The organism is Kitasatospora sp. NPDC088742, from assembly GCF_055584905.1.
Genome location: NZ_JBVJLD010000031.1, coordinates 37,156 through 92,180, shown reverse-complemented (window position 1 = coordinate 92,180; position 55,025 = coordinate 37,156). Strand labels below are relative to the sequence as shown.

52 protein-coding genes and 1 pseudogene (1 of these 53 running past the window's edge) are annotated in these 55,025 nt (G+C 72.7%); 16 read left to right on the top strand and 37 right to left on the bottom strand.

Features of this window, described 5'->3' with window-relative positions; translation table 11 throughout:
* The 11 genes from ACZ6ZR_RS23760 to ACZ6ZR_RS23710 form a co-directional block, all read right to left on the bottom strand.
* Positions 1-720, bottom strand: partial view of a carbohydrate ABC transporter permease gene (locus ACZ6ZR_RS23760; RefSeq protein ID WP_465645358.1) — the 5' portion only. 180 nt of this gene lie to the left of the window's left edge; the window shows 720 of its 900 coding nt (coding positions 1-720); the start codon lies at positions 718-720; the stop codon falls past the left edge of the window.
* Positions 717-1,715, bottom strand: coding sequence for a carbohydrate ABC transporter permease (locus tag ACZ6ZR_RS23755; protein WP_465645356.1), 999 nt, complete (start codon positions 1,713-1,715; stop codon positions 717-719). Before ACZ6ZR_RS23755 ends, ACZ6ZR_RS23760 begins: the two co-directional genes overlap by 4 nt.
* 106 nt (positions 1,716-1,821) lie before the next feature.
* Positions 1,822-3,177 (bottom strand): ABC transporter substrate-binding protein, encoded by a 1,356-nt coding sequence (locus tag ACZ6ZR_RS23750; protein ID WP_465645354.1) that lies wholly within the window; start codon positions 3,175-3,177, stop codon positions 1,822-1,824.
* A 246-nt stretch (positions 3,178-3,423) separates the two neighbouring features.
* A complete protein-coding gene (locus ACZ6ZR_RS23745) occupies positions 3,424-4,629 on the bottom strand; it encodes a cytochrome P450 family protein (RefSeq protein WP_465645352.1) in 1,206 nt (401 codons plus the stop codon).
* A 76-nt stretch (positions 4,630-4,705) separates the two neighbouring features.
* Complete coding sequence (locus ACZ6ZR_RS23740; protein ID WP_465645350.1) at positions 4,706-5,950, bottom strand: cytochrome P450; 1,245 nt, start codon at positions 5,948-5,950, stop codon at positions 4,706-4,708.
* The gene (locus ACZ6ZR_RS23735) at positions 5,947-6,573 is read right to left on the bottom strand and encodes a GTP-binding protein (RefSeq protein ID WP_465645349.1); all 627 of its coding nucleotides are present in this window, start codon (positions 6,571-6,573) and stop codon (positions 5,947-5,949) included. The genes ACZ6ZR_RS23740 and ACZ6ZR_RS23735 overlap by 4 nt, the downstream gene beginning before the upstream one ends.
* Positions 6,554-6,922, bottom strand: coding sequence for a DUF742 domain-containing protein (locus ACZ6ZR_RS23730; protein ID WP_465645347.1), 369 nt, complete (start codon positions 6,920-6,922; stop codon positions 6,554-6,556). Before ACZ6ZR_RS23730 ends, ACZ6ZR_RS23735 begins: the two co-directional genes overlap by 20 nt.
* Positions 6,919-7,332, bottom strand: coding sequence for a roadblock/LC7 domain-containing protein (locus ACZ6ZR_RS23725; protein WP_465645345.1), 414 nt, complete (start codon positions 7,330-7,332; stop codon positions 6,919-6,921). The genes ACZ6ZR_RS23730 and ACZ6ZR_RS23725 overlap by 4 nt, the downstream gene beginning before the upstream one ends.
* Positions 7,329-9,029 (bottom strand): sensor histidine kinase, encoded by a 1,701-nt coding sequence (locus ACZ6ZR_RS23720; protein ID WP_465645343.1) that lies wholly within the window; start codon positions 9,027-9,029, stop codon positions 7,329-7,331. Before ACZ6ZR_RS23720 ends, ACZ6ZR_RS23725 begins: the two co-directional genes overlap by 4 nt.
* A gap of 205 nt (positions 9,030-9,234) precedes the next feature.
* On the bottom strand, positions 9,235-9,795 hold the full coding sequence (locus ACZ6ZR_RS23715; RefSeq protein ID WP_465645341.1) for a Clp protease N-terminal domain-containing protein: 561 nt from the start codon (positions 9,793-9,795) through the stop codon (positions 9,235-9,237).
* Between the two features lie 3 nt (positions 9,796-9,798).
* On the bottom strand, positions 9,799-10,017 hold the full coding sequence (locus tag ACZ6ZR_RS23710; RefSeq protein ID WP_396298749.1) for an RNA polymerase subunit sigma-70: 219 nt from the start codon (positions 10,015-10,017) through the stop codon (positions 9,799-9,801).
* A gap of 72 nt (positions 10,018-10,089) precedes the next feature.
* On the opposite strand from ACZ6ZR_RS23710, the gene ACZ6ZR_RS23705 reads away from it, so the two are divergent.
* Complete coding sequence (locus ACZ6ZR_RS23705; RefSeq protein WP_465645339.1) at positions 10,090-10,908, top strand: helix-turn-helix domain-containing protein; 819 nt, start codon at positions 10,090-10,092, stop codon at positions 10,906-10,908.
* Here the strand turns inward: ACZ6ZR_RS23705 and ACZ6ZR_RS23700 are convergent.
* From ACZ6ZR_RS23700 to nrdR, 4 genes are all read right to left on the bottom strand, one after another.
* A complete protein-coding gene (locus tag ACZ6ZR_RS23700) occupies positions 10,895-11,314 on the bottom strand; it encodes a hypothetical protein (protein ID WP_465645337.1) in 420 nt (139 codons plus the stop codon). The genes ACZ6ZR_RS23705 and ACZ6ZR_RS23700 overlap by 14 nt on opposite strands.
* A 165-nt stretch (positions 11,315-11,479) precedes the next feature.
* The gene (locus ACZ6ZR_RS23695; RefSeq protein ID WP_465645335.1) at positions 11,480-12,025 is read right to left on the bottom strand and encodes an FHA domain-containing protein; all 546 of its coding nucleotides are present in this window, start codon (positions 12,023-12,025) and stop codon (positions 11,480-11,482) included.
* Positions 12,026-12,140: 115 nt separating this feature from the next.
* Positions 12,141-15,020, bottom strand: a complete 2,880-nt coding sequence (locus ACZ6ZR_RS23690) for a vitamin B12-dependent ribonucleotide reductase (protein ID WP_465645333.1) — start codon at positions 15,018-15,020, stop codon at positions 12,141-12,143.
* 129 nt (positions 15,021-15,149) lie between these two features.
* A complete protein-coding gene (gene nrdR / locus ACZ6ZR_RS23685) occupies positions 15,150-15,641 on the bottom strand; it encodes a transcriptional regulator NrdR (RefSeq protein ID WP_396298742.1) in 492 nt (163 codons plus the stop codon).
* A gap of 433 nt (positions 15,642-16,074) precedes the next feature.
* On the opposite strand from nrdR, the pseudogene lexA reads away from it, so the two are divergent.
* Positions 16,075-16,743: pseudogene (gene lexA / locus ACZ6ZR_RS23680) on the top strand (transcriptional repressor LexA); the annotation flags it as partial.
* Positions 16,744-16,902: 159 nt separating this feature from the next.
* Here lexA and ACZ6ZR_RS23675 read toward each other — a convergent pair.
* The 5 genes from ACZ6ZR_RS23675 to ACZ6ZR_RS23655 all read right to left on the bottom strand — a co-directional run bounded on the left by ACZ6ZR_RS23675 (position 16,903) and on the right by ACZ6ZR_RS23655 (position 24,536).
* Positions 16,903-19,005: an ATP-dependent DNA helicase gene (locus ACZ6ZR_RS23675; RefSeq protein WP_465645330.1), complete on the bottom strand. Its 2,103-nt coding sequence runs from the start codon at positions 19,003-19,005 to the stop codon at positions 16,903-16,905.
* A gap of 12 nt (positions 19,006-19,017) precedes the next feature.
* Positions 19,018-20,721, bottom strand: a complete 1,704-nt coding sequence (locus ACZ6ZR_RS23670; protein WP_465645378.1) for an IucA/IucC family protein — start codon at positions 20,719-20,721, stop codon at positions 19,018-19,020.
* 55 nt (positions 20,722-20,776) lie between these two features.
* On the bottom strand, positions 20,777-22,159 hold the full coding sequence (locus tag ACZ6ZR_RS23665) for a lysine N(6)-hydroxylase/L-ornithine N(5)-oxygenase family protein (RefSeq protein ID WP_465645328.1): 1,383 nt from the start codon (positions 22,157-22,159) through the stop codon (positions 20,777-20,779).
* A gap of 62 nt (positions 22,160-22,221) precedes the next feature.
* Entirely contained in the window at positions 22,222-22,755 is a 534-nt protein-coding gene (locus ACZ6ZR_RS23660) for a GNAT family N-acetyltransferase (protein WP_465645326.1), read from the bottom strand.
* On the bottom strand, positions 22,752-24,536 hold the full coding sequence (locus tag ACZ6ZR_RS23655; RefSeq protein ID WP_465645324.1) for an IucA/IucC family protein: 1,785 nt from the start codon (positions 24,534-24,536) through the stop codon (positions 22,752-22,754). Before ACZ6ZR_RS23655 ends, ACZ6ZR_RS23660 begins: the two co-directional genes overlap by 4 nt.
* 359 nt (positions 24,537-24,895) lie before the next feature.
* On the opposite strand from ACZ6ZR_RS23655, the gene ACZ6ZR_RS23650 reads away from it, so the two are divergent.
* Positions 24,896-25,984 (top strand): trypsin-like serine peptidase, encoded by a 1,089-nt coding sequence (locus ACZ6ZR_RS23650; protein WP_465645322.1) that lies wholly within the window; start codon positions 24,896-24,898, stop codon positions 25,982-25,984.
* 131 nt (positions 25,985-26,115) lie between these two features.
* On the opposite strand, the gene hflX is transcribed toward ACZ6ZR_RS23650, so the two are convergent.
* The 5 genes from hflX to miaA all read right to left on the bottom strand — a co-directional run bounded on the left by hflX (position 26,116) and on the right by miaA (position 32,752).
* On the bottom strand, positions 26,116-27,621 hold the full coding sequence (gene hflX / locus ACZ6ZR_RS23645) for a GTPase HflX (protein WP_465645320.1): 1,506 nt from the start codon (positions 27,619-27,621) through the stop codon (positions 26,116-26,118).
* A gap of 86 nt (positions 27,622-27,707) precedes the next feature.
* Positions 27,708-29,927: a RelA/SpoT family protein gene (locus ACZ6ZR_RS23640; RefSeq protein ID WP_465645319.1), complete on the bottom strand. Its 2,220-nt coding sequence runs from the start codon at positions 29,925-29,927 to the stop codon at positions 27,708-27,710.
* Positions 29,928-30,205: 278 nt separating this feature from the next.
* The gene (gene dapF, locus ACZ6ZR_RS23635) at positions 30,206-31,075 is read right to left on the bottom strand and encodes a diaminopimelate epimerase (RefSeq protein ID WP_465645317.1); all 870 of its coding nucleotides are present in this window, start codon (positions 31,073-31,075) and stop codon (positions 30,206-30,208) included.
* 27 nt (positions 31,076-31,102) lie between these two features.
* A complete protein-coding gene (locus ACZ6ZR_RS23630) occupies positions 31,103-31,573 on the bottom strand; it encodes a hypothetical protein (RefSeq protein ID WP_465645316.1) in 471 nt (156 codons plus the stop codon).
* A gap of 228 nt (positions 31,574-31,801) precedes the next feature.
* Positions 31,802-32,752 carry a tRNA (adenosine(37)-N6)-dimethylallyltransferase MiaA gene (miaA, locus tag ACZ6ZR_RS23625; RefSeq protein ID WP_465645314.1) on the bottom strand — a complete coding sequence of 317 codons (951 nt, stop codon included), beginning with the start codon at positions 32,750-32,752 and terminating at the stop codon, positions 31,802-31,804.
* 128 nt (positions 32,753-32,880) lie between these two features.
* Between miaA and ACZ6ZR_RS23620 the strand changes: the two genes are divergently transcribed.
* Entirely contained in the window at positions 32,881-33,117 is a 237-nt protein-coding gene (locus tag ACZ6ZR_RS23620; RefSeq protein WP_465645312.1) for an antitoxin, read from the top strand.
* 7 nt (positions 33,118-33,124) lie between these two features.
* On the opposite strand, the gene ACZ6ZR_RS23615 is transcribed toward ACZ6ZR_RS23620, so the two are convergent.
* On the bottom strand, positions 33,125-33,817 hold the full coding sequence (locus tag ACZ6ZR_RS23615) for a class III extradiol dioxygenase subunit B-like domain-containing protein (protein WP_465645310.1): 693 nt from the start codon (positions 33,815-33,817) through the stop codon (positions 33,125-33,127).
* A gap of 69 nt (positions 33,818-33,886) precedes the next feature.
* On the bottom strand, positions 33,887-35,386 hold the full coding sequence (miaB, locus tag ACZ6ZR_RS23610) for a tRNA (N6-isopentenyl adenosine(37)-C2)-methylthiotransferase MiaB (protein WP_465645308.1): 1,500 nt from the start codon (positions 35,384-35,386) through the stop codon (positions 33,887-33,889).
* An 80-nt stretch (positions 35,387-35,466) separates the two neighbouring features.
* On the opposite strand from miaB, the gene ACZ6ZR_RS23605 reads away from it, so the two are divergent.
* Positions 35,467-36,477 (top strand): TAXI family TRAP transporter solute-binding subunit, encoded by a 1,011-nt coding sequence (locus tag ACZ6ZR_RS23605; protein ID WP_465645306.1) that lies wholly within the window; start codon positions 35,467-35,469, stop codon positions 36,475-36,477.
* A 67-nt stretch (positions 36,478-36,544) separates the two neighbouring features.
* Complete coding sequence (locus ACZ6ZR_RS23600) at positions 36,545-37,747, top strand: ScoMcrA-related endonuclease (protein ID WP_465645304.1); 1,203 nt, start codon at positions 36,545-36,547, stop codon at positions 37,745-37,747.
* On the opposite strand, the gene ACZ6ZR_RS23595 is transcribed toward ACZ6ZR_RS23600, so the two are convergent.
* Positions 37,689-39,116 (bottom strand): sensor histidine kinase, encoded by a 1,428-nt coding sequence (locus tag ACZ6ZR_RS23595; protein WP_465645302.1) that lies wholly within the window; start codon positions 39,114-39,116, stop codon positions 37,689-37,691. The genes ACZ6ZR_RS23600 and ACZ6ZR_RS23595 overlap by 59 nt on opposite strands.
* Before the next feature lie 6 nt (positions 39,117-39,122).
* Positions 39,123-39,863, bottom strand: coding sequence for a response regulator transcription factor (locus ACZ6ZR_RS23590; RefSeq protein WP_465645300.1), 741 nt, complete (start codon positions 39,861-39,863; stop codon positions 39,123-39,125).
* A 290-nt stretch (positions 39,864-40,153) separates the two neighbouring features.
* Here ACZ6ZR_RS23590 and ACZ6ZR_RS23585 point away from each other — a divergent pair, with 290 nt between their 5' ends.
* The 5 genes from ACZ6ZR_RS23585 (at position 40,154) to ACZ6ZR_RS23565 (ending at position 45,208) form a co-directional block, all read left to right on the top strand.
* Entirely contained in the window at positions 40,154-40,921 is a 768-nt protein-coding gene (locus tag ACZ6ZR_RS23585; protein ID WP_465645298.1) for an amino acid ABC transporter ATP-binding protein, read from the top strand.
* A 91-nt stretch (positions 40,922-41,012) separates the two neighbouring features.
* A complete protein-coding gene (locus ACZ6ZR_RS23580) occupies positions 41,013-41,903 on the top strand; it encodes a glutamate ABC transporter substrate-binding protein (protein WP_465645296.1) in 891 nt (296 codons plus the stop codon).
* A gap of 31 nt (positions 41,904-41,934) precedes the next feature.
* Positions 41,935-42,585, top strand: a complete 651-nt coding sequence (locus ACZ6ZR_RS23575; protein WP_465645294.1) for an amino acid ABC transporter permease — start codon at positions 41,935-41,937, stop codon at positions 42,583-42,585.
* A complete protein-coding gene (locus ACZ6ZR_RS23570) occupies positions 42,582-43,415 on the top strand; it encodes an amino acid ABC transporter permease (protein ID WP_465645292.1) in 834 nt (277 codons plus the stop codon). The genes ACZ6ZR_RS23575 and ACZ6ZR_RS23570 overlap by 4 nt, the downstream gene beginning before the upstream one ends.
* Before the next feature lie 113 nt (positions 43,416-43,528).
* Entirely contained in the window at positions 43,529-45,208 is a 1,680-nt protein-coding gene (locus tag ACZ6ZR_RS23565) for an FAD-dependent monooxygenase (RefSeq protein WP_465645290.1), read from the top strand.
* A gap of 62 nt (positions 45,209-45,270) precedes the next feature.
* On the opposite strand, the gene ACZ6ZR_RS23560 is transcribed toward ACZ6ZR_RS23565, so the two are convergent.
* Both ACZ6ZR_RS23560 and ACZ6ZR_RS23555 read right to left on the bottom strand, forming a co-directional pair.
* On the bottom strand, positions 45,271-46,101 hold the full coding sequence (locus ACZ6ZR_RS23560) for an ABC transporter permease (protein WP_465645288.1): 831 nt from the start codon (positions 46,099-46,101) through the stop codon (positions 45,271-45,273).
* Positions 46,098-47,030, bottom strand: a complete 933-nt coding sequence (locus ACZ6ZR_RS23555; RefSeq protein ID WP_465645286.1) for an ABC transporter ATP-binding protein — start codon at positions 47,028-47,030, stop codon at positions 46,098-46,100. The genes ACZ6ZR_RS23560 and ACZ6ZR_RS23555 overlap by 4 nt, the downstream gene beginning before the upstream one ends.
* A 133-nt stretch (positions 47,031-47,163) precedes the next feature.
* On the opposite strand from ACZ6ZR_RS23555, the gene ACZ6ZR_RS23550 reads away from it, so the two are divergent.
* Together ACZ6ZR_RS23550 and ACZ6ZR_RS23545 are read left to right on the top strand one after the other, a co-directional pair.
* Positions 47,164-48,342: a sensor histidine kinase gene (locus ACZ6ZR_RS23550; protein WP_465645284.1), complete on the top strand. Its 1,179-nt coding sequence runs from the start codon at positions 47,164-47,166 to the stop codon at positions 48,340-48,342.
* Positions 48,339-48,986, top strand: a complete 648-nt coding sequence (locus ACZ6ZR_RS23545) for a response regulator (protein WP_465645283.1) — start codon at positions 48,339-48,341, stop codon at positions 48,984-48,986. Before ACZ6ZR_RS23550 ends, ACZ6ZR_RS23545 begins: the two co-directional genes overlap by 4 nt.
* A gap of 60 nt (positions 48,987-49,046) precedes the next feature.
* On the opposite strand, the gene ACZ6ZR_RS23540 is transcribed toward ACZ6ZR_RS23545, so the two are convergent.
* The 4 genes from ACZ6ZR_RS23540 to rny form a co-directional block, all read right to left on the bottom strand.
* Positions 49,047-49,760 (bottom strand): anti-sigma factor family protein, encoded by a 714-nt coding sequence (locus ACZ6ZR_RS23540; protein ID WP_465645281.1) that lies wholly within the window; start codon positions 49,758-49,760, stop codon positions 49,047-49,049.
* A complete protein-coding gene (locus tag ACZ6ZR_RS23535) occupies positions 49,757-50,320 on the bottom strand; it encodes a sigma-70 family RNA polymerase sigma factor (protein WP_465645279.1) in 564 nt (187 codons plus the stop codon). The genes ACZ6ZR_RS23540 and ACZ6ZR_RS23535 overlap by 4 nt, the downstream gene beginning before the upstream one ends.
* Before the next feature lie 41 nt (positions 50,321-50,361).
* The gene (locus tag ACZ6ZR_RS23530; protein ID WP_465645277.1) at positions 50,362-50,910 is read right to left on the bottom strand and encodes a hypothetical protein; all 549 of its coding nucleotides are present in this window, start codon (positions 50,908-50,910) and stop codon (positions 50,362-50,364) included.
* A 108-nt stretch (positions 50,911-51,018) separates the two neighbouring features.
* Positions 51,019-52,347, bottom strand: a complete 1,329-nt coding sequence (rny, locus tag ACZ6ZR_RS23525; protein WP_465645275.1) for a ribonuclease Y — start codon at positions 52,345-52,347, stop codon at positions 51,019-51,021.
* A gap of 204 nt (positions 52,348-52,551) precedes the next feature.
* Here rny and ACZ6ZR_RS23520 point away from each other — a divergent pair, with 204 nt between their 5' ends.
* Positions 52,552-53,466, top strand: a complete 915-nt coding sequence (locus ACZ6ZR_RS23520; RefSeq protein WP_465645273.1) for a hypothetical protein — start codon at positions 52,552-52,554, stop codon at positions 53,464-53,466.
* Between the two features lie 7 nt (positions 53,467-53,473).
* On the opposite strand, the gene ACZ6ZR_RS23515 is transcribed toward ACZ6ZR_RS23520, so the two are convergent.
* Both ACZ6ZR_RS23515 and ACZ6ZR_RS23510 read right to left on the bottom strand, forming a co-directional pair.
* Entirely contained in the window at positions 53,474-53,719 is a 246-nt protein-coding gene (locus tag ACZ6ZR_RS23515) for a hypothetical protein (protein ID WP_465645271.1), read from the bottom strand.
* Positions 53,720-53,734: 15 nt separating this feature from the next.
* Positions 53,735-53,956: a hypothetical protein gene (locus ACZ6ZR_RS23510; RefSeq protein WP_465645269.1), complete on the bottom strand. Its 222-nt coding sequence runs from the start codon at positions 53,954-53,956 to the stop codon at positions 53,735-53,737.
* Between the two features lie 119 nt (positions 53,957-54,075).
* On the opposite strand from ACZ6ZR_RS23510, the gene ACZ6ZR_RS23505 reads away from it, so the two are divergent.
* Together ACZ6ZR_RS23505 and ACZ6ZR_RS23500 are read left to right on the top strand one after the other, a co-directional pair.
* On the top strand, positions 54,076-54,912 hold the full coding sequence (locus ACZ6ZR_RS23505) for a helix-turn-helix domain-containing protein (RefSeq protein WP_465645267.1): 837 nt from the start codon (positions 54,076-54,078) through the stop codon (positions 54,910-54,912).
* Positions 54,899-55,025: DUF397 domain-containing protein (locus ACZ6ZR_RS23500; protein WP_465645376.1), on the top strand; the 127-nt coding region annotated here is incomplete at its 3' end. The genes ACZ6ZR_RS23505 and ACZ6ZR_RS23500, both read left to right, overlap by 14 nt.

Here is a 55,025-nt window from a genome sequence, read left to right as displayed (position 1 = left end):
GCCGGAGAAGGTCAGGGCGACCAGCAGGTCGTTCCAGACCCAGAGGAACTCGAAGATGGCGAAGGAGGCCAGCGCCGGGGTGCAGAGCGGCAGCACGATGGAGCGGAAGATCTTGAAGTGCGAGGCGCCGTCCACGACCGCCGCCTCCATCAGGTCCCGGGGCAGCTGGGAGACGAAGTTGTGCAGCAGGAAGGTGGCCAGCGGCAGGGCGAACATGGTGTGCGCCAGCCAGACCGGCACGTAGGTGTCGCTCAGGTTCACCGCCGGGATGATGGTCACCGAGCCCAGGTGGGCACCGCCGGAGAAGAGTTGGAGCAGCGGGATGAGCGCCATCTGCAGCGGCACCACCTGCAGCGCGAAGATCACGAAGAAGACCGTGTCGCTCCCCCGGAACCGCACCCAGGCCAGCGCGTAGGCGGCCATCGAGGCCAGCACCAGCGGGAAGACGGTGGCCGGGATCGCGATGGCCAGCGAGTTGACCAGGAAGGGCATCAGGCCGTTGCTGTTGCCGAAGCCGCCCTCGAACAGCACCGCGTGGTAGTTCTCGAAGCCGATCGACGGGTCGGAGAACACCTCCCACCAACCCGTGGTCGCCACCTGCTGCTTGGGCCGCAGCGAGGTCACCAGCAGGCCCAGGGTGGGGATGGTCCAGAGCACCGTCACGGCGATCACGAAGAGCGAGCCCAGCGGCCCTCCGAACGCCTTGCGCACGGCCTTCACCGGGTCTCACGCTCCTTGCGCAGCTGGACGATGTTGTAGGCCACCAGGGGCAGCACGGCCAGGAAGAGGATGACCGCCAGAGCCGAGCCGCGTCCGACGTCGAACTGGACGAAGGACTGCGAGTACATCTCGTTGGCCAGCACCTGGGTGCCGAAGTTGCCGCCGGTCATGGTGCGGACGATGTCGAAGGCCTTCAGGGTGGTGATCATCACCGTGGTGAGCACCACCACCAGGGTGGTGCGGATCATCGGCACGGTGATGTCCTTGAACAGCCGGAAGCCCTGCGCCCCGTCCAGCCGGGCCGCCTCGGTGACCTCGTCCGGGATCGCCTTGATCGCGGCCGAGAGCACCACCATGGCGAAGCCGGTCTGCACCCAGACCATGACCGCCATCAGCAGGAAGTTGTTCAGCGGCTGGCTGAGGATCCAGTTCGGCGGCTGCTCCCAGCCGAGGCTGACGGCCAGTTGGCTGAGCAGGCCGATCTGCGGCTGGCCGGCCCCGCGGGACTCGTAGACGAACTTCCAGATGATGCCGGCGCCGACCAGCGAGACGGCCATCGGCAGGAAGATCAGCGACTTGTAGACCGCCTGCCAGCGCATCCGCTCCACCAGCAGGGCCAGCACCAGGCCGAGCCCGGTGGCGGTGAGCGGGGCGACCAGCAGCCAGAGCGCGGTGTTCAGCAGCACGCTGTGGATGGACTCGGTGGTGAACGCCCAGGCGTAGTTGTCGAAGCCGGTGAAGCGCGAGCTGTCCGAGCTGTACAGGCTCAGGAAGAGCGTGCGGACCAGCGGCGCGACCAGGCCGATCACCAGCAGCAGCACGGCCGGGCCGAGCATCACCGCGATGGCCAGCGGTCTGCCGAAGCGGCCGCTCGCCCGTCCGGCGGCGAAGAAGACCAGCAGCAGGATGCCCAGGAAGCCGGCCACGGCGCCCAGGCTGTTGCCGAACTTGATCCCGGCGTCGGTCCACGCGGAGGCGGCCAGGCCGACGGTCATTCAGGTGTCCTTCCCTCGGCGGTCCTTGGAGGGTTGCGGGCGGGAAGAGGAAGCGGGTGGGGAGGGCGGCGCGGGCGGGTGGACCCGCGCCGCCCGTGACGGCGGTCTACTGCGGCCAGGCCGCGTCGATGTCCGCCGCCACCTTCGGGATGGCCTGTCCCTCGGCGAACCAGGCGGTGAGCGCCTTCCACTCCGCGCCCGCGCCGACGGCGGCGGGCATCAGGTCGGAGGCGTCGAACCGGAAGGTCGCCGCCGGGTCGGTCAGCGCGGCGGCCGAGAGCTGGTCGATCGGGTCGGTGTAGAGGGTCTTGTCCACGCCCTGGTTGGCGGAGACCCAGCCCTTGGAGACCTTGACCCGGCTGCTGGCCCACTCGCTGCTGGACAGGTAGTTCTGCACCGCCTGCACCTCGGGGCGGTTGCTGAACGCGGCCAGGAACTCGCCGCCGCCCTCCACCGGGCTGGCCACCGCCGGGTTCACCGCCGGGAAGCGGAAGGCGAAGATGTCGCCGTCCGGCCCGACCGCGGTGCCCTTGGGCCACTGGGCCGCGTAGAACGAGGCCTGCTGGAGCATGGCGCACTTGCTGGTGAGGATCGGCGCCCCGGCGTCCTGGAAGGTGGTGGTGGCGATCGACTTCACGTCACCGATGCCGCCGTTCACCCAGGCCGGGTTCTGCATCCAGCCGGCCACCGTCTGCAGGGCGGCGGTGATCTTCGGGTCGCTGAACTTCACCTGGTGGCTGACCCACTGGTCGTAGACCTCACCGCCGTGGGTGCCGAGCACGACCTCCTCCAGCCAGTCGGTGGCCGGCCAGCCGGTCGCGGTGCCGGAGCCGATGCCGCCGCACCACGGCTTGGTGGAGCCGGAGCCCGCGATCTTGTCGCTCAGCGCCGTCAACTCGGCCCAGCTCTTGGGCACTTCGTAGCCGGCCTGCTTGAAGTACTTGGGCGAGTACCAGACCAGGGACTTCATGTTGGCGCTCATCGGGGCGGCGTAGAAGGTGCCGTTGACCGAACCGTAGGTCTTCCAGACCGGGCTCCACTTGGCCTGGTTGGCCTCGGTCCCGGCCGGTGGCTTCACGACCTTTCCGGTCTTCACCATCTGCGCCAGCAGCCCGGGCTGCGGGATGATCGCGAAATCGGGGGCGTTGCCGCCGGTCACGCGCACCTGGAGCTGGGACTCGAAGTCGCTGGAGCCCTCGTACGCGATCTTGATGCCCGTACAAGAACTGAACTCGGCCCAGGACTTCTCGAGCGAGTCCGACTCGGGGCTGAGGATCGAGGCGTACATGGTGACCTTGGTGCCCGAGTGCCCGGCGTACGCCTGGTACTTGACGCAGTCACCGGTCAGCGGGGCGGCCGAGCCGCCGCCACCGCCGCCCGAGGAGGAGGAGTTGGAGCAGGCGGCCGTGAGCGCGAGCAGCAGGGCGGCCGGAACGGCCAACTGCCGGGGGCGGAGCGTCATCGGCGGCCTCCGGTCGCGGTCAGGGTGGTGGTCAACGAAGTCCTCCTAGCCAGGGCATGACATGCCAGCGGTGGGACGAACAACACTGCGCTGTACCGGAGATCCGTGCGCGCCCGGGGGTCGGGCTGGCTCGAAGACGTTAACCCAACCGTCATCCCGCGCCAAGGTGTGCGTTCGACCTTCATCGGCCGGTGCCGCAGTCGTGACCCGGCCGTGTCACCCGGCCGGGTCACGACCGGCACCCGTTCAGAGCCGGACCGGCAGCTCCCGCAGGGAGTTGACCACCATCGACGGGCTCGGCCGCAGCTCCGCGTCGTCCACCGCGAGCCGGAGCCCGGGGAAGCGCGCGAACAGCGCGGGCAGCGCGATGCCCGCCTCCAGGCGCGCCAGCGACGCCCCGGGGCAGACGTGCGGTCCGTGGCCGAAGGAGAGGATCCGGGACGGCTCCCGGGTCACGTCGAACACCTCGGCGGTGACGCCGTGCTGCGCCGGGTCCCGCCCGATCGCGTTGTACGAGACCAGCACCGCCTCGCCCGCCGGTATCACCACGTCCCCGTACACCACGTCCTCGGTGGTGAAGCGGAACAGGAAGTTGGAGGTGGGCGGGGTCCAGCGCAGCGACTCCTCGACCACCGCGGCCCACTCGACCTCACCCTTGCGGACCAGCTCCAACTGGTCCGGGTGGGTGAGCAGGGCCCGGACGGCGTTGGTGATCAGGTTGACGGTGGTCTCGTGCCCGGCCGCGATGATCACCCGCAGGGTGGCGGCCGCCTCCTCGTCGGTGAGCGCCCCGCCCTCCACGTCGGCCGCCAGCAGAGCCGTCGTCAGGTCCTCACCGGGCTCTGAACGCCGCTTCGCCACCAGGTCGTTCACGAAGGCGTTCAGCCCCGCGATGATGGCGGGCACCTCGGCCGGGTCCTTCACGCTGCTGAAGAAGCGCTCGTACAGCTCGCGGATCCGGGCGTGGTCCTCGACCGGGACGCCCAGCAGGGTGCCGATCACCGTCATCGGCAGCGGGAAGGCGAAAACCGTCTTCAGGTCCACCTCCGGCCCCATGTCCGCGACCCGGTCCAGCAGTTCGGCGGTCATCCGCTCGATGCCCGGCCGCATCGCCTCCACCCGGCGCGGGGTGAAGGCCTGCGCCACGATCGAGCGCAGCCTCCGGTGCTCGGCCCCGTCCGTGGTGACCATGCTCGGCCCCGGCACCGCCAGCCCGATCAGCGGCCAGGTCTTCGGCACCTCGCCGCGCTGGTAGGCGCCCCAGTGCCGCGCGCTCTTCACCAGCCGGTCGTCCGTCAGCAGGGCCCGGGCGGCCTCGTGCCGGGTGACGGCCCAGCCGCGCACCCCGCCCATCAGCTCGACCGGCACCACCGGGCCGGCCGCGCGCAGCAGCGCGCCCTCGGCGGCGTTGTCGGTGGCCAGCGGGTCCATCGTGATGAGGGCGGTGGTCATGCTTCCTCCGGTGGTTCGGGGAACGGGGGGACGACGGGGGACGGGTGGAGGGAGCGGAGCGGGAGGTGACGGCGGGTCAGCCCGCGTAGCCCGGGGTGAAGGCGACCGGCAGCGCGACCAGCGCGCGCACCCACGCGGACGGGCGCCAGACCAGCGCCGACTCGGTGACCGCCAGCCGCAGGTCGGGCAGCCGGTCGAGCAGCACCTCGATCGCCGTGGCGGCGATCACCTCGGCGGTCTCCTGGGCCGGGAACGGGCAGCTGTGCGGGCCGTAGGAGTAGCTCAGGTAGGCGCGGTTGCCCTCGGCCGCCGAGCCGTCCGCCTGACGCACCGCCGGATCGGTGTTGGCCCCGGCCATGCCCAGCAGCAGCATGTCCCCGGCGGCGATCCGCTGGCCGCCGAGCTGGGTGTCCCGGGTGGCCCAGCGCCCGGCGAAGATCTGGGACGGGGTGTCCTCCCAGAGCGCCTCGGAGAGCGCCTGGCCGATCGAGCGGCGGCCGCCGGAGAGCGAGGCGGCGAAGCGCTCGTCGGTGAGCATCAGGCGCAGCGCGTTGGCGATCCAGTACGCGGAGGGCTGGTGACCGGCGATCAGGATCACCCGCAGGTCGCGCATCACCTCCTCGTCGGTCAGCCCGGCCTGATGGCCGATCAGCCGCGAGGTGACGTCGGGGCCGGGCTGCTCGCGCTTGCGCAGCACCAGCTTGAGCATCACGTCGAGCAGCCGCTGCGCCCCGGCCTGGGCGTCCGCCCCGCCGTCCAGCATCGCGACCAGCCCGCCGATCAGCACCGGCGCCTCGTCCTCGTCCAGCCCGAACAGCCGGCAGAGCACCAGCAGCGGGAGCCGGTGCGCGTAGTCGGCGACCAGCTCGGCCTCGCCCTTCCCGGCGAAGCCGTCGATCAGCCGGTCGGCGACCTCCTCGCAGTACTGCTTGAGCTCGTACTGGTCCACCGCCGCCAGCGCGTCGGTGACCGCGGCCTTGCGGCGCTGGTGCTCGGCGCCCTCCGCGTAGAGGATCGAGGGCACCGGCGCCATCATCGGCTTGAGCGGCCAGTCCGCCGGGATGTCCGGCCACTGGTTCCACCGGCTGGAGTCCCGGCCGTAGACCTTGGGCTGACTGGTCATCAGCTGCAGCTCGCGGTAGCCGATCACCAGCCAGGCCGGCACTCCCCCGGCCAGCTCCACCGGGGCCACCGGGCCGTGCTTCTCGCGCAGCTCCTGGTAGACCGCGCGCGGGTCGGTCTGGAACCGCGGGCCGTACAGCGGCGCCGCGTCGGCATGGGCCGGGCAGCCCGGCGTCGGGGTCTGCGCGGGCTGGGTCACGGGGTCTCCTCGTACGCTCGCTCTGCCAACTGCTGGATGTGGCGGACCAGTCCGATCAGCACCTGCTTGCCGGACTCCCGGTCGCGGGCGTCGCAGTCCACCAGCGGGACGTGCTCGGGCAGGTCGAGGGCGGTCCGGACCTCGGCCAGGCCGTGGCCGGGCGGGCCGAAGTTGTTGCGGGCCACGATGAACGGGGTGCCGTGCTGCTCCAGCCGGTCGATCGCGTACCAGGACTCCTCCAGGCGGCGGGTGTCGACCAGCACCACCGCGCCGAGCGCGCCGCTGAACAGCCGGTCCCAGAGGAACCAGAACCGCTCCTGGCCGGGCGCGCCGAACAGGTAGAGCACGTTGCGCTCGTCCAGGGTGATCCGGCCGAAGTCGAAGGCCACCGTGGTGGACCGCTTGGAGCCGACCAGGGTGAGGTCGTCCACGCCCTCGCCGGCCCGGGTCATGGTCTCCTCGGTGTTCAGCGGGCGGATCTCGCTGACCGAGCCGACCAGGGTGGTCTTGCCGACGCCGAAGCCGCCGACCACCACGATCTTCAGTCCGCTGGCGGCGGTGGCGCTCAGCGGGGCGACCGCCCGCGCCCGCCGCAGCGCCCGGTCAGAGGCGTTGGAGTCCATTCAGCACCTGCTTCAACGTGTCGAGGTCGGGCAGTCGCGCCTTGCTGGGCGCGAACCGGGGGTGCCGGGCGGTGATCCGGCCGCCCTCCAGCAGGTCGCCGAGCAGGATCTTCACCACGCTGACCGGCAGGGCGAGTTCGGCCGCCAGCTCGACCACCGCGGTCGGGGCGGCGGCCAGCTCCAGGATCCGGGCCAGCTCGGACTGCATGCCGGGCGCCGGGTCCTGTTCGGCGACGATCAGCGTCACCAGGTCGAAGGCGTTCTCCGGCGGGCGGCTGCGGCCCCGGGTCACGGTGTAGAGCCGGTCCGGCGAGTCGTCCGGGCCGGGGACGGCCCTGGCGGCGCTCATGCCGAGGAGGTCGCGCGGGCCGGGGAGGTCAGGTAGCTGCCGATCTGCTCGACCAGCCCGTGCATGTTGTGGCCGACCACGCCGACGTCAGCGCTCTCCTCGGTGACCACCGCGAGGTGGGCGCCCTCGCCCGCCGCGACGATGCACAGGATGCCGCCGTGGAACTCGGTCATCGACTGCCGCACCCCGCCGGTGCGGTCCCCGAACTCGATCGAGGCGCCGTGCGCCAGGCTCTGCATGCCGGAGGCTATGGCGGCCAGCTGGTCCGCCTGATCGACCGTCAGGCCCGAGCTGTGGCAGAGCTTGAGGCCGTCGGCCGAGAGCACCAGGGCGTGCCGGGTGCCGGGGGTGGAGGCCAGCAGGTTCTCCAACAGCCAGTCGAGGTCGCGGTCGGTGCTGCTGCTGCTCATCGGGGACCGTCCTTCGGGGAAACGTCGTCGGAGGTGGCCGCTGTGGTGGCGGCCCCGGTCTCCCGGGCCGGCGTGGCGGTCGGCCCGGGGGCGGTCTCGGGGGCAGGCGCGTCGGCGGCCTGGAGGGCCCGGCGGAAGGCGCCGAACCGGGCGGCCGCCACCGCCGCGTCGGCGCGCGGCGCGGGTACGGGCACGCCCGGGGCCGGGGCGGCCGGTACGGCGGCGGGGGCCAGGACGGCGGGGGCGGTCGAGGCCTGGGCCGCGCTCAGGGTCTGGCCCCGGCGGCGCTGCGGCAGGCCGTGCTCGGTGGTCGAGGTGACCACCGGCTGGGCGGCCGCCGGGCGCTCGTGCACGGGGGCGGGCTCGGCGGCCCGGACGGCCTCGACGGCCGCCTGGGGGCGCTCCGGCGCCGGGTGGGTGATCAGCTGCTCGGGGATCAGCACCACCACGCCGGTGCCGCCCCGGGCGGACGGCCGGAAGGAGACCTGGAGCCCGTGCTTGCGGGCGAGCACGCCGACCACGGCCAGGCCCAGCCGGGTCCCGGAGGAGAGCGAGGCGAGGTCCAGCGGCTCGGCGGAGACGGCCTGTTCGGCCCGGCGCAGCCAGCTCTCGCCGAGGCCGAGCCCGCCGTCCTCGACGGTGATCACCAGGCCGGAGTGCACCTCCTCCACGTAGACGTGCACCTCGGCGGGCGGAGCGGAGAAGTTGGCCGCGTTGTCCAGGATCTCGGCCAGCGCGTGCATCACGCCCTCGGCCGCGAACCCGGCCACCGCCGCGGTGCTGGCCGAGTGCAGCCGGACCCGGCGGTAGCCGCCGATCCGGCCGAGCGCGCCGCGCAGGATCGACTCCACGCCGATCGGCCTGGTCCAGCGGCGGCCGGTCCGGGCGCCGGTGAGCACCGCGATCGAGTCGGCCATCCGCCCGGCCTGGGCGGTGGAGTGATCGAGCGTCAGCAGGTCGCCGAGCACGTCCTCGCCGTGCCGGTGCTGCATCTCGCGCAGCTCGGCGTGCATGCTGGTGGCCAGTGCCTGGACGCGTCCGGCGGCGGTCGCGCAGACCGCGAGCGCGGCGGCCCGCTGCCGCTCGCCGCGGCCCACCTCGGTCGCCACGGTGCGCAGCAGTCCGGCGTGCGGGAGTCCGGCGTACCCGGCCAGCACCGTCTCCGCCGAGCTGCCGGAGCGCAGCCGGCGGACCACCTCGGGCAGCACCTCGCCGGTCAGCCGGTCGAGCGCGGTGCGCTCCTCGTGCGCCGCCAGGGCCAGCCCGTGCAGTTCGTGGGCCTCGGCCCGGCTCTCGTGCAGCGCCTCGTTGGCGGCGTGCAGGTCGCCGCGGAGCGCGTCGGCCTCGGCCTGGACGGTGGCCAGCTCCGCGCGCAGCCGGGCGGCGGCGGCGTGGGTGGCGCCGAGCTCGGCGTGCAGGGCCACGGCCCGGCCGGTCGTCTCGGTGAGCTCGTACCGGGTGGCGTCCAGATCGGCCTCGGCGCGCCGGCGCCGGTCGAGCTGACGGCAGGTCAGCGCGAGCAGGGCGGACCAGAGCAGCAGGGCCCCGGCCACCGTGGCCGCCACAGCGGCGCGGTGGCCGGACGGGGCGGCGGCGATCACGGCGGCGCCTGCGGCGGCACCAGTCAGCAGACCGACCGCGGCCCACCTGGCCGTGCTGCTGCTACCGCCGGTGGCACGGCGGGGCTGAGCTCTCATCAGTCTGATCCTCGGGGGCGGACGGCTGCTGCTGGGAGGTCGACCAGCGCACCGCACCCGTCACGCTCCGGGTGGTTGATCAGTACACGCGGTCAACAGATCATATCCATTCACCACTTGTACTCAAGACAGCATCTGACGCACCGTCCGACTTTCGGACACCGTCCGTGACTTCCGGCGGACGGTGTCCGAACGGCCCGTGGGATCAGGCCTCACGGGCCTCCAACTCCCGGCGCAGCAGGTCGAGGTCGACCCCCTGGTCGGCGATCACCCGGATCCCGAGGCCGCCGCCCTCGCGGAGCAGGCCGAGCAGCAGATGACGCACCGTGATCTCCTTCTCCTTCAGCCGCAGCGCCTCCCGGAGCGAGAGCTCCAGCACCTTCTTGGCGCGCGGGGTGAAGGGACTGCGGTCGGCGACCGCGCTCCGCAGCCAGCCGCGCCGCTTCGGCTCCGCCTGGCCGGTGTCGAGCGCCCCCGCGCCGAACTCGGCCTCCACCGCGGCCCGGACGGCGTCCAGGTCCACCCCGATTGAGGCCAGCGCCTCGGCGTCGCCCTCCGGGCCGCCGACCAGCCGGACCACCTCGGCCCGGGCCGTGGCGTGGTCCAGCCCCCGCTCCGCGAGCAGCGCCGCCGCCGGGTCGGACCGGTCGGCCAGCATCCCGAGCAGCAGGTGCTCGGTGCCGGTGTACGCGTGGCCCAGCTCTTCCGCCTCAGCCCGGGCCCGCACCACCACCTGCCGGGCCGCCACCGTGAACCGCTCGAACATCCCTCAGCCTCCGTCCCGCTTGGCGTGCTTCTTGTGGACGGCCTGCCGGCTGACGCCCAGACAGACCGCGATCTCCTGCCAGGACCAGCCCTGGCTCCGCGCGTTCCCGACCTGGAGGTCCTCCAGGCGGTCCGCCAGGTCCCGCAGGGCCCGCACCGCGCGCAGGCCGACCGCCGGATCACGACTGCTCGCGGCTGCCGCGAGCTGCTTGGTGTCGCTCATGCTGTCAACTTTGGTTGACGCTCGGGCAAATGTCAACCCTGGTTGACAGGGGCGTCGGGTAGGTTGCCCGGCATGACCGTTACCGCGACCACCGAGACGGGAACGGGCCCCGGGGCGGGGGCCCTGCTGCGCGGCTGGCGCGAGCGCCGCGGCCTCAGCCAACTCCAACTCGCCCTGGGCGCCGACTCCTCCGCCCGGCACATCAGCTTCATCGAGACCGGCCGCTCCCGGCCCGGCCAGGAGCTGCTGCTCCGCCTCGCCGAGCACCTCGACGTCCCGGTCCGCGAACGCAACTCCCTGCTGCTGGCCGCCGGTTACGCCCCGCACTACGCGGAGACCCCGCTGGACGACCCCGCGCTCGACGCCCTCCGGGAGGGCATGGAGCGCCTGCTGGCCGCCCACGAGCCCTACCCCGCGCTGATCGTGGACGGCGGCTACCGGGTACTGGCCGCCAACCGCGGCATCGCGCTGCTGCTCGACGGGGTCGACCCGGAGCTGCTGACCGAACCGCTCAACGCCATGCGGCTCACCCTGCACCCGCGCGGCATCGCGCCGAGGATCCGCAACCTGCGCCAGTGGCGTGCCCACCTGCTGGAGCAGATGGAGCGTCAGATCGCCCTGGTCCGCTCCGAGACGGTGCGCGCCCTCTTCGAGGAGGTCCGCGCCTACCCGCTGCCGGACACCGCCGACGAGCCGCAGGACGCCACCGAGGTCTTCCCCTTCGCCCTGCCGCTGCGGATCGAGCTCGGCGGCCGGGTGCTGTCCTTCCTCTCCACCATCTCCACCTTCAACACCCCCACCGACGTGACGGTCTCCGAGCTGGCCATGGAGACCTTCCTCCCGGCCGACCCGGAGACCGCCGCCCATCTGCGCTCCCTCATGCCGAGGTAGCCCGCAGCGCCCTCCACTGCAGCACCGCGAAGCCGGCCACCGTGGCCGCCTGCACCGGGATCCACACCATCCCGGCCGTGGTCGGCTCCAGCCACAGCTCCATCGCCACGACGCTCAGCACCGGCCAGACCAGGTTGGCGTCGATCACCGCCCTCACCCCCAGCGGCGCCGGCCGCCGCTGCCCGGCCAGCACCGCGACCAGCGCCGCGTACCCGAGCAGGAACACCCCGATCTCCCGGAGCACCCCCTCCGAGACCCCCAGCAACTCCCCCAGCGGCCCGGCGAACGCCACGTACGCCAGCCCGTTCCCACCCGTCACCACGGCGTCCAGCCCCAGCACCTGCCGCAGCCAGCGCTGCGGAGCACCGACCGAACGGACCACACCGGCAACCGAGTTCACAGCCATGCCGAACCCACCCTCTCGGGACACGATCTCCTTGGAGCCCCTCCCGGGAGATCCCCGGGGCGGCTGACCCCAACTCTGCCGCGCCGCCCCCACAGGGTCGATTACGTCCGAGGTAATGCCCGGCGGGCCCGCGGCCGGGAGTCCCGGGGCCGGGAGGCCGGGAGCTCAGACCGAGGTGAGCCGGAAGGACAGCCGGCCGAAGCGGACGCGGTCACCGGCGCGGACCACCACGGCACCGGCGACCCGGCGCTCGTTCACGAAGGTGCCGTTGCTGGAGCCGAGGTCGTGGAGCACCCACTCGTAGCCCTCCAGCCGCAGCTCGGCGTGGTGCCGGGAGACGGTGGCGTCACCGAGCCGCAGGCCGGAGCCGGGGATCCGGCCGATCCGCAGCACCGTCACCCCGGGGCCGGGCAGCCCGAGGCCCGGCAGCTCCTCCGCCTGCCAGGTCCGCCGGAGCCCGCCCCTGAGCGCCGAGGCCCGGGCGACGGTGCGCAGCAGGAACCGGGAGACCGGGCCGTGCGCGTCCAAGTCTCCGACCACGTCGTCGAGTTCGGCCTTCGTCCGGGCGGTGAACACCAGCTCCATCCGGCGGGCGAAGGTGTCGTGGGAGAGCCTCCCGACGCCCACCCCTTCGCGCAGCACCTCCAGGGCGCGGTCCCGCTCCACCTCGGACGGCCGTACCAGCGCGGTGCGGAACTCGATTGACGCCATGTCAGCGATTCTCCGCGCCGCCGGCCCGCGCTGTCCAGCACCCCCGGGCACGACGGAGGCGGGCCCCGACCACCTGGTGGTCGGGGCCCGCCTCCGTCAGCCGTTCAGGCCCGGATCAGCTGCAGCCGCTGGTGGAGCCGCAGCCCTCGCAGAGGTAGCAGCTGCCGGCGCGGCGCATCTTGGTGCCGCAGGAGAAGCAGAGCGGGGCGTCGGCGTTGAGGCCCAGCTGGATCTCCATCAGCTCCGTGGAGTTGTGCGCCTGCTTCGGGGCCGCGGCGGCCGGGGCGGCCTGGGCGACCTTCGGGGCCGGGGCCGGGGCGGCCGCGACCGGAGCGGACTGGGCCAGGCCCTCGACGTCCAGGTCCTCCGAGTCGATCGGCTCGTAGGAGCCGGTCTCCAGGTGCCGGGTGCGCTCCTCGACGGAGTGGATGCCCAGCGCGGAGCGGGTCTCGAAGGGCAGGAAGTCCAGCGCCAGGCGGCGGAAGATGTAGTCGACGATCGACTGGGCCATCCGCACGTCCGGGTCGTCGGTCAGACCGGCCGGCTCGAAGCGCATGTTGGTGAACTTCGCGACGTAGGTCTCCAGCGGGACCCCGTACTGCATGCCGACCGAGACCGCGATCGAGAAGGCGTCCATCATGCCCGCGAGGGTCGAACCCTGCTTGGACATCTTCAGGAAGACCTCGCCCAGACCGTCGTCCGGGTAGGAGTTGGCGGTCATGTAGCCCTCGGCGCCGCCCACCGTGAAGGAGGTGGTGATGCCGGGACGGCCCTTCGGCAGGCGCTTGCGGACCGGGCGGTACTCGACCACCGGAGCCGGAGCGGCCACCACGGCGGCCGGGGCCTCGACGGCCGGGGCGTCCTTCTTCTTGGCCGAGAGCGGCTGGCCGACCTTGCAGTTGTCGCGGTAGATCGCCAGCGCCTTGACGCCGAGCTTCCACGCCTCGAAGTAGATCTCCTCGATCTCCTCGACGGTGGCCGCCTCGGGCATGTTGACGGTCTTGGAGATGGCACCGGAGATCCACGGCTGGATCGCCGCCATCATCCGCACGTGGCCCATCGCGGAGATGACCCGCTCGCCCATCGCGCAGTCGAACACCTCGTAGTCGGCCGGCCGGAGACCGGGCGCGTCCACCACGTTGCCGTGCTCGGCGATGTGGGCGACGACCGCCTCGATCTGCTCCTGCTGGTAGCCGAGGCGCTTGAGGGCGCGCGGCACGGTGTTGTTCACGATCTGCATCGAGCCGCCGCCGACCAGCTTCTTGAACTTCACCAGCGCCAGGTCCGGCTCCACGCCGGTGGTGTCGCAGTCCATCATCAGGCCGATGGTGCCGGTCGGGGCCAGCACCGAGGCCTGGGCGTTGCGGAAACCGTTCTGCGCGCCGAGCCGGAGCACGTCGGCCCAGGTCTCGGTGGCCGCGGCCCAGACCGGGGCGTCCAGGTCGTCGTAGGAGCTCGCGGCGGCGTTGGCGTCCGCGTGCTGCTTCATGACCTGCTGGTGCGGGGCAGCGTTGCGGGCGTAGCCGTCGTACGGGCCGACCACGCCGGCCAGCTCGGCGCCGCGGCGGTAGGCGGTGCCGGTCATCAGCGAGGTGATGGAGCCGGCCAGCGCGCGGCCGCCCTCGGAGTCGTAGGCGTGGCCGGTGGCCATCAGCAGGGCGCCGAGGTTGGCGTAGCCGATGCCCAGCTGGCGGTAGGCGCGGGTGGTCTCGCCGATCTTCTCGGTCGGGAAGTCGGCGAAGCAGATCGAGATGTCCATCGCGGTGATGACCAGCTCGACCACCTTGGCGAAGCGCTCGGCGTCGAAGGAGTCGTCGTCGCGGAGGAACTTCATCAGGTTGAGCGAGGCGAGGTTGCAGCTGGAGTTGTCCAGGTGCATGTACTCGGAGCAGGGGTTGGACGCGTTGATCCGGCCGGACTCCGGGCAGGTGTGCCAGTGGTTGATCGTGGAGTCGTACTGGATGCCCGGGTCGGCGCAGGCCCAGGCCGCCTCGGCCATCTTGCGGAACAGCTTCTTGGCGTCGACGGTCTCGATGACCTCGCCGGTCATCCGGGCCCGCAGGCCGAACTCGGTGCCGTTCTCGACCGCGGTCATGAACTCGTCGTTCACCCGGACCGAGTTGTTGGCGTTCTGGTACTGGACGGAGGCGATGTCGTCGCCGCCCAGGTCCATGTCGAAGCCCGCGTCGCGCAGCGCGCGGATCTTCTCCTCCTCCTTCACCTTGGTCTCGATGAAGGCCTCGACGTCCGGGTGGTCCACGTCCAGGACGACCATCTTGGCCGCGCGGCGGGTGGCGCCACCGGACTTGATGGTGCCGGCCGAGGCGTCGGCGCCGCGCATGAAGGAGACCGGGCCGGAGGCGTTGCCGCCGGAGGAGAGCAGCTCCTTGGAGGAGCGGATGCGGGAGAGGTTCAGGCCGGCGCCGGAGCCGCCCTTGAAGATCATGCCCTCTTCCTTGTACCAGTCGAGGATCGACTCCATGGAGTCGTCGACGGCCAGGATGAAGCAGGCGGAGACCTGCTGGGGCTGCTTGGTGCCGACGTTGAACCAGACCGGCGAGTTGAAGCTGAAGACCTGGTGGAGCAGGGCGTGGGTGAGCTCGTGCTCGAAGACCTCGGCGTCCTCGACGGTGGCGAAGTAGCCGTTCTTCTCGCCGGCCGCGCGGTAGGTGAGGACCACCCGGTCGATGATCTGCTTGAGGCTCCACTCGCGCTGCGGGCTGCCCACCGCGCCGCGGAAGTACTTCGAGGTCACGATGTTGACCGCGTTCACCGACCAGGAGTCGGGGAACTCGACACCGCGCTGCTCGAAGTTGACCGACCCGTCACGCCAGTTGGTCATGACGACGTCGCGGCGCTCCCAGGTGACCTGGTCGTAGGGGTGCACGCCCGGAGTGGTGTAGATGCGTTCGATCCGCAGGCCGCCCTTGGGAGCCTTGCCGGCCCCCTTGGCAGCCTTCGACCCGCGTGCAGACCCGCTCGTGGTGTCGGTCACTTCTCGCTTCTCCTCTTGGGCAAATCCCCCAATATCCCATTATCAGATGGGTCTGGGGGTTGACGGCAGTGTGCAGCGCACCGTTTTCGGGCACGCCTGACACCCGTTCCGACTGGCTAGGTCAGTAGGTCAGGGCGTGGCGGAGAGGACGGCGATGTCGTCCTCCGCGGGGAGAGGCTGCCCGGCGCGGAGCTCCGCGATGGCGGCCTCGAAGTCTTCGAGATCGTTGAAGGCCCGGTACACCGACGCGAAGCGCAGGTAAGCGACCAGGTCGAGTTCCTTGAGTGGGCCGAGTATGGCAAGCCCCACGTCATGGGTCGAGAGCTCTGCGCTGCCGGATGCCCGGACGCACTCCTCGACCCGCTGCCCGAGCTGGGCCAGCGCGTCCTCCGTGACCGGACGGCCCTGACAGGCCTTGCGGACACCGGTGATCACCTTGGACCGGGAGAACGGCTCGGTCACCCCGCTGCGCTTGACCACCATCAGCGTGGCGGTCTCGACGGTGGTGAAACGGCGGCCGCAGTCGGGACACTGGCGGCGACGGCGGATGGAACTCCCGTCGTCACTGGCTCTGCTGTCCACGACCCGGCTGTCCGGATGCCGACAGAAGGGGCAGTGCATCGGGAACTCCCTCGACGGCGACAGCGGACGTGGACCAGCCTACACCGACCACTAGGGGTGGGCTCGACCGTGAACCTATGCCCTAGATGTTGTGGTCGCATCCCGACGCGCCGCCGTGTTCTAGACTTGTCGAGTCGAACACTTAAGCGATGTACACCCAAGGCCTTGATCGAGTCAGCCCGACTCGAATAAATTCACTCGAACGTGTGTTTGGCGCAACCTTTCGATCGGTGCCCCTGTTGAGCTGGGAAAGAGGGCCAGCAGTCGGAAGGAAACCGCCGTGAACACTCTCGAAGCCAAGACCTCCATCCCGGTGCAGGAGCGTTCCGCACGCACCGCCGACCAGGAGAGCGTGGACCACACCATGAGCCGGAGCCAGCCGATCGAGCACTCCGCCGCCCAGGACGACGTCCTCGGCCAGCCCGCCCCGACCCGCGCGATGCCGGGCCGCCCGCCGGGCATCCGCACCGACGAGGCCGGCCTGACGGAGCGCCAGCGACGGGTCATCGAGGTCATCCGGGACTCGGTCCAGCGGCGCGGCTACCCGCCGTCGATGCGGGAGATCGGCCAGGCCGTCGGCCTCAGCTCCACCTCCTCGGTGGCCCACCAGCTGATGGCCCTGGAGCGCAAGGGCTTCCTGCGGCGTGACCCGCACCGCCCCCGCGCCTACGAGGTCCGCGGCGTCGAGGTCGCCCGGCCGAACACCGCCGAGGCGGCGGGCCGGCCCTCCACCTCCTACGTCCCGCTGGTCGGCCGGATCGCCGCGGGCGGTCCGATCCTGGCCGAGCAGACGGTCGAGGACGTCTTCCCGCTGCCCCGTCAGCTGGTGGGCGAGGGCGAGCTGTTCGCGCTCACCGTGCGGGGCGACTCGATGATCGAGGCCGCCATCTGCGACGGCGACTGGGTCACCGTGCGGCGGCAGCCGGTCGCCGAGAACGGTGACATCGTCGCGGCGATGATCGACGGCGAGGCCACCGTCAAGCGCCTCAAGCGCGAGGACGGCAAGATCTGGCTGATGCCCCACAACCCGGCCTACGAGCCCATCCCGGGCGACAACGCCACCATCCTCGGCAAGGTCGTCGCGGTCCTCCGCCGCCTCTGACCCTCTGCGGGACACGGTCACCCCGGGGGCGCGAGGAACGGCGCGCGGCGGAAGGCGGCCCACCTGCAACTGACCCACCGTCGGCCAGTTGCAGGTGCTGCCTTTCCACTGCGCGCCGTTCCTCGCGCCCCTGGCGTGCTGCCCTCCGGGCGTCGCAGCTCAGCTGCCGCGCTTCACCACCGGCTTGACCGGGGCGGCGGAGGCGTTGATGGCGGCGAGGGAGCGGCGGACCTGGTTGCGGTCGTCGGTGTACCAGAAGTCGGGCATCGAGGACTTGAAGAAGCCGCCGTAGCGCTTGGTCGCCACCCGGGGGTCGAGGACCGCCACCACGCCGCGGTCCTCCGCCGCCCGCACCAGCCGGCCGGCGCCCTGCGCCATCAGCAGCGCCGCGTGCGTCGCGGCCACCGCCATGAAGCCGTTCCCGCCCCGGGCCTCGACGTCCTTCTGACGGGCGCTCATCAGCGGGTCGTCCGGCCGCGGGAACGGGATGCGGTCCATCACCACCAACTGGCAGGCGGAGCCCGGGACATCGACGCCCTGCCAGAGCGAGAGCGTGCCGAAGAGGCAGGTCGAGGCGTCCGAGGCGAACTCCCGGATCAGCTCGCCCAGGGTGTCCTCGCCCTGGAGCAGGATCCGGTGGTCCAGCCGCTCGCGGAGCGCCTCCGCCGCGGCCTTGGCGCCCCGCATCGAGGAGAACAGGCCGAGCGTGCGGCCCCCGGCCGCGTCGATCAGCTCGGCCAACTCGTCGATCATCTGCGGCCGTTCGAGGTCCCGCCCGGGCTCGGGCAGGTGGCGGGCGACGTACAGGATGCCCTGCTTGGGGTAGCTGAACGGGGAGCCGACGTCCAGGCCGCGCCAGTACGGCGGGGTGGTCTCGTCCTGGACCAGCTCCGGCTCGTCCGCCGCGCGGACGTCCGGGAGCCGGCCCTCGGCCGGGAGGCCGAGCGAGGCGGCCACGCCGGTGAAGTCGCCGCCGAGCTTGAGGGTGGCGGAGGTGAGCACCACCGAGCGCTCCTTGTAGAGGGCCTCCCGCAGCAGGCCGGAGACGCTCAACGGGGCGACCCGCAGGGAGGCGGTGCCGGGGCCGAAGCGGTCGGTGCGCTCGATCCAGATGACGTCGTACTCGGAGCCCTCCAGCAGCCGGTCGGCGGTCTCGTGCAGGTTCTCGGCGTAGGCCATCGCCTGCTTGCGGACGGCGTCCTCGTCGGTGAGGGCCTTGTCCCTGGTCTCGCCGAGCGAGGTGATCACCTGGCGGGCGGCGTCCCGGATGGCGGTGACGGCGTAGCCGAGGTACTCGGGGAGTTCGCCCTCGACCCGGCCGGGCTGGGTGGTCTCCATCAGGCCGTGGTAGTTCTCGGCGGCGGCCTGGAGGGCGTCCACGGCCTTCTCGTTGGCCAGCCTGGCCGCGCGCTTGACGGCTCGGTTGACGGCGCCGACGGTGAGCTCGCCGGTGGCGGCGCCGGTCACCCGGTTCACCAGCTCGTGGGCCTCGTCGACGATCAGCAGGCCGTGCTCGGGGAGGACGGGGGCGCCCTCGATGGCGTCGATGGCGAGCATCGCGTGGTTGGTCACCACCACGTCGGCGAGCTTGGCCCGCTCGCGGGCCCGCTCGGCGAAGCACTCCTGGCCGTAGGCGCACTTGGTGGCGCCGAGGCACTCCCTGGAGGTCACGGCGAGCTGGGCCCAGGCCTTGTCGGAGACGCCGGGTGACATGTCGTCGCGGTCACCCGTCTCGGTCTCCTCGGCCCACTCGCGCAGCCGGAGCACGTCCTGGCCGAGCTTGCCGGTGGGGCCGCCGAGGGCCTCTACCGGGTCGAAGAGGCCCTCGCCCTCGTCGCTCGGGGTGCCCTCGTGGACGCGGTGCAGGCAGACGTAGTTGGACCGCCCCTTGAGCATGGCGAACTGCGGGCGGCGGCGCAGCACCGGGTGCAGCGCGTCCACGGTGCGCGGCAAGTCCCGCTCCACCAGCTGGCGTTGGAGCGCCAGGGTGGCGGTGGCCACCACCACCTTGTCCCCGTGCGCGAGCGCGGGGACAAGGTAGGCGAGGGACTTTCCGGTGCCGGTGCCGGCCTGCACCAGGAGGTGCTCGCCGCTGCCCACCGCGTCAGCGACGGCGGAGGCCATCGCGACCTGTCCGGGGCGCTCGACACCCCCGACGGCCTCGACGGCGGTGTGCAGCAGCTCCGGGAGCGCGGCGCGGGTGACGGGCGCCGGGGCCTCGGCGGTGCCGGGCAGGGCCTGGGGTACGGAGTCGTTCGTCATGGCCCGCCCAGCCTACGGCGTGGGAGTGACAATCCGGTCCTGCCTGGCCGGGGCCGGGACCGTACCGCCGAGGTGCAGCGGGTTGGCCACCTGGCCGTGCACGGCGGCGTGCGGGCGCTCCGGGCGGTCCCGGTAGCCGTCCAGCAACAGCCGGTTGCGGTTCAGGCAGAGCCGGTCGATCCGCGGCGTGAAGAGGTCGAAGAGCCGGAAGCGGTCGGTGAGTTCGGGGAAGCGCCGCTGGTAGGCGGTGATCCGCTCGCGCAGCAGCTCCCAGAACTCGTTCTCCGGGACGCCGAGCTGACGCTCGAACAGCGGGGCCAGGTAGCGGAAGACGCCGACGAACAGGCCGGAGTGCAGGAACTGGCAGAGGAAGGCCGGGGGTTCGCGCAGCAGCACCCCGGCGACCTCGGCCGGCATGGCGTCCAGCTCGGGCAGCGCCGTCTCGCTGACGTTGACGTCGTCGACGAAGTCCTTGACCGCGAGCCGGGCCGGGGCGTCGTGCTGGTCGAAGACGATGATGGCGTTCTCACCGTGCGGGGAGAAGACGGTGCCGTACTTGTAGAGGAAGTGCAGCAGCGGCGGCAGCATCACCGCGAACAGCCGCCGCAGCCAGTCCCTGGGGGGCAGCCCGGAGCGGGCGACCAGTTCGGCCGCCAGGGCGCGGCCGTCCGAGCCGACCTGGAGCAGCGAGGCCAGGGTACGGGCCCGCTCGTGCGGGGCGAGCTGCCGGCCGAGCGGCTCGCGCCAGATCGCGCCGAGCAACTCCTTGTACTGGTAAGGAACTTCGGGCAAGTCTCGGTAGAGCGGGTGGTCCACCGTGACGGAGGCGATCTCGCCGAGCAGGATCATCCGGCACTCGTCGCGCAGGAACGGGTCGCCGTCCCGCAAGCCGTGGATCCACTCGGTGACGGCGGGGGCGGCCAGCGTGCGCTCGGTCGGAAGGCCGCGCCAGACCAGGGTGTTGAGCACCGAGAGCGGCAGTTTGACGGTGCAGCGCTCGGGGTGGCTGAGGTTGAAGAAGCTGCGGATCGACTGCTGGGGCAGCCTCAGGTCGCCGTCGCTGGGCAGCGGGACGATCAGGCCCTCGGCGATCCAGGGGGCGAACAGCGGCAGCAGCACCTCGTCCCACTGCCAGGGGTGGACGGGCAGCAGCAGGAAGTCCGGGCCGGCCAGCGCGCGGAACTCCGGGCTCAGCTCCTCCTCGTAGAGCTCGGGCCGCCCCCGGTACTCGGCCAGGCTGCGGTGCACCGCGAGCCAGGGCAGCCGCTGCGGCCGCCGGGCCTCCGGGGCCCAGGCGGCCGTGTCCCGGGCGGAGAGGCCGAGCCGGCCCTTGTTCGGCACGATCCAGGGGTGGCCGCCCTGCCGGCCCTCCAGCGAGACGTGGTCCAGATCGGCCAGTTCGGCGGCGGTGAGCTCCTCGGCCAGCAGCCCCGCGTCGGCCATCAGGGTGGCGGTCAGCTCGCGGACCAGGTGGCCGACGGTGTCGCCGGAGAGCCCGAGGGTGGTGCGGGCCAGCTGGAGCAGCCGCAGCGGGTCGCCCGCCGGATCGGCCGCGCAGACCACCGAGTCCGGGTCCACCTGCCAGCTCCCGTACGCGCCCCGGCGGGCGGTGAACCGGTAGACCGCGCCCGGGAGTTCGAGCCGGTAGCCGGTACCGTCCGGCTCGGGGACGAAGAGCTCCTCGTAGGCGAACTCGCCGATCATCTTGGCCAGCATCGCCCGGCGGGCCCGTTGCCAGAGCGCGGCGGTGAGCTGCGCTGGTCGGTGGAGCTCAGTGGGTGACAGCGGCACGGTTCGCCTCCTGCGGGCGTGGGAGCGCGGGAACGGGCACACCGCCGGGTCGGGCGGTGTGGACGGGCGGGGCGAAGCTGGTCCAGGCGGTGCGGTCGGGCAGCTGGTGCACGGTGCGGCCGGTGACGGCGTTCAGGATCACGGCGGCCCGGTGGGCGCCGAGCCCGAGGTCCGGGGTACCGACCCCGTGAGTGTGCAGCTCCGCGTTCTGCACGTACAGACCACCGGTCAGCTCGGGCCGGGTGGCCACCCGGTGGTCCAGGCCGACCTTGAACCGGCCCTGGCCGTCCCAGTCGATCAGCTCGGCCACCGGGTCCAGCGCCGCCGGGCGGACCGCGCGGTAGCCGGTGGCCAGCACCACGGCCTCGGTGCGGACCACGTACGAGGCGCCCGAGTCGCCCTGGCGGCAGGCGAGTTCGAAGCCTCCGCAGGGCCCGGCCAACGCCTCGGTGACGGCGGTGCCGGGGCGGATCTCGACCGGGTCGGCGTCCAGCGGGCGGCCGATGGTCCGCTCGTAGAGCAGCTCGTGGATCTCGGCCAGGGTCTCCGCGCTGGCCGCCTTGTGCAGCTGCCACTGCTCGTGCACCAGCCGGTCGCGGACCTCGCCTGGCAGGGTGTGGAAGTGCCGGGTGTAGTCGGGGGTGAAGTGCTCCAGGCCGAGCTTGGAGTACTCCATCGGGGCCAGCGCCCTGGTCCGGGTGAGCCAGCGCAGCCTGGTGCCGTCGGTGCCCCGGGTGCGGAGCAGGTCGAGGAAGACCTCGGCGCCGGACTGGCCGGAGCCGACCACGGTGACGTCCCTGGCCCCGTCCAGCCGGTGACGGTTGGTCAGGTACCCGTCCGAGTGCCAGACCCGGGGGTGGCCGCGGAGCGCGGCGAAGGCCTCGGGGAGCACCGGTTCGGTCCCGACGCCGAGCACCACGTTGGCCGCCCGGTGCTCGGCGCCGCCGGCGGTCACCCGGTAGAGCCCCTCCTCGGCGTCCCAGTGCACGGCGCTGACGGGGGCGCCGAAGCGGCAGTTGGGCAGCCGCTCGGCGGCCCAGCGGCAGTAGTGGTCGTACTCGCGGCGGGCCAGCTGGAAGCGCTCGGCGAAGTAGAACGGGAAGAGCCGCTGCTGCTCGCGCAGGTAGTTGAGGAAGGACCAGGGGTTGGTCGGGTCCACCAGCGAGACCAGGTCGGCCAGGAACGGCACCTGCATCCGGGCCCCGTCCACCAGCATCCCGTGGTGCCAGCGGAACTCCTCCCTGGCCTCGCAGAACAGCGTGCGCAGCCCGTCCACCCGGTCGGCCAGCGCGGCCAGCGAGAGGTTGAACGGGCCGATGCCTACGCCCAGCAGGTCGTACGGTTCGGGCTGCGGGTTGTCCATCTGGTCCTAGCCTCGGCGGGTCACGGGGTCATGGGGTGCGCTGGTCACTGACGCGGGCCGGGTCACTGACGCAGCATCAGGGCGGCGCGCTTCTCGGGCAGCTCCAGCTCGGCCACGGCGGCGAAGCCGGCCCGCTCGAAGGCGCGCAGCGAGGGGGTGTTGGTGAGGTCCGGCTCGGCCACCAGGCGCGCGCACTCCGGGGCGGCCAGCAGCTCCTCCGCGAGCGCGGCCAGCAGCACCGCGCCGAGCCCCCTCCCCCGGTGCTCCGGCGGGCCGATCAGCAGGTGCAGGCCGGTGTCGCCGGGCTCGGCCGGGTAGTACCCGGCCAGCCGGTCGGCCTCGGCCCGGTAGACCTCCCAGTAGCTGACCGGGGTGCCGTCGAGCAGTCCCAGGTACGGGGTGCTGTGGCTGCCGGGGGCCAGCTGCGGGGCGAGGTGGGCGGCGGTGGTCTCCGGCGGGCCGGCCAGCTCCCAGTAGCGGCTGACCGCCGGATCGTTCATCCAGCCGGCCAGCAGCGCCAGGTCGCGCCCGGGGTCCACCGGGCACAGCTCGAACTCCCCGGCCGGGGTGGCGGCTCTCAGGGCGGCGGTCCTCACCGGGCCGCCACCGGGTTGGCGATGTCCACGTAGACGGACTGGCTGGCCACCGGGCCGACCAGCTCGTCCATCCCGTTCAGCCGGGTGAGCAGGTTGGCCTTGCAGTGCAGCTGCTCGCCGCCGAGCAGCAGCGCGGGCAGCCCGGAGCCGGTGGCGGCGGCCTGCGGGCCGGCCAGGAAGCCGCGCAGCGCGGCCAGCAGCACCGGCTCCTCGGCCAGGCCCTGGGAGCCGAAAGCGCCGATCAGGCCGAGCACGTGGTTGATGCCGAGGTAGTAGGCGAAGTGCTTGTCGATCACCCGGTCCGGCAGGAAGGTGTCGCTCTCCCGCCCGATCCCGGGCAGCCGGGCCTCCAGCCGGGCGGCGGCGGACTCGCGGAAGTAGTAGCCCTGGTTGTCCCGGTAGCGGCCGCCGACCGGCCAGCCGGCCGCGTCCAGCAGCACCAGGCTGTTCTGCTGGTGCGCCTCCAGGGCGATCCCGCCCCGGCCGTCCAGCCAGAGCACCGGGAGCACCACGGCGTCCAGGTAGCGCAGGAACCACTCGGTGGCCACGGTCTGCACCGAGCGCCCGCTGGCGGCGGCCAGGCGCCGCACCACCGTGCCGAGCCGGGATCCGACCCGCTCCCCGTACGGGTGCTCGGCGACCAGCCCGGCGACGCAGAGCGCCCGGTCCCGCAGCCCGAACGGCTGCTGACGGAGCACCACGTCCAGCCCGTTCGGGTCGGCGCCGCCGGGCAGGTCCACCCCGAGCCAGGCCGGGTCGCGGACGATGTCGAAGCCGGGGTGGGCGGCCTGCCACTCGGCGGCCATGCCGGTCTCCAGCAGGCGGTGCACCTCCAGGCCGCGGAGCAGCTCCTTGCGCAGGTTCTCCCGGCGGGAGTTGGTGATCCGCAGGCCGAGCGAGAGCTTGAGCATCCACGGGGTGCCGGGGCGGCAGACGGTGCGCACCGAGGAGGTCGGGTGCCAGGGCTCGCCGTGCTCCCCCAGGTCGTGCAGCGCACCGTCCGCGAGCAGCCCGGCGATCTCCGGACGGAGCGTCAGCTCGGCCGCCTGCCACGGGTGCAGGGGCAGCGCGGCGGTGCCCCCGGGCAGCCGGACACCGTCCCCGAGCAGCCGGGCGGTGAGCTGCTCGGCCGGGACTCCGACCGCCGAGCCGGAGGCCAGCAGCTCCCGGGAGACGGCGAACCAGTGCAGCCGGAAGGACCCGCGCAGCTCCGGCGAGTACGCGGCGCTCTGCGCCGGGCCGAGGCCGTCGCGGCTCTTCGGGGTCGGGTGCAGCGGGTGCCCGAGCAGCAGCGCCTGCTCGGCCTCCAGGAACGGCCAGCCGCCGTCCTCCGGCTCGCCCGCGCGGTGGCCCAGGATCTCGGCGGTGCGCAGCACCGAATCGGCCACCCGGGCCGCCAGGTCGGTGAGTCGGCCGGCCTCCGGCCGCTCGGCGGTGGCCCCGGCGACCAGGGTGGCCACCGTCACCACGTCCACCGGCAGCCCGGCCAGGGTCACCTGCCCGAAGCGGTGCCAGCCGGCCGGCGACCAGTACCGCACCGGCGCGGCCAGCTCCGCCGCCCCGCCGAGCACCGGCACCCGGAGCACCCCGTCCGCCCCCGGCCGGGCCCCGGTCTCCCTGGCCCAGCAGCGCAGCAGGCTCTCCGTCCCGGCCTGCTCGGCGGCCACCGCCGGGTCTGCGTCGAGCAGGCCGTCCCGGGCGGGCCGTGCAAGCGCGAGGGACGGGAGGGAGGCGGCGGACGGGGCTCCGGCGGAGGCGGCAGTGCTCAGGACGGTGCTCAAGGCTGCTCCTTGGGGCGAGCGGAGGTGCGGGCGCCGGGAGTACGGGAGAACGGCTTCGGGGCGACGCCGGAAGCGGCGTCGGGGGAACGGCCGAGGCGCGTGGGACCGAGGGCGCCGACGTGCCCAGCGAACTGCCCGCTGCGGGGTGATCACAAGATCAGCTCACTCGTTGTGGTGAACCTCAAGCGATCACTCACCCGTTGGAGTGGCCCGCTCCGGACCGACACGCTGCCGCACCGAACCCGCCCCGTACCCCGGCCCGTGACCTGGCGGTGGGAGAATCTCCCCCGCGGTACCGAGGGGGAACGACGGGGGGACGGACAGTGGGAACGGGTTCGATACGCAGGACGGTGACGGCCGTGGCAGTGGGGGCGGCCCTGCTCACCGGGTGCGGCAGCACGGCCGGGGGGCCGACGCACGACTGGAAGCTGCCGGCCGCCGAGCGCAGCCGCTGGCAGGGTGAACTCTCCGAGCGCTGGGCCAAGTTGAAGGAGTGGCGGCCCGAGGACTGGGACCGCTGGGCCCGCGGGCACGTCTTCCGCAACCCGGTGGTCCGCGACCTCTGGGAGCCGGACCGGATGACCACCGCCGCACCCCAGCAGCCCGGCCCGCCGCTCACCGAGCCGGCCCCCGGCCGCGACCCGGCCGGCGGGCAGCTGAGCGATCCGGAGCCGGCCGCCGTGGAGGCCGTCCCCGTGGAGCGCCCGTACACCCGCTACCCGGCCTCCGGGAAGGTCTTCTCCACCGCACCCAGCGGCGGCACCGGCCAGTGCTCGGCAACCGTGGTCGCCGACCCGGCCCGGCCCGGGAGGAGCAACCTGGTCTGGACGGCCGGGCACTGCGTGCACGAGGGCGCGGGCGGGGGCTGGTTCCGGAACCTCATCTTCGTTCCGGCCTACAACAGTTCGGGCACCACGAGCGGCAAGAAGCCCACCATGGCCGAGGTGGCACCGCTCGGTCAGTGGTGGGCGGACCAGGTGATCAGCTCCCCGCAGTGGATCGCCGAGGGCGGCCACAGCGGCAACGCGGCCAACCAGTACGACTTCGCCGTCCTGCGGGTGCACAACCCCGACGGCGACGGGCGCTCACTGGAGGAGACGGTCGGCACCGCCGTACCCGTCTGGTTCGACGCCCCGCGCGAGCAGCTCTCCCTCTCGGCCTGGGGCTATCCGTCCGCGAAGCCTTGGGACGGACGGGAGTTGTACCGCTGCGACGGCGGCCGCCCCACCCGGCTCTCGTTCGACCCGGCCAGGCCGCCCATGCTCAGCATCGGCTGCACCATGACGGCCGGCTCCAGCGGCGGCGGCTGGTTCGCCACCATGCCGGACGGGCGCACCGCCCTGGTCAGCAACACCTCGATCGGCAACCTGGGCCACACCGCGCTGAACGGCCCGTACCTCGAGTCGGTGGCGCGCCAAGCGCTGGACTACGTCTCCCGCAAGGGATAACGCCGGGGGCGCGGGGAACTGCGCGCTTCGGGAGGCGGCCCACCTGCAACTGACTCACCGTCAGCCAGTTGCAGGTGCTGCCTTTCCATCCCGCGCAGTTCCTCGCGCCCCTGGCGGTGCTACCGCGAACGTCAGCTGGTGACGACCGTGTAGCGCTCGAGCTCGGCGGCCAGCTCGGCCGCGACCTTGGCGTGCAGCAGGGTGCCCTCGGCGGTGTGCTCGGCCGAGATCGGCTCGCCCTCGGCGTGCACCCGGGAGACCAAGTCCCCGCGGGTGTACGGGATCAGCGCCCGGACCTCGACCGCGGGCCGCGGCAGCTCACGGTCGATCAGCTGGAGCAGCTCGTCCATGCCCTGCCCGGTGCGGGCCGACACCACGATGGCGTGCGGCTCGCGCCGCAGCAGCCGCTGGAGCACCAGCGGATCCGCCGCGTCGGCCTTGTTGATCACCACGATCTCCGGCACGTTCTGCGCGTCGACCGAGACGACCACCTCGCGGACGGCGGCCAGCTGGGTCTCCGGCTCGGGGTGCGAGCCGTCGACCACGTGCAGGATCAGGTCGGCCTCGGCGACCTCCTCCATGGTCGAGCGGAACGCCTCGACCAGGTGGTGCGGCAGGTGCCGGACGAACCCGACCGTGTCGGCCAGGGTGTAGACCCGGCCGGTCGGGGTCTGGGCCCGGCGGACGGTCGGGTCCAGGGTGGCGAACAGCGAGTTCTCCACCAGGACGCCGGCGCCGGTCAGGCGGTTGAGCAGCGAGGACTTGCCGGCGTTGGTGTAGCCGGCGATGGCCACCGAGGGAATCTGGTTGCGACGGCGCTCCTGGCGCTTGGTGTCGCGGCCCTTCTTCATGTCGGCGATCTCGCGGCGCAGCTTCGCCATCTTCTCGCGGATGCGGCGCCGGTCGGTCTCGATCTTGGTCTCACCGGGACCACGGGTGGCCATGCCCCCGCCGGAGGAGCCGGAGCCACCACCACCCATCTGCCGGGACAGCGACTGACCCCAGCCGCGCAGGCGGGGCAGCATGTACTGCATCTGGGCGAGCGAGACCTGGGCCTTGCCCTCCCGGCTCTTGGCGTGCTGGGCGAAGATGTCCAGGATCAGGGCCGTCCGGTCGACGACCTTGACCTTGACGACGTCCTCCAGCTGGATCAGCTGACCAGGGGTCAGCTCACCGTCGCAGACCACGGTGTCGGCGCCGGTGGAGGCGACGATGTCGCGCAGCTCCTTCGCCTTGCCGGAGCCGATGTACGTCGCGGGGTCGGGCTTGTCACGGCGCTGGATCACGCCGTCGAGCACCTCGGAGCCGGCCGTCTCGGCGAGGGCGGCGAGCTCGGCCAGCGAGTTCTCCGCCTCCTCGGCCGTGCCGTTGGTCCAGACCCCGACGAGGACCACGCGCTCCAGGCGGAGCTGGCGGTACTCGACCTCGGTGACGTCCTGGAGTTCGGTGGAGAGGCCGGCGACACGGCGCAGGGCCGCGCGCTCGCTCCGGTCGTACTGCTCACCGTCGTACCGGTCGAAGGCCTCGTCGTTCGCCGCGAGGTCCTCGTCCATGAGGGCTTCCGCCCGGAGGTCAGTGATCCGGCGAGCGGAGTCGCTGTTGTCGTTGCGGCTGTCGAACGTGGAGGTCAATCTCATCCTTAGGTAGAGCGGGAAGGGGCCGGTGCGGACCGCACCGAGGAGTCTGCCCCGTCTGTCGCCCCGATACCAGGTGGCGAGTCGAGCTACCCCTCAAGGCCGTGACCGGCACCGGAACCACTACGTCCGGTGAACGCCACGGACCGGCCGTGAATTCCCCCCGATCGTCGCACGCCCGCCGCCACCTGGTCACCCTCATTTCGCCGGGCCACCCCCGCCCGGTACACGTCGTACACCCCGGAGACCCGGAGCATCGCCCGCATCAGCACCGGCAGCACCGCGGCGTCCGGCAGCTCCACGGTGTAGGTGTGCCGGACCCGCAGCTGCTGCGGGGGCTCCACCTCGGCCGCCATGATGCCGACGCCCTCGGCCGACATCGCCGCCGTCAGGTCCGCCAGCAGCCGGGGGCGGTTCAGCGCCTCGGCGCGCAGGGTGGCCCGGAAGCCCTCGACCGGGCGGGCGCCCGGCACCCAGCGCGGACGCACCGGGGCCCGGCCCTCGGCCCGCAGCTGCTCGGCCGCCGGACAGCCCGTGCGGTGCACCGCCACCGCGCCGCCCCGGATCGGGTAGCCGGTCACCTCGTCCGGCGGCACGGGGGTGCAGCAGCGGGCCAGCCGGGCCTGCGCCTCCGGGAGGCCGGGCACCGTCACCGCCGCCTCGCCCCGGCCGGTGGCGGGCTGGGCGAACGGAGCCGGGGGCTGCACCGGCTCGGGGGCCGGGGCCTCGGCGGCGACCGGGTGGCCGGCCAGCCAGCGTTCGATCGCCAGCCGGGCTGCCGGGGTACGGGCGTGCTCCAGCCACTCGGCGGCCGGGCCGGACGGCTCCCCGTTCTCCTCGGTCAGCACCGCGACCACGTCTCCGTCGGCCAGCGGGGTGCGCAGCGCCACCAGGCGGCCGTTCACCCTGGCGCCCAGACAGCGGTGGCCGGTCTCCTCGCCGAGCAGGTACGCGGCGTCCACGCAGGTGGCCCCGGCCGGCAGGTGCAGCGTCTCGCCCCGGTCGGTCACGGCGGTGATCTCCCGGTCGTCCGAGAGGTCCGAGGTGAGCGCCGACCAGAAGGTGTCCGGGTCCGGGGTCTCCTGCTGCCACTCCAGCAGCCTGGTCAGCCAGCCCGGGCGCCCCGGGTCGGTCTCCTCGCCGCTCTCCCCCGCCTGGTGCGGATCGCCCAGCGCGACCACGCCCGTCTCGGCCACCCGGTGCATCCGCCGGGTCCGCACCAGCACCTCGGCCACCTCGCCCCCGGGCAGGGCCACCGCCGTGTGCAGCGACTGGTAGAGGTTGAACTTGGGCGCGGCCACGAAGTCCTTGAACTCACCGGGCAGCGGGGTCCAGCAGGTGTGCAGCTCACCGAGCACCGCGTAGCAGTCGGCGTTCTCCTCCACCACCACCAACAGCCGCCCGAAGTCGGCGGGTTGGAGCTGCTGGGGCAGACCGTCCGGGCCGGCCGCGGCGGTCCGCTTCAGCAGCACCCGGTGGACCGAGACGGCGTGCCGGGGCCGGACGGTGACCTCGGCGGCCACCTTCGCCTCGGCGAGCTGACGCGTCAGCGCCTCGGCGAAGGGCTGCAGCAGCTCGTCGGGCCGCTCCTCGTAGGCGGTGACCAGGGCCCTGGTGCGGGCGTACTCCTCCGGGTGGAGGGTGGCGAAGACGATGTCCTCCAACTCCGCCTTCAGCACCTGGATCCCGAGCCGCTCGGCGAGCGGGATCAGCACGTCCCGGGTGACCTTGGCGATCCTGATCCGGCTGGCCGGCTTCATGTGACGGATCGTCCGCATGTTGTGCAGCCGGTCGGCGAGCTTGATGACCATCACCCGGACGTCGTCACCGGTGGCCACCAGCATCTTCCGGAAGGTCTCCGCCTCGGCGGCGGCACCGAAGTCCACCTTCTCCAACTTGGTGACGCCGTCGACCAGATAGGCCACCTCGGGGCCGTACTCCTCGGCGACCTGATCCAGCGTCACGTCGGTGTCCTCGACCGTGTCGTGGAGGATCGAGGCGACCAAGGTCGTCGTCCCGGCGCCGAGTTGGGCCAGGATCATGGTGACGGCGAGCGGGTGCGTGATGAACGGCTCGCCGCTCTTGCGGGTCTGGCCGCGGTGGCTCTCCTCGGCGGTGCGGTACGCCCGTCCGAGCAGGGCCAGGTCGGCATTGGGGTGGTGGCGGCGGTGGGCCTGCACGATCGGCTCGATCGCGTCCGGCAGCGGGGCGCGGTCGGTGGCCAGCAGCGCGGCACGCCCGGCCCGCCCCAGGGCGACCCGGTTGAGACGCACCAACGCGCGCCTCCCCACCTCGGCATCGACGGTCATCCGCACCTCCGGCAGCGATGGTCCATGCTACCGAGCACAGCACGTTCCGCACCCGCCCGCCCCCGTACCGTCACCACCACCACCCGAACGGGCGGATTCGCGGCCCTCCCAAACGGGAAGCAGGGCGGCTCACCAGGCTGCGCCTCTGGGGGCGCGAGGAACTGCGCGAGCCGGAAGGCGGAGCACCTGCAACTGACCCACTGTCAGCCAGTTGCACGTGCTGCCGTTCCCCGGCGCGCAGTTCCTCGTGCCCCTGCGGGGCGCAGCCCGTGCACCTCTCAGATGGCGAGGGTGCCGGAGGCGACGATCTCCGCGGGGCCGGTCATCTCGATGCGGGAGTCGGGGTGTTCGGTGATGCGGAGGGTGCCGCCCGGGAGGTCGACGGTGTAGGTGACGGGGGCGCCGGTCTCGGCCGGGGCGAGGTGGTGGCGGCGGGCGGCCGCGACGGCGACGGCGCAGGCGCCGGTGCCGCAGGAGCGGGTCTCGCCGGAGCCACGCTCGTGGACCCGCATGGCGACGTGACGGGGGCCGCGCTCGACCACGAACTCGACGTTGACGCCCTCCGGGTAGACGCCCTCGGTGACGCCCGGGGCGGAGTAGAGGGTGCCGGCCTCGGCGAGGTCGTCGACGAAGGCGACGGCGTGCGGGTTGCCCATGTTGACGTTGAGCGCGGGCCAGCTGTGGTCCCCGACGGTCACGGTGACCGGGCCGGAGTCGGGCAGGGCCGCGTAGCCCATGTCGACGGTGACCTCGCCCGACTCGGCCACCACGACCTCGCGGACGCCCGCCCGGGTGGCGACCGCGAAGGCGCCGGTTCCGGCCAGTCCGGCCTGCACCAGGTAACGGGCGAAGACCCGGACCCCGTTGCCGCACATCTCGGCGATCGAACCGTCGGAGTTGCGGTAGTCCATGAACCACTCGGCCCGGTCCGCCATCGACTCCGCCGCCGGATCGGCGGCCGAGCGGACCACCCGGAGCAGCCCGTCCCCGCCGACGCCGGCCCGGCGGTCACAGAGCAGGGCGACCTCGGCCGCGCCGAGGTCGAGCTTGCCGTCCTCGTCCGGGATGATCACGAAGTCGTTCTGGGTGCCGTGCCCCTTGAGGAAGGGGAGGCCGAAGGTCTGGGATGCGGAAACCGAAGCGCTCACAGCGCCGATGGTACTGACCCGCGCGGCTCAGGCGGCGAGCCGTACCACCCGCCAGACGGCGAGGCCGACCGCGACCACCGCGATCAGGGTGTAGATCAGGATGGAGCGCCGGCTGGCCCGCTGCCCGCTCCCCCGGCGCGGCACGCCGGGCCACTTGTAGCCGGCCATCCGGGCGGCCATCGCGCCCCAGCCCACCGAGGCCGCGGTGAGCAGCATGCCGAGCATCCCGATCATGGCGGCGCCCCGGTCCCCGGAGCCGAAGGCCAGCGGGAAGGCGAACATCATCGAGCCGAAGGTGGCGACCGCCGCGATCGGCAGGGTCTGCCACCAGCGCAGCCGCTTGCGGGGCCGGATCTCCCGCTCGTGCACCACTCCGGGTGCGGCGAGGTCGGCGAGCACGGGGAGCGCCACGGCGTAGGAGGTCGGTTCGGGCAGGGCGAGCTCGGCGCTCAGGCTGCTCTCCAGCTCTTCCGTCTCCGGGCCGGTACCCGTGGACACGCGGCCTCCCCTGACGGTGCGACACGGGCCGGCGGGCCCGCTGCTGGCGAGGCAGATCGAACGACCTGCCTCCGGATGCTCTCGATGATGGCATGTCCGATCCGGCCGACAGCCGGTTCCACCGACCCCCGGGTGATCCGTGGCCAGGACGTGATGTGCCCGTAACCCTCAGTTCGTCGTGCACTCGCAGCTGCACCGGCAGCGTGGCCGGAAACCGCCCCGGCCTGGTCAGATCTGACGGTCGGTCAACTCCAGCGAACGCTCCAGCAGCTCCACCGGATCGGCCCCGGCGGGCCGGGAGAGCCAGTGGATCCGGTCGTCCCGGCGGAACCAGGACTCCTGTCGGCGGGCGAACCGGCGGGTGGCCCGCACGGTCTCGGCCTTGGCCTCCTGTTCGGTGCACTCCCCGGCGAAGAAGGCGAGCACCTGCTGGTAGCCGAGCGCCCGGGAGGCGGTCAGCCCGTCCCGCAGGCCCTGCCCCTCCAGGGCCCGGACCTCCTCCAGCAGCCCGGCCTCCCACATCCGGTCCACCCGGAGCTCGATCCGCTGGTCCAGCTCGGGCCTGGGCACCTGGACGCCGATCTGCACCGTCTCGTACACGGCGGTGTTGCTCGGCAGGTTGGCGGTGAACGGGCGGCCGGTGATCTCGATGACCTCCAGCGCCCGGACGATCCGCCGGCCGTTGCTGCTCAGCACCGCCTCGGCGGCGGCCGGGTCGAGCGCGGCCAGCCGCTGGTGCAGCGCGTACGGGCCCTGCTCCGCCAGCTCGGCCTCCAGCCGGGCCCGGACCGCCGGGTCGGTGCCGGGGAAGTCCATCTCGTCGATGGCGGCCCGGACGTACAGGCCGGAGCCGCCGACCAGTACGGGGGTGCGGCCCTCGGCCAGCAGCCGGTCCATCTCGGCCCGGGCCAGCCGCTGGTACTCGGCCACGCTGGCGGTCTCGGTGACGTCCCAGACGTCCAGCAGGTGGTGCGGGATGCCGCCGCGCTCCTCCTCGGTGAGCTTGGCGGTGCCGATGTCCATGCCGCGGTAGAGCTGCATCGAGTCGGTGTTGATCACCTCGCCGCCGAGGGTGCGGGCGATCGCCACGGCCAGGTCGGACTTGCCGGCGGCGGTGGCGCCGACCACCGAGACGACGCGCGGCTGGACACGGGGCTGGGAGGGGGAGGAGCTGCTCACGGGCCAAGTCTCGCAAAGATCGGGAGTGGCGCCGTGTCTCCGGCGGTCACTCTGGGGAAGTATGACTATGGAATGACCGATTTGCTCCGCCTCCCCGGGCGGGGCCCGCCGAAGGAGAGCGACTGACCATGGGCCTGATGGACAACCTCAAGGGCAAGGCCGAGGAGCTCAAGGGCAAGGCCAGCGAGCTCGCGGGCAAGCACGGCGAAAAGATCGACCAGGTGGTGGAGAAGGCCGGAGCGGCCGCGGACAAGGCCACCAAGCACAAGTACACCGACAAGATCGAGACCGGCACCAGCAAGGCCAAGGGCGCGGTCGACCAGTTCGCCGCCAAGCCCAAGGACGAGGGCCAGAGCCCCAACTGACCGGCCGTCAGCTCCAGGAGGCGACGAAGTACCCGACCCCGTACGGGGCCTCGTCGTACCGGAGCCGCCCGCTCAACCCGGCGCCCTGCGCAGCTCCCGCGAGGACCTGCCAGGGCGCCCGGCCGTCCACCTGCAGCTCGGCCGAGAGCGTCCGGTCCAGTGCCTTGAGCGCCTCGGTGTCGGCCTCGGCCAGCGCCTTGGCGGCGTGCACGTCGTACGGCTCGGCCCGCTCGTCCAGGTAGCCGGGGGCCTTGACGGTGCGGCAGGCGCTGCCGCCGCCGAGCACCAGCAGCCCGACCCGGTCGGCCAGCTCGGCCAGCCCCTCGCCGAGGCCGGCCAGCCGCTCCACCGGGGCGTCGGCGGGAACGGCGCAGGCGTGCGTGGGCACGGTGATCCCGGCCTGCTCCAGCAGCCAGGCGCCGACCGTCAGCGAGGGCGCCAGCTCGGGGCCGTCCGCCACCGGCCCGGGCAGCCGCACCACCCGGGGCACCCCGTACCGGTGGAACGACCCGATCCCGCCCTCGGTCCACACCCCGCCCTCCGGCCCGGCGCCGACCACCACGACCAGGTCGACGTCGCCGAGCTCCCGGACCGCCTCCAGGCAGGCCTCGCGCAGCACGTCGAGTTCGGACGCGGCACCGGCGGCCACCTCGGGCACGAGCAGCGGCGGGCAGGGGCAGACGGCGGCAGCGACAAGCATGACGATCACTCTACGGCCAAGCCCCCGGCGGCACTGGGCTACCGGGGGCTCGGAGTGGCTGACGGAGGATCAGGCGTCGCAGCAGCCGCCGGCCGGGGCGAGCGGCAGCGGGGCCGGGGCGCCGATCTTGGGGAGACCGAGCAGGACGCCGGCCGGCTTGGCGGGCGGGGTGCCCTGGCGCTTCTCCCAGGCGTCGCCGGCCCGGGTGCGGCGGACCGACAGGGTCGGGCCCTCCGCGAGCAGGTGGTGCGGGGCGGCGTAGGTGATCTCGACCGTCACCGTGTCGCCCGGGCGGACCGGCTCGGCGGGGCGGGTGAAGTGGACCAGGCGGTTGTCGGGCGCGCGGCCGGACAGCCGGTCGGTCTTGTCGTCCTTCTTGCCCTCGCCCTCGGCGACCAGGATCTCCAGCACCCGGCCGACCTGCTTCTTGTTCTCCTCCCAGGAGATCTCCTCCTGGAGGGCGACCAGCCGCTCGTACCGCTCCTGCACCACGGCCTTGGGGATCTGGCCGTCCATCTCGGCGGCCGGGGTCCCGGGGCGCTTGGAGTACTGGAAGGTGAAGGCGTTGGTGAAGCGGGCCTCGCGGACCACGTGCATGGTCTGCTCGAAGTCCTCCTCGGTCTCGCCCGGGAAGCCGACGATGATGTCGGTGGAGATCGCCGCGTCCGGCATCGCCTCGCGCACCTTGTGGATGATCCCGAGGAAGCGGTCCTGCCGGTACGAGCGGCGCATCGCCTTGAGCACGGTGTCCGAGCCGGACTGCAGCGGCATGTGCAGCTGGTGCATCACGTTCGGCGTCTCGGCCATCGCGGCGATCACGTCGTCGGTGAAGTCGCGCGGGTGCGGCGAGGTGAAGCGGATCCGCTCCAGGCCCTCGATCTGCCCGGCCGCCCGGAGCAGCTTGGAGAACGCCTCGCGGTCGCCCAGGTCGGAGCCGTACGCGTTGACGTTCTGGCCCAGCAGGGTCACCTCGATGACGCCCTCGCCGACCAGCGCCTCGATCTCGGAGAGCACGTCGCCGGGGCGGCGGTCCTCCTCCTTGCCGCGCAGCGCGGGGACGATGCAGAAGGTGCAGGTGTTGTTGCAGCCGACCGAGATCGCCACCCAGGCCGCGTACGCCGACTCGCGCCGGGTCGGCAGGGTGGACGGGAAGGTCTCCAACGACTCCAGGATCTCCACCTGGGCCTGCTGCTCGATCCTGGCCCGCTCCAGCAGCGCGGGCAGGTGCCCGATGTTGTGGGTACCGAACACCACGTCGACCCACGGGGCCTTCTTGACGATGGTGTCGCGGTCCTTCTGCGCCAGGCAGCCGCCGACCGCGATCTGCATCGCCTTGTGCTGCTGCTTGTCGGCGGCGAGCCGGCCGAGGTTGCCGTACAGCTTGTTGTCGGCGTTCTCGCGCACGGCGCAGGTGTTGAACACCACCAGGTCGGGCTGCTCGCCGTCCTGGTCGGCCTTCACGTAACCGGCGTCCTCCAGCAGCCCGGAGAGGCGCTCGGAGTCGTGCACGTTCATCTGGCAGCCGTACGTGACGACCTTGTAGCTCTTGGAATCCTGGCTCGTACCCACGGGCACAAGGGTACGTGGAAGCGGATCGGGCTCCGTGCCCCTCTCCCGTTCCGGCGCCGGGCCTGGCAGTATCCAACCCCATGACCTGGAGACCCCGTGCCACCCTGCGCACGGCGGCCCGCAGCCGGCTCGGCCGGGTGGCCGCCGTGTTCCTGCTGGTCGTGGGCGCGGCCGGGGGCTGGTGGGCCACCGCCACCGACCGGACCGACTACCCGCGGGGCGAGACCGGATTCGCCACCGGGGTCCCCCGGGGCGTGTACGACCGGTACGGGATCCTGCTGCGCACCTACCTGCACGACAACCTCCCCGGGGTCGAGCTGCGGCTCGACAACTCCCAGGGCTCCGTCGACAACCTCGACCGGGTGGCCGCCGGGCGGGACTCCTTCGCCATCGCCACCGCCGACGCGGTGGCCAGCTACCGGGGGGACGGCAGGGACCGGATCCGCGCTATAGCGCGGCTCTACGACGACTACCTCCAGCTGGTGGTGCCCGCCGACTCCCCGGTCCAGCGGACCGCCGACCTCAAGGGCAAGCGGGTCGGGGTCGGGCAGAGCCGGTCCGGCGTCCAGCTGGTGACCAGGCGGCTGCTGACGGCGGCCGGGCTGGATCCGGACGTGGACGTGTCGGCCTCGATGCTCGGTGTCGGCGACGCCGCCGACCAGCTGAAGAACGGTCAGCTCGACGCCTTCTTCTGGTCCGGCGGGCTGCCGACCAACGCGCTCACCGACCTCTCCGAGCACTTCCCGATCCGGATCGTCCCGCTCGGCGACCTGGCCGAGGCCGTCCACCACGGCGAGGGCGGCGGGGCCGACGCCTACCGCGCCGCCACCATCCCGGCCGACGCCTACCCCAAGGCCCACCCGACCGGCACCGCCGTCGCCACCCTCGCCGTCCCCAACCTGCTGATCACCCGCGAGGACGTCGACACCACCCTGGTCCAGCGGATGACCAAGGCCGTCATCGACAGCCGCGACCGCATCGGCTCCGAGGTCCACGCCGCCCAGGTGGTCGACCTCCGCACCGCCGTCTACACCGACCCGCTCCCGCTCCACGACGGGGCCAGCAACTACTACCGCTCCGTCAAGCCATAACTGCCGTGGATCTGTCAGACCGTAGATCTAGGCTCTGACTAACGTCTTCGACCATGGGGTGGCAAGGATGAGCGCGCAGAACCCTGCTGACATGGCATCAGTGCTGGAGACCATCGCGGAGATCGACCAACTCGGGCACTCCTCATTCCAGCAGAAGTACGACTTCCGCCACGGCGGTCAGTTCTACGTCCGCCACGAGGACCGCCTCTACGATGCAGCCACCGTCGCTGCCGCCACGCACGGTTTTCACGGCGACGAGAAGCGGGCCGGCGACGCCCTCAGCAGCCTTGGGTTCGATGTGGTCGACGGTCGTCCGGCCACCATCGAAGCGGAACGGCAGTGGCGTTCGACGGTGTGGGCGAACCTTGCCGCCCGCCAGGATGCCCAAGGCCTGGTCACTGCGGACGCGTTGCGCTCAGTCGGGGCGTATGGCAACCAGCGGGGCATCTGGACCGACAAGAAGCGGACCAAGCGCATCGACCCGCGCGGTCTCGCTGTCGGACTGAAGCACACCGGGGTCGACTATCCCGATGAGGTCAGCAGCCACGAGGCCCTCTACCACTACCCAGTCACCGAGGCTCCCGGGCAGGACGGGGCGGAGATCCAGGCAACCAAGCAGTCGGCCTACCTGGGGCTTCCGGTCTTCTTCATCTCGGAAGTTGGTAATCGCCGCTCCGTCCGGCCTGCCTGGGTGGCCGGCTGGGAGGACAAGAGCAAGAACTTCTTGATCTCCTTCGATTCGGCCCCTCCGGCAAACATCCTCGACCGGGACAAGGCCACCGAGATCCCGTTCGTCCTCGAGGGAAGCAAGCGGAAGCGACGCCTGGGAACGGTGACTAGCCGACCTGAACAGGCACGATTCAAGCTGCAGATCTTTCAGCACTACAGCCCGCGCTGCCCGCTCTCCAACATCTCGGTACCCGAGATGATCGAAGCAGCCCACCTGCGGCCCGATGCCGACAACGGCAGTTCCCACCCGCTCAACGGCATGCCCCTGAACGCGGCCCTGCATCGGGCGCTCGACGCACACCTCTTCGCGATTCACCCCGAGACGCTCGAGGTAATGCTCCGGCCAGACGGGCCGACCGCTGAACAGCTGAGGATCGTCAACCTGCGTCTCGACGCGTCCGATGCCATTCCGCATAGAGAGGCGCTGGCCTGGCGCTACGCGAACTGGCTGGAGAAGAACAAGTTGACCCCCGAACAGGCAGTCAGCGCGGTCGCGGGACGGTCAGACGGACCGTCAGGCCGGTGGGGTCGACGGGGGTGAAGTCGAGGGAGCCGCCGCCGGCCAGGAGGAGGGTGCGGGCGATGGAGAGGCCGAGGCCGGAGCCGTCGACGTTCTGGTGGCGGGGGCTGCGCCAGAAGCGGTCGCCGATGCGGGCGAGTTCCTCTTCGGTGAGGCCGGGGCCGGCGTCGGAGACGGTGAGGGTGAGTTCGCGCTTGTCCTGTTCTACGCCGAGGCGGACCGCCTCGCCGCCCGGGGTGAACTTGAGGGCGTTGTCCAGGACGGCGTCGAGCGCGCTGCCGAAGCCGATCGGATCGGCCAGCCCGACCGCCGTGGCGGGGCCCTCCCAGGCGAGGTGGATGCCGCGCTGGTCGGCGACCGGCCGCCAGGCGTCGATGCGGGCCAGGGCGAGGGCGGTGAGGTCGACGCGTTCGGGTTCGGGGCGGGCGTGTTCGGCGGTGGCGAGGCCGAGCAGGTCGTCGAGGACGCGGGCCAGCCGGGTGCCCTCCTCACGGACGGCGCCGAGCTCCTCCTCGTGGCCCTCGGGCAGTTCCAGGCCGAGGAGTTCGACCCGGAGCAGCAACGCGGCCAGCGGGTTGCGCAGTTGGTGGGAGGCGTCCGCGACGAAGGCCCGCTGCTGGTCGAGGGCGAGCAGCACGTGGTCCGCCATGTGGTTGAACGAGCGTGCCAGGCGCCGGAGTTCGGGTGGTCCGGAGCTGGGGGCGACCCGGGCGTTCATCCGGCCGGTGGCGATGTCGTGGGTGGCCCGGTCGAGGGTGCGGACGGGGCGCAGCACCCAGCGGGTGAGGCGGACGGCGAGCAGTACGGCGGCGACCATGGCGAGCGCCTCGCCGGCGCCGAGCCAGAGCCAGCGGCCGAGCACCCGGGAGCGGAGTTCGCCGGTGGGCGATTCGGTGATCACCACGGCGATGACGTCGCCGTCCCGGACCACCGGGGCGGCCACGGTGATGGTGCGCTCCGGGGTCCACGGCCAGACCTGCGGCGGGTTCTTGCTGCGGCGGCCGTCCACCGCGTCCTGGAAGGCCTGGGCGGCGGAGCCGCCGGTGGGGACCTGCCAGCCCGCCGGGGCGACCGCGACGGCGCTGCCGTCGCGGTGGAAGACGCCGGCCCGGATGCCGTAGAGCTCGTGGTAGCGCTGGACCTCGGCGGAGAGCGAGCGCAGCCGTCCGCCGTCCCCCTCCTCGGGGGTGGCGGAGCCCTTGACCGCGGTGCCGGCCGGGGGCAGGCCCTGGGTGGGGAGCTGTTGGGCGAAGCGGGCGGCGTCGTCCATCCGGTCGACCACCACCAGGCTCTGCTCGGCGGCGGCCTTGGCGGCCGCCAGCGGGACCCCGAGGGCGGCCAGGACGGCGGCCATCAGGGAGAGCAGGATGCCGAGCAGGCGGGTGCGCACGGGAGTTCAGCTCTCCCGGGCGGGGCCGGCCGGAGCTGACGGGCCGTCGGAGGCGGGCTGCTCGGGCATCAGCCGGTAGCCGACGCCGCGCACCGCCTCGACCAGGCCGGGCAGCGCGAGCTTGGTGCGCAGCGAGCCGATGTGCACCTCGAGGGTGCGCCCGTTGCCCTCCCAGCCGGAGCGCCAGACCTCGCTGAAGATCTGCTCCCGCCGGTAGACCACGCCGGGGCTCTGGGCGAGCAGCGCCAGCAGGTCGAACTCCTTGCGGGTGAGCGGGACGTCGCGGCCGTGCACGCTGACCCGGCGGCGCTCGCGGTCGATCAGCACGCCGCGGGCCTCCAGCGGGCCGGGCTGGGCGACCGGCTCGGAGGGTTCGGCGGCCTGGCCGCGGCGGGCCACCGCGTGGATGCGGGCGAGCAGTTCGCCCATGTCGTAGGGCTTGGTGACGTAGTCGTCGGCGCCCAGGTTGAGGCCGTGGATGCGGGAGCGGATGTCGGCCCGGGCGGTCACCATGATCACCGGGACGCTGCTGTGCGCGCGGATCCGGCTGCACACCTCGAAGCCGTCCCGGTCGGGCAGGCCGAGGTCGAGCAGCACCACCCGGTACGGCTCGTTCCCGTCCGGCACCAGGGCGTCCAGGGCCTCGTGGCCGCTGCGGGCGTGCCGGACCTGGAATCCGTGCCGGCCCAGCACCGCGACCAGGGCCGCGGCCACCCGGTCGTCGTCCTCGACGAGCAGCAGTCGCACCTGTGGGCCTCCCTCCGGTACGGGTGTCACGCCTCTTCTGCGTGGGGTACCTGCGGAGTATCGTCCAGACCGCCCGTTCTGTCACGGCCCGGCCGGCGCACGCCCCGGTGCCACTGCGACGGGTGACCGGACGTGGCCGGATCGTGATGCTCAAGTTCCGCTCAGATCCACTGACGTGACAATGTCAGCCGCCCTAGGGTCAGCCGGACCGGGGGCTGAGAGCTCCGCCGGCGATCAGCCCCCGGTACCAGCACCGCACCCAAGCACCGCCCACGAGGGAGCCAGGCTCGATGACCGAGAACGCCGTGAGTGACTCCGCAGCCGCTCCCCTGGTGATGCTGAGCGGTGTGAACAAGCACTTCGGCGCCCTGCACGTGCTCCAGGACATCGACCTGGAGATCAAGCAGGGCGAGGTGGTCGTGCTGATCGGCCCGTCCGGCTCCGGCAAGTCGACGCTCTGCCGGACCATCAACCGGCTGGAGACCATCGACTCGGGCGCCATCACCATCGCCGGGCAGCCGCTGCCGGCCGAGGGCCGCGCGCTGGCGAAGCTCCGCGCCGAGGTCGGCATGGTGTTCCAGTCCTTCAACCTCTTCGCGCACAAGACCGTGCTGGAGAACGTGGTCCTCGGCCAGGTGAAGGTGCGCAAGGTCGCGCGCCCCGAGGCCGAGGAGACCGCGCGGGCCCTGCTGGAGCGGGTCGGCCTGGCCGCGCACGCGGACAAGTTCCCGGCCCAGCTCTCCGGTGGCCAGCAGCAGCGCGTGGCGATCGCCCGGGCGCTGGCCATGAAGCCCAAGGTGATGCTCTTCGACGAGCCCACCTCGGCGCTCGACCCGGAGATGGTGAACGAGGTGCTCGAGGTCATGCGCGACCTCGCGGCCGAGGGGATGACCATGGTCGTGGTCACCCACGAGATGGGCTTCGCCCGCTCCGCCGCCAACCGCGTGCTCTTCATGGCCGACGGCCGGATCGTCGAGGAGAACACCCCGGAGGCGTTCTTCACCGCGCCCCGCAGCGACCGGGCCAAGGACTTCCTTTCGAAGATCCTGCACCACTGACGCCTCGACTGACCTACCGTCAGTCCCTGTCATGCCCAGAACTTCCCCGGCCCGGCTCCACCGTGCCCACGATCGAGGAGACAGCTCCGTCATGAGGACCCGTCGTACCATCGCCGCCGCCCTGTCCGTGCTCGCGCTGACCGCCGTCGCCGCCTGCGGCAAGGAGGCCCCGAAGGCCGAGGACTCCGCGGCCAAGCTGCCCACCTACACGGTGAAGACCGACGCCAAGGTCGACGGCTCGAAGGTCTTCGAGGAGGCCAAGAAGCGCGGCAAGCTGGTCGTCGGCGCCAAGTCCGACCAGCCCTACCTCGGCTTCGAGAACGTCACCACCAAGACCCGTGACGGCTTCGACATCGAGATCGCCAAGATGATCGCGGCCGACCTGGGCTTCGGCCCGGACAAGATCGAGTTCAAGACGATCGTCTCGGCCAACCGCGAGACCGCCCTCCAGGGCGGCCAGATCGACTACTACGTCGGCACCTACACCATCAACGCCGGCCGTAAGGAGAAGGTCGCCTTCGCCGGCCCGTACTACGTGGCCGGCCAGGACCTGCTGGTGAAGAAGGACAACACCGCGATCACCGGCCCCGAGTCCGTCGCGGGCAAGAAGGTCTGCTCGGCCACCGGCTCCACCTCGGTGAAGCAGATCAAGACGTACAACCCGGGCGAGACCATCGAGTACGAGACCTACGCCCAGTGCGTGGACAAGCTGCTCACCGACGAGGTCGACGCGGTCACCACCGACGACGCGATCCTCAAGGGCTTCGCGGCCAAGAACGCCGGCAAGCTCAAGGTCGTCGGCAAGCCGTTCTCCAAGGAGCCGTACGGCATCGGCGTCCAGAAGGAGGACCCGACGTTCCAGCAGGCCGTCATCGCCGCGCTGAAGGCGCACGAGGACAACGGCGACTGGAAGAAGGCCTACGACGCCACCCTCGGTCTCTCGGGCTCCCCGGCCCCGGAGATCCCGGCGCTCACCAACTGACCCGTCTGGTAACGAAAGGAGGGCCGCCGGCATGGGCATACTCTTCGAGGACGGCAACTTCGAGCTGTTCCGGAACGGGTTCCTGCAGACGGTCGAACTCAGCGCGCTGAGCGCCCTGTTCGCCCTGCTGCTGGGTGTTCTGCTGGCGGCCTTCCGGGTCTCCCCGGTCCCGGTGCTGCGAGTCTTCGGCACCGTCTGGGTGAACACCTTCCGGAACACCCCGCTGACCGTCCTGTTCTTCGCGGTGGTCTTCGGACTCCCGCGCCTGGGCGTGCACTTCGAGCACTTCAGCTTCGCGGTGATGGCGCTCTCCGCCTACACCGCCTCGTTCGTCTGCGAGGTCATCCGGTCCGGCATCAACACCGTGCCGGTCGGCCAGGCCGAGGCGGCCCGCAGCCTCGGGATGACGTTCGGTCAGACCCTGACCCAGATCATCCTGCCGCAGGCCGGGCGGACCGTGCTCGGCCCGCTCAGCAGCGTCTTCATCGCGCTCCCCCGCAACTCGGCGGTGGCCGGTGCGTTCAGCGTCTCCGAGCTGTTCAACTTCCAGACCACGCTGAACGAGAAGGGCGCCTCGATCCTCGCCATCTTCTTCTGGGTCGCGCTCGCCTACCTGTTCATCAGCGCCTGCGTCGCCCTGTTCTTCAAGTTCCTGGAATCCCGTCTGGCGGTGGCCCGTTGAGCGGCAAGAGCAGCGTCCTCTACGACGTCCCCGGGCCCCGGGCCCGGATCCGCAACCACGCCCTCGGGGTGATGGCCGGTCTCGCCCTGCTGGGCGGCCTCTGGTACACGTTCACCCGGCTGAACGACACGGGCCAGTTCTCCCCCGAGATGTGGGACGTGTTCGCCTACAAGAACACGCAGGAGACCATCCTCACCGCGCTGCTGGACACCCTGAAGGCGTTCGCCACCGCCGCGGCGCTCTCGCTGATCCTCGGCGCCCTGCTGGCGATCGGCCGGCTCTCCGACCACAAGCCGGTGCGCGCCGTCTGCACCGCGGTGGTGCAGTTCTTCCGCGCCATGCCGCTGCTGATCATGATCTTCGGGCTCTACGTGGCGGTCTTCACCGCCACCCCGTTCTGGGCCCTGGTGACCGGTCTGACGCTGTACAACGGCGCCGTCCAGGCCGAGATCATCCGCTCCGGCATGAACGCGGTGCCGCGCGGCCAGAGCGAGGCCGGCTACGCGCTCGGCCTGCGCAAGAACCAGGTCATGACGGTGATCCTGACCCCGCAGGCGGTCCGGGCCATGCTGCCCGCGATCATCGGCCAGCTGGTGGTCACCCTCAAGGACACCTCGCTCGGGTACGTGATCACCTACCCCGAGCTGCTGAACGTCGGGAAGAAGATCGCCGGCACCTGGGTCACTCCGGACGGCTACCCCTACATCCCGGTCACCATCGTGATCGGCGCGATCTACATCATCTGCTGCCTCCTGCTGACGGCGCTCGCCAAGTGGCTGGAGGGCTGGAGCCGCCGCGGCGCGAACCGGCGCACAACGTCCGCTGCTTGACGGACACGCAGGTGATCTGTTGCATTGCTCTTCGTGACACCACCCGGGACTTCTGACGCTCCGTCGGCCGCCGCTGCCCCAGCCCGGACCGGCCGGTCCGAGGAGGTCCCGTCGTGGATCCGGTGATCATCGTGGGGGCCGGGCCGGTCGGCCTGGCCCTGGCGCTCGCCCTGGCCCGGCACGAGGTGCCGAGCATCGTCCTGGACGAGGGCGCCGGGGTCTGCTCCGAAGGCCCGCGCAGCGTGGTGCTCACCCAGCAGACCACCGGCTTCCTGACCCGGCTCGGCTACCAGCGGGCCGGGTCCGACGCCGTGTACTGGGACGCCTTCACCGTCTACCGGCGGCGCACCGAGGTGCTCCGGCTCCCGCTCAGCGGGATCTCCCACCTGCCCCAGCACCGCCTGCACCGCGGCCTGCGGGACGCGGCCACCGCCACCCCGCTGATCCAACTCACCCCGCACACCCGGCTGGTCGAGCTGGAGCAGGACGGGGACGGCGTCTCCGCCCGCACCCAGCACACCCAGACCGGTACCTCCACCTGGTGGCGCGGCAGCCACCTGGTCGGCTGCGACGGGGCCCGCTCGGCCGTCCGCAAGCTGCTCAAGGTCCGCTTCCCCGGCCGCCCCGCGGTGGACCGGCACGCGGTGGCCACCCTCCGGGTGGACCTGCCGTTCCCCGGCGAGGCCCGGCTGCACCGCGAGCCGCCGTGGCGCGGCGACCGCGAGGCCTCCGCCCGCCCGCTGCCGGACGGCCTCTGGCGGCTGGACTGGCGGCTGCCGCCCGGCCGCCCGGCCCCCGAGACCCCGGTGGACCCGCACGCCACCTGGCCCGGCATCGTCACCGGCGACACCCTGCTGGCCCGGGTCCGCTCCACGCTGACCGGCTGGTGCGGCGAGCTCCCGCGGTTCGAACTGCTGGCCGCCGCCGACCACACCGCGCAGCAGCGCCTGGCCGCCCGGTTCCGGGTCGGCCGCTGCTTCCTGGCCGGGGACGCCGCCCACCTGCACGGCGCGCTCGGCATGCAGAACCTCGCCGACGGCCTGCGGGACGTGGACAACCTCTCCTGGCGCCTGGCCCTGGCCTGGCACCTGCACTCCGGGCCCGGCTCCGGCGCCGAGTCCACCCTGCTGGACGGGTACGAGGCCGAGCGGCGCGGGGCGGTCGGCGCCCGGCTGCGCGCGGTGGACCAGTCGATGCCGCTGCTGCGGCCGCTGCGCGGCTGGGCCCAGACCAGGCGCTCGCTGCTGACCGGCTCGTTCCGCAAGCACGCCCCGCTGCTGACGGACGGTCAACTCGGCACCGGCCGGTTCGGCGGTGCGCCCGCCTACCCCGAGGCGCCCTCCGGCGTCCCCGGCCGGGTGCCGCCGCAGCGCGGCCCCAAGGGCACCGCGCTGACCGAACAGCTCCCGCCGACCGCCCCCGGCGTGCTCGCCCCCGACCTCCCGGTGATCACCACCGAGGGCACCCAGGACCACCTGCACGCCCGCCTCGGCGGCGGCTTCCTGCTGCTGCTGGTCGCCCCCGGCGCCACCGTCTGGTCGTCCCGGCACTGGCTCTCGGCCGGCCTGATGCCCCGGCTGACCTCGCTGGCCGCCTCGCTCCCGATCCCCGCCGAGGTGCTGGTCACCGAGCAGTACCCGGCCGCCGACCCGCACACCGTGCTGCTGATCCGCCCCGACGGCCACGTCGTCGGCACCACCCACGGCGCCGAACCGGACGCCCTGCACGCCCTCGCCCAGCACGCCCGCGGCGGCCCGGCCCCGATCGCCAGCCCGGACCTGACCGGGTCCTGACCCGCTCCGGCCGGCTCGTTCCGGCCGGCTCCGACCAGCCCCGCCCGGCTCCTGACGGGGCGTCACTGGTCCCGGCGGCGGACGGCCAGGGCCGTGACCAGGACGGCGCCGGCCGCCCAGCAGGCCAGCACCAGCCAGGCCCCGGCGTGGGTGGCCGGGTAGGGCTGGAGGGCGGCGATGTCGGGGCGCTCGGCCAGCGTCTCCCAGGCCCGGAACGGCGTGGCGTGGGCGAGCACCGCGCTCAGGTGCCGACGGGTGCTCAGGATGGCGGGCCCGATCAGCAGCAGCACGGTGGCCGACACCACCGCGAAGGCGCTGTGCCGCAGCAGCGCGCCGACGGCCATCCCGGTCAGGGCGGCGACCGGGGCGAGCAGCGCCGAGGCCAGCACCAGCCGCAGCGCCCCGGGGTGACCGATCGTCACTCCGGCGTGCAGCTCCGCGTACTGGGCCTGGGTGGCCCAGAACGAGACCGCCGCGACCAGGGCTCCGTACACCGTGGCCACCGCCCCCACCACCAGGGCCTTGGCGACCATCACCGAGCTGCGGGCGGGGATCGCGACGAAGGTGGTGCGGATCAGGCCGGTGCCGTACTCGCCGGTGACGGTGACCGCGCCCCAGGCGCCGACCCCGAGCAGCAGCACCGAGGCAGCGTTGGAGGTGTAGGCCGTCATCAGGGACAGGCCCTCGGCGATGAACTCGGCGTGGTCGGCCGGGCTCAGCTGGTCCCAGTAGCGGACCTGGTCCCAGGCGGTGCCGAGGTTCAGCCCGAGCACGGCGAGCGCGATCAGCAGCAGGGTCCAGACGGTGGAGCGCAGTGACCAGAGCTTGATCCACTCGGCGGCCAGCAGGTCGGTCAGGCGGGCGCGCGGTTCCAGGGCGAGGGTGGTGGTCATCGGGTGCTCCCGGCGAGGTCGGTGGTGCGGGCGGGTGTGGTGCGGTGGGCGGCGTGGGCGGCGGTGAGTTCCATGAAGGCCTGTTCGAGCGAGGCCGTCCGCGGGCTCAGCTCGTGCAGCGGCAGGTGGTGACGGAGCGCCAGCTCGCCGATCTCGGCGGCGGCCAGGCCGCAGACGGTGAGCACCTCGCCGTCGGTCCGCACCTGGGCACCCCGCTCGGCCAGCAGCGCGGCCAGCTCGACGTGGCCCGGGGTGCGGACGGTGACGGTCGCGCCGCCGCGGGCGGCGAAGGCGGTCAGGCTCTCGGCGGCGATCAGCTCGCCCCGGCCGATCACCACCAACTCGTCGGCGGTGTGCTCCATCTCGGTCATCAGGTGGCTGGAGACGAAGACCGTCCGGCCCTCGGCGGCCAGCCGGCGGAACAGGCCGCGCACCCAGCGCACGCCCTCCGGGTCCAGCCCGTTCAGCGGCTCGTCGAAGAGCAGCACCGGTGGGTCGCCGAGCAGTGCCGCCGCGATGCCGAGGCGCTGGCGCATGCCGAGCGAGTAGCCGCCGATCCGGCGCCCGGCGGCCTCGGTGAGGCCGACCTCGGCCAGCACCTCCTCCACCCGGGCACGCGGGATGCGGTTGCTGCGGGCCAGCGCGCTCAGGTGGGCCCGGCCGCTGCGGCCACCGTGCACCTCACTCGCGTCCAGCAGCGCGCCGACCTGCCGCAGGCCGCGCGGCCGGTCCCGGAACGGGCGGCCGTCGATCAGCACCGAGCCGCTGGTCGGGGTGTGCAGGCCCAGGACCATCCGCAGGGTGGTGCTCTTGCCCGAGCCGTTCGGCCCCAGGAAGCCCGTCACCAGCCCGGGGCGGACGGTGAAGGTGAGCCCGTTCACGGCGGTCGTGGAGCCGTAACGCTTCGTCAGTTCGTTGACCTCGATCATGGTCCACAGCCTGCCGGGCGGGTCCGGGGCGAGCGTCGGCCCAGCGGTGTCACCCGGGGGCGGAGGTTGTCCTCCAGGGGCGTACGACCACGGGCCGATGACCGGGCCGTCCATGATCGCTAGCATCGGCGTCATGCGAATACCCCTGCTCGGGCGGTTCAGCCCGGCCACCTGGACGGTGCTCGCCTGGTGCGCCGGTGTGCTGAACACCGCGCTGATCCGGGTGCAGCTGCCCGGCGAGAACAGCGCTGCGGTGCTGCGCGGGGTGGTCTTCCTGCGCTGGGACGGCCTCACCATGCTGGTGCTTGCCGGTCTCCTGACGGTGATCGGCGCCCGGCTGCTGACCACCCGTCCGGCCGCCGGGCTGGCCTGGGTGCTGGCCGGTGCGGCCCTCGGCGCCCTGCCGCTCAGCGTGATGGAGCTCCCGCTCCAGCAGTACTACGCGGTGGACGCGGCGGTGTACTTCATCGGCGTGGCGCTGCCCCGGCACCGCTCGCTGCGAGCCCTCGGTGCGGCACTCGGCGTGCTCGCCGCCTTCCTCGGCATCCGGATGCTGTGCAACTGGCCGGTCGGCATCTCGGTGGAACTCCCGGTCGCTCTGCTGGTGGTGATCGCCTGGCTGCTCGGCTCCTCCAACCGCCAGACCCGGGAGCACCACGAGGAGACCCGGACCCAGGCCACCGAGCAGGCCGTTACCGCCGAACGCCTGCGGATCGCCCGCGAGCTGCACGACATGGTGGCCCACAGCATGGGCGTGATCGCGCTCCAGGCCGGGGCCGCCAAGCGGGTGATCGACCGTCAGCCGGAGGCCGTCCGGGAGGCCCTGGCCAGCATCGAGACCACCGGCCGGGAGACCCTGGCCGGGCTGCGCCGGATGCTGGTCGCCTTGCGCACCGAGGAGCCGCTCGCGCCCGACCTCGGGGTGGCCGACCTGTTCCGACTGGCCGAGTCCACCACCGCCGCCGGACTCCGGGTGGAGCTGCGGCGCACCGGCGGGCCCGGGCCGCTGCCGTCGGAGGTCGACGTCTCCGCCTACCGGATCGTGCAGGAATCGCTGACCAACGTGCTCAAGCACGCCCGCACCGACCACTGCCTGGTGACGGTCGATCAACTCCCGGACGCCCTGCGGCTGGAGGTCACCGACCACGGTGCCGGCCCGGGTCGTGGCCCGGCCGGCTTCGGGCTGGTCGGCATGCGCGAGCGGGTCGCGCTGCTGCACGGCGAGTTCGAGGCCGGCCCGCTGCCCGGCGGCGGCTTCCGGGTCACCGTCAGTCTTCCGTTCACCGCTTCCCCCTTGTCAGGAGTCCGATGACCGTCCGTGTCCTGCTCGCCGACGACCAGCCGCTGGTCCGCGCCGCCCTGCGGATGGTGATCACCGACGCCCCCGACCTGGAGGTGGCCGGCGAGGCCGGGAACGGCGCCGAGGCCGTCGCCCTGGCCGAGGAGCTGCGCCCCGACGTGGTGGTGATGGACCTTCGGATGCCGGTGCTCGACGGCATCGAGGCCACCCGGCGGATCACCTCCGGCCCGGCCGGCCCGCAGGTGGTCGTGCTGACCACCTTCGACGAGGACGAGAACGTGCACGGCGCGCTGCGGGCCGGCGCCTCCGGCTTCCTGGTCAAGGACATGGCGCTGGACGAGATCCTGGCCGCCGTCCGGGTGGTGGCGGGCGGCGAGGCGCTGCTCGCGCCGAGCGTCACCCGCCGCCTGATCGCCGAGTTCACCGAGCGCCGGGGCGCCGCGCCCCGGCGGGAGCTGACCGGCATCACCGACCGCGAGCGCGAGGTGCTCACCCTGATCGGCCAGGGCCTGTCCAACACGGAGATCTCGGAGCGGCTGGTGATCAGCCCCGCCACCACCAAGACCTACCTCAGCCGCCTGCTCGCCAAGCTGGACGCCCGCGACCGGGTCCGGCTGGTGATCCTGGCGTACGAGGCGGGCCTGGTCGGTGTCTGACCAGGCCCGGCCTGCTCGCCTGCCCGCCCGGGCCGGGCAGGCGAGCACCTTGACGGAGCGTCAGACCGGGACTGCCACCAGCCGGGCGCCGTCGGAGGTCCGGACCTCGAAGTGGTCGATCTGGCCGGACTGCAGGCCGACCCCGCCGTGCGTGACCAGGCTGTCCGGCTGACTGGGGAGCCCGTAACCGGCCGGCGGGACGGCCCAGCTGGTGACGGTCTGCTGCTCGCCCGAGCGGCCCACCGCGATCAGCGAACAGCTCAGCGGCCCCCGCACGCCGGAGAGTTGCAGCGCGACGTGGGTGCCCCACTTGCGGTCCTCCAGAGCGACGGTGGCGACCGCACCGGTGGACGGGTCGGTGGCCGAGTGGCGGACCCCGTGGTCCATCAACTCCTGGGCGGGGCTGGTGGAGTGGGCCGCCGGGCGGGCCTGGTCGCCCCCACCGAGCGAGGCTCCGACCAGCGGCCCGCCGATCAGCACGGCCACGGCCGCCACCACCAGGAAGAGCCTCCGGGTGCGCGCCGACCGCCGAGCCGCGGTCACCTCGGCGGTCAGCCCCTCCAGCAGCCGGTCACCGTCGGCCGGTGGCCCGGCGGGGCCGACGACCTGCGCGTACTCCGCCAACAGCGGTTCCAGCCCGGAGAGTTCCTCCGCCTCGGCGGTGCACCGGGCACACCCCGCCAGGTGCGCGGCGAACTCCGCCGTCTCCTCCGGTTCGAGCAGCCCGAGGACGTAGGCACCCACGTCGAGGTGCTGCTCCTGCGGGGACGTCACGATGTCACCCCTCGTTCCTCGAGAGCGTTCTTGAGCGATTTCAGGGCGTAGAACACCCGGGACCTGACGGTGCCGGCCGGGATGCCGAGCTCGGCGGCCGCCTCGTTGACGGTACGCCCCTTCAGGTAGGTCTCGACGATCACCTGCCGGTGCGGCTCGGTCAGCGCGTCCAACGCGTCGGAGATGGCCATCAGTCGCAGCGCACGCTCCAGTTCGTCCTCCGCCGGCATCACGTCGAGCACCGCGTCGCCCACTTCGGCCGGACGCGACTGCCGACTGCGGTGGCCGTCGATGACGATCCGGCGGGCCACCGTCACCAGCCAGGGGCGCAGCGACTCGGCCGCCGGATCGAGCCGGTGCAGGTTGCGCCAGGCCCGGACCAACGTCTCCTGCACCACGTCCTCGGCCCGGTGCCGGTCGCCGCCGACCAGCCGGAGCACGAAGCTCATCAGTGCGGCGGCGTGCCGGTCGTGCAGGGCACGGACCAACTCCTCGTCCCGGTCCGGCGGGTGGGACACCGGCCGGTGGGACGGACCGGCAGCCGTCTGGTCGCGCCGCATGCGCCCCTCCTCCTCGAGCCGCACCAGGGTCGGCGGGGTCATCAGTAGCCGCCGCCACCGCCGGCCGTGGCGGCCGCCTTCTTGCCGTCCGGGGCCGCCGCGAACCAGGTGCCGCCCACGCCCTGCCCGTTGGTCTCGCCCGGCGCCTTGTCCCCGGCGAAGCGGTAGAGCGGCCAGCCGCCCAGGGTGAGCTGCTGCGTGCCGTCCGCCCGGGTCACCGTACCGACCAGGGCCCGGTCCACGCCCTGGAGGGTGCTCTGCGCGTTCACCGGGACGGGCGGCCACTTGGCCGCGCAGTCGCCGTTGCAGTTCGAGGCCGAGGGCTTGGCGGTGTCCTTGTCGAAGCGGTACAGCGTGTAGCCGAGGCCGTCCAGCACGGTCGGCCCGAAGCCGGCCGGGCGGCCCACGGCCAGCGAGCCCTTGAGCACCGCCTTGTCCGCCTTGTCCGCGGAGGGAGCGGCGGTCGGCGCGCTGCTCGGGGCGGCAGCCGGGGCGGCGCTCGACGCGCCGTCCGAGCCGCAGGCGGTGAGCAGCAGCAGGCCGGCCAGAGCCGGGGCGGCGAGCAGGGCGGTGCGACGGAGCGTGCGCATGAGTGGTCTCCCCCACGGAGTTCGACGGGTGGTCACCCATCGGTACGCAGGGGAGGCACGGAACACTCAACGCGGCGGAAGATTTTTCCGGAGCGGGCCGCCGCGCGGCTAGCGGGCCACCTCGACGGCGCGGGTCTCGCGGATCACGGTGACCCGGACCTGGCCGGGGAGGCTGACCTCCTCGGTGATCCGCTTGGCGATCTCCCGGGCCAGCACCTGGGCCGCGATGTCGTCCACCTGGTCCGGCTGGACCAGCACCCGGACCTCCCGGCCGGCCTGCATCGCGTACGCCTTGGTGACCCCGGGCTGGGCCACCGCGATCTCCTCCAGCCGGGCGAGGCGCCGGACGTAGTTCTCCGCCGACTCCTTGCGGGCGCCCGGCCGGCCGCCGGAGCAGGCGTCGGCGGCCTGGACGAGCACCGCCTCGACGGTCTGCGGGTCGACCTCGCCGTGGTGCGCGGCGATCGCGTGCACCACCTCAGGCTGCTCGCCCCAGCGGCGGGCGTACTCGGCCCCGGCCAGTGCGTGGGTGCCGGCCGTGTCCGAGGAGAGCGCCTTGCCGATGTCGTGCAGCAGCGCTGCCCGCCGCACCAGCGCCGCGTCCGCACCCACCTCGGCCGCCAGCACCGCGCCCACCCGGGCCGACTCCACCAGGTGCGCCAGCACGTTCTGCCCGTAGGAGGTGCGGTAGCGCAGCTGGCCCATGGTGCGGACCAACTCCGGCTCCATCTCGCCGACCTGGGCCGCGAGCAGGGCGTCCTCCCCGGCCCGGACGCAGAGCCGCTCCACCTCGCGCAGGCTGCGGGCGTGCACCGCCTCGATCCGGGCGGGCTGGATCCGGCCGTCCGAGACCAGGGTCTCCAGGGTGAGCCGGGCGGCCTCCCGGCGGATCGGGTCGAAGCTGGAGAGCTGGACCACGCCCGGCGTCTCGTCCACCAGCAGGTTGACCCCGGTGACGGCCTCGAAGGCGCGGATGTTGCGCCCCTCCTTGCCGATGATCCGGCCCTTCAACTCCTCGGCGGGCAGCCGGAAGACGGAGAGCACCGTCTCCGCCGTCTGCTCCGCCGCCACCCGCTGGACGGCGCCCGCGACGATGTCCCTGGCCAGCTCCTCGCCGTCCCGCCGGGCCCTGCGCTCGATCTCCCGGACGGTCACCGCCGCCTCCCGACGGGCCGCGGCCTCGGCCACCCGCAGCACCTCGGCCCGGGCCTCCTCGGCCGTCAGACCCGCCAGCCGCTCCAGCTCCCGGCGCTGCTCACCCTCACGCTCGGCCACCGCCGTCTCCCGGGCCGCCAACTCCGCCCGACGGCTGCCGAGTTCCGCCTCGACCAGCCCGACGGCGCCGACCGCCCGCCGCTCGGTACCGCGCATCCACCGGAACGCCAGCAGCACCAGCGCCAACAGCAGAACTCCGAGGCACCCCGTCACGATCCACATCGGGTCCGCTCCCGTCCCGCTCAACCACGCATTTCTGTGAGGCTAAGCGGGGGTCACGAAACGGTCAAGATACGCTCCCGAACCGTCAGGCCCGAACGCTGACGCTCTGTCACGTCCACGGCTCCGACCCGGACGGACCGGCGGGCGTTCGGCTAGGGTCGCGCTGCCGCAGGCACCCGGCCGGCGGCGGACGGGGGACAGATCATGGGGACGACGACCACCAGGAGAACGACTCGCCGCACGGTGACGGCCGCGGCACTGCTCGCCACGCTGGCCGTGGTGGCGGTCGGCCTCGGGCACGACGGGGAAGCGGACCGCGACGCCGCGGCCGCGCCGAGAGTCGTACCGGCCCGCGACCTCCGGGTCGGTGACTGCTTCTCCACGCCGGCCGACGGGGAGACGACACCGGCCGCCTGGGGGCCGCCGAGCACGGTGACGGTGGTCCCGTGCGGGGAGCGGCACTTCGGCGAGGTCTACGCGACCGCCCCGCTCCAGGGGCTGACCTTCCCCGGCGGGGAGCTGGAGAGCTACCGCCGGTGCGAGGAGCTGCTCCCCGGCTACGCGCTCGACCGGTGGGCGCTCCTCGCCGGCGCACGGTCCAGCCACATCGACCCGCCCCCGGCCGACGGCACGGCCCTGACGGTGTGCACCCTCGCCGTCCCCGGCGGGCGGACCTCCACCCTCCGCCAGGACCGCTCCCGGCTGACGGAACACCAACTCGCCTACCTGGAGGCGGAGTCGCGCGTTGCCGTGGACCTCGCACTCCGGCCGGGCACGCCGCCGTCCCGTGCGCCGGAGGCGTACCGCGAATGGCTCGCCGCACTGGCGCGGTCCACCGAGGCGGAGGTCACGCTCCTCGGGTCCCACCCCTGGGGCGACCGCACGGCCGAGCCGATGTCTGCCCTCGCCGGCGAGCTGCGGGCAGCCCTGGACCACCTCAGGGCCGCCGAGTGGTCGGCCTACCCCGCCACCGTCTCGCGCGAACTCCTCGCCGCCCAGCCCCTCCTGCGCAACGACGCGAAGACGGCGGCGGCCCGGGCCGCACTCGGCCTCCCGAGCACTCCTCCCTCGACGGGAGGCGACCCCTTCCCGGACCGTGGTGCGGCACCGGAGAGCTGAGGCCCGGTCAGCGCCCGCCCTCCTCCCACAGGTGGTCGAACCTCCCGGCGATCAGGGCGTCCCGCAGTGTGCGCAGCTCCTCCGGCGCCACCAGCAGCACCTGACTGCCGTCCGCGACGTTCGCCATCGCGATCCGCCCGGCCGCGGCCCGGGCCAGCACGACGCCGACCACGTCGCCGTGCTCGTCCACCGGCACGGTGGCCTCCCAGGGCAGCCCGGGGTGGTCGACGGGGTAGTACTCGACCTCGCTCAACTCCACCGCCCCCGCTCAGCCGCGCTCGGCGGTCCACGCCTCGAACCCGCCCGGCTGGTCGTCCGGCGGGATCAGCTCGGCCGGGCTGAGCGTGCGCTCCAACCCGCCGCGCAGCGGGCGGACGTAGACCTCGCCCGCCAGGTAGTCCATCACCCGCACCGCCTCCCGGGTGGCGCGCAGGTAGGCGGTCTGCCCCGGTGCGGGCGTCCATGCGCCGCCGCTCTGACGCTCTTTCATGGTTTGGTGGCTCCCGTTCCTCGGTCTCCGGCTTTCCACCCTCAGACTCGGCGCGCCGGCAGTAGCCTGACCAGGCCCTGCGACCGAACAATCACGGTGCGTGAGAACGGAGCTGACGGATGACCATCCCCAAGGACCTCGACCCGGCCGAATCGCCGCGCGCCTTCTACGGTGCCGAGCTCCGCCGCCTCCGCGAGGCCAAGGGGCTGTCGCAGAGCGCCCTCGGCGAACTGGTCTTCTGCTCGGGCAACTACATCGGCCAGATCGAGGCGGCCGTGCGGCGCCCGCAGGAGGACCTGTCGGAGCGGCTGGACGCCGCACTCGGCGCGGACGGCCACTTCTCCCGGCTGTACCCGATGGTGACCCGGCCACGCTTCGCGGAGTACTTCACGGCGGCGGCCGAGCTCCAGGCGATGGCCGTGACCATCAGCGCCTACGCCCCCCAGCTGGTGCCCGGCCTGCTCCAGACACCGGACTACGCAAGGGCGGTGTTCAGGTCCGCCCAACCGCTTCGCTCCTCGGCCGAGAACGAAAGGCTGGTCAACCGCCGGATGGAACGGGCGGTGATCCTGAGCGGCCCAACAAGACCGTTGTTCTGGTTGGTCATCGAGGAGAGCGTCCTGCTCCGCCCCACCGGCGGATCCGCTGCAATGCACGAACAGCTCACGCATCTTGCCCAGTTGGTCTCCGACGGCCGGATCATCCTCCAGGTGATGCCGACCAGAAGCGGAGCCCATGCTCTGCTCGAAGGGGCGCTGAGTCTGATGACTTTTGTCGATGCTCCGCCCGCTGCCTACATCGAAGGCCCTCACACGGGTGAACTGCTCGACGCCCCAGGCCCGTTCGCTGCCTGCCAGCTATCGTTCGACCTAGTCCGGGCCGACGCCCTGCCGCCTGAGGCGTCCTTGGCCCTACTCAAAGCGGCGGCGGAGGAACACGCACATGGCCAGCACTGAGCAGTGGCGCAAGAGCACCCACAGCGGCGGCAACAACGGCGACTGCATCGAGCACGACGACGCCCACCCCGGCACCGTCCGCGACTCCAAGAACCCCCACGGCCCCCGCCTCC

What these genes read in the sequence shown, in the direction of transcription:
- ACZ6ZR_RS23560 (WP_465645288.1), bottom strand. Translation starts at nt 46,101, where the DNA reads ATGACCACCACCCTCGCCCTGGAACCGCGCGCCCGCCTGACCGACCTG.
- rny (WP_465645275.1), bottom strand. Translation starts at nt 52,347, where the DNA reads ATGTGGATCGTGACGGGGTGCCTCGGAGTTCTGCTGTTGGCGCTGGTG.
- ACZ6ZR_RS23575 (WP_465645294.1), top strand. Translation starts at nt 41,935, where the DNA reads ATGGGCATACTCTTCGAGGACGGCAACTTCGAGCTGTTCCGGAACGGG.
- ACZ6ZR_RS23755 (WP_465645356.1), bottom strand. Translation starts at nt 1,715, where the DNA reads ATGACCGTCGGCCTGGCCGCCTCCGCGTGGACCGACGCCGGGATCAAG.
- ACZ6ZR_RS23695 (WP_465645335.1), bottom strand. Translation starts at nt 12,025, where the DNA reads ATGGCGTCAATCGAGTTCCGCACCGCGCTGGTACGGCCGTCCGAGGTG.
- ACZ6ZR_RS23510 (WP_465645269.1), bottom strand. Translation starts at nt 53,956, where the DNA reads ATGAAAGAGCGTCAGAGCGGCGGCGCATGGACGCCCGCACCGGGGCAG.
- ACZ6ZR_RS23600 (WP_465645304.1), top strand. Translation starts at nt 36,545, where the DNA reads ATGAGCGCGCAGAACCCTGCTGACATGGCATCAGTGCTGGAGACCATC.
- ACZ6ZR_RS23615 (WP_465645310.1), bottom strand. Translation starts at nt 33,817, where the DNA reads ATGCTTGTCGCTGCCGCCGTCTGCCCCTGCCCGCCGCTGCTCGTGCCC.
- nrdR (WP_396298742.1), bottom strand. Translation starts at nt 15,641, where the DNA reads ATGCACTGCCCCTTCTGTCGGCATCCGGACAGCCGGGTCGTGGACAGC.
- ACZ6ZR_RS23520 (WP_465645273.1), top strand. Translation starts at nt 52,552, where the DNA reads ATGGGGACGACGACCACCAGGAGAACGACTCGCCGCACGGTGACGGCC.
- ACZ6ZR_RS23535 (WP_465645279.1), bottom strand. Translation starts at nt 50,320, where the DNA reads ATGCGGCGCGACCAGACGGCTGCCGGTCCGTCCCACCGGCCGGTGTCC.
- ACZ6ZR_RS23725 (WP_465645345.1), bottom strand. Translation starts at nt 7,332, where the DNA reads ATGAGCAGCAGCAGCACCGACCGCGACCTCGACTGGCTGTTGGAGAAC.
- hflX (WP_465645320.1), bottom strand. Translation starts at nt 27,621, where the DNA reads ATGAGATTGACCTCCACGTTCGACAGCCGCAACGACAACAGCGACTCC.
- ACZ6ZR_RS23675 (WP_465645330.1), bottom strand. Translation starts at nt 19,005, where the DNA reads ATGACGAACGACTCCGTACCCCAGGCCCTGCCCGGCACCGCCGAGGCC.
- ACZ6ZR_RS23605 (WP_465645306.1), top strand. Translation starts at nt 35,467, where the DNA reads ATGACCTGGAGACCCCGTGCCACCCTGCGCACGGCGGCCCGCAGCCGG.
- ACZ6ZR_RS23545 (WP_465645283.1), top strand. Translation starts at nt 48,339, where the DNA reads ATGACCGTCCGTGTCCTGCTCGCCGACGACCAGCCGCTGGTCCGCGCC.
- ACZ6ZR_RS23665 (WP_465645328.1), bottom strand. Translation starts at nt 22,159, where the DNA reads ATGGACAACCCGCAGCCCGAACCGTACGACCTGCTGGGCGTAGGCATC.
- ACZ6ZR_RS23505 (WP_465645267.1), top strand. Translation starts at nt 54,076, where the DNA reads ATGACCATCCCCAAGGACCTCGACCCGGCCGAATCGCCGCGCGCCTTC.
- ACZ6ZR_RS23710 (WP_396298749.1), bottom strand. Translation starts at nt 10,017, where the DNA reads ATGAGCGACACCAAGCAGCTCGCGGCAGCCGCGAGCAGTCGTGATCCG.
- ACZ6ZR_RS23585 (WP_465645298.1), top strand. Translation starts at nt 40,154, where the DNA reads ATGACCGAGAACGCCGTGAGTGACTCCGCAGCCGCTCCCCTGGTGATG.
- ACZ6ZR_RS23715 (WP_465645341.1), bottom strand. Translation starts at nt 9,795, where the DNA reads ATGTTCGAGCGGTTCACGGTGGCGGCCCGGCAGGTGGTGGTGCGGGCC.
- ACZ6ZR_RS23670 (WP_465645378.1), bottom strand. Translation starts at nt 20,721, where the DNA reads ATGCTGGCCAAGATGATCGGCGAGTTCGCCTACGAGGAGCTCTTCGTC.
- ACZ6ZR_RS23530 (WP_465645277.1), bottom strand. Translation starts at nt 50,910, where the DNA reads ATGCGCACGCTCCGTCGCACCGCCCTGCTCGCCGCCCCGGCTCTGGCC.
- ACZ6ZR_RS23745 (WP_465645352.1), bottom strand. Translation starts at nt 4,629, where the DNA reads ATGACCACCGCCCTCATCACGATGGACCCGCTGGCCACCGACAACGCC.
- ACZ6ZR_RS23555 (WP_465645286.1), bottom strand. Translation starts at nt 47,030, where the DNA reads ATGATCGAGGTCAACGAACTGACGAAGCGTTACGGCTCCACGACCGCC.
- ACZ6ZR_RS23620 (WP_465645312.1), top strand. Translation starts at nt 32,881, where the DNA reads ATGGGCCTGATGGACAACCTCAAGGGCAAGGCCGAGGAGCTCAAGGGC.
- ACZ6ZR_RS23730 (WP_465645347.1), bottom strand. Translation starts at nt 6,922, where the DNA reads ATGAGCGCCGCCAGGGCCGTCCCCGGCCCGGACGACTCGCCGGACCGG.
- ACZ6ZR_RS23720 (WP_465645343.1), bottom strand. Translation starts at nt 9,029, where the DNA reads ATGAGAGCTCAGCCCCGCCGTGCCACCGGCGGTAGCAGCAGCACGGCC.
- ACZ6ZR_RS23700 (WP_465645337.1), bottom strand. Translation starts at nt 11,314, where the DNA reads ATGGCTGTGAACTCGGTTGCCGGTGTGGTCCGTTCGGTCGGTGCTCCG.
- ACZ6ZR_RS23640 (WP_465645319.1), bottom strand. Translation starts at nt 29,927, where the DNA reads ATGACCGTCGATGCCGAGGTGGGGAGGCGCGCGTTGGTGCGTCTCAAC.
- ACZ6ZR_RS23550 (WP_465645284.1), top strand. Translation starts at nt 47,164, where the DNA reads ATGCGAATACCCCTGCTCGGGCGGTTCAGCCCGGCCACCTGGACGGTG.
- ACZ6ZR_RS23580 (WP_465645296.1), top strand. Translation starts at nt 41,013, where the DNA reads ATGAGGACCCGTCGTACCATCGCCGCCGCCCTGTCCGTGCTCGCGCTG.
- ACZ6ZR_RS23750 (WP_465645354.1), bottom strand. Translation starts at nt 3,177, where the DNA reads ATGACGCTCCGCCCCCGGCAGTTGGCCGTTCCGGCCGCCCTGCTGCTC.
- ACZ6ZR_RS23705 (WP_465645339.1), top strand. Translation starts at nt 10,090, where the DNA reads ATGACCGTTACCGCGACCACCGAGACGGGAACGGGCCCCGGGGCGGGG.
- ACZ6ZR_RS23735 (WP_465645349.1), bottom strand. Translation starts at nt 6,573, where the DNA reads ATGGACTCCAACGCCTCTGACCGGGCGCTGCGGCGGGCGCGGGCGGTC.